Source organism: Pseudomonas sp. MWU12-2319, from assembly GCF_023242525.1.
Taxonomy (GTDB): Bacteria; Pseudomonadota; Gammaproteobacteria; order Pseudomonadales; family Pseudomonadaceae; genus Aquipseudomonas; species Aquipseudomonas gingeri_D.
Genome location: NZ_JALJES010000008.1, coordinates 168926 through 226596 on the forward strand (window position 1 = coordinate 168926; position 57671 = coordinate 226596).

At 61.5% G+C, this 57671-nt stretch carries 42 protein-coding genes and 1 tRNA gene (2 of these 43 running past the window's edge); 23 read left to right on the forward strand and 20 right to left on the reverse strand.

Annotated elements, in window-relative coordinates; translation table 11 throughout:
• Window positions 1-368 carry the 3' portion of a LasR-specific antiactivator QslA gene (locus tag M5C01_RS15490; RefSeq protein WP_152739514.1) on the forward strand. The gene continues 157 nt to the left of window position 1, outside the view, so only the last 368 of its 525 coding nucleotides appear in the window; its start codon lies beyond the left edge, outside the window; the stop codon is at window positions 366-368.
• A 103-nt stretch (window positions 369-471) separates the two neighbouring features.
• On the opposite strand, the gene M5C01_RS15495 is transcribed toward M5C01_RS15490, so the two are convergent.
• The 3 genes from M5C01_RS15495 to M5C01_RS15505 all read right to left on the reverse strand — a co-directional run bounded on the left by M5C01_RS15495 (window position 472) and on the right by M5C01_RS15505 (window position 2900).
• A complete protein-coding gene (locus M5C01_RS15495) occupies window positions 472-1794 on the reverse strand; it encodes an integrase arm-type DNA-binding domain-containing protein (RefSeq protein ID WP_152739515.1) in 1323 nt (440 codons plus the stop codon).
• 175 nt (window positions 1795-1969) lie between these two features.
• Window positions 1970-2056, reverse strand: a tRNA-Leu gene (locus M5C01_RS15500).
• 424 nt (window positions 2057-2480) lie between these two features.
• The gene (locus tag M5C01_RS15505) at window positions 2481-2900 is read right to left on the reverse strand and encodes an ATP-binding cassette domain-containing protein (protein WP_152739516.1); all 420 of its coding nucleotides are present in this window, start codon (window positions 2898-2900) and stop codon (window positions 2481-2483) included.
• Window positions 2901-3215: 315 nt separating this feature from the next.
• On the opposite strand from M5C01_RS15505, the gene idi reads away from it, so the two are divergent.
• Window positions 3216-3815 (forward strand): isopentenyl-diphosphate Delta-isomerase, encoded by a 600-nt coding sequence (idi, locus tag M5C01_RS15515; protein ID WP_152739517.1) that lies wholly within the window; start codon window positions 3216-3218, stop codon window positions 3813-3815.
• On the opposite strand, the gene M5C01_RS15520 is transcribed toward idi, so the two are convergent.
• The 5 genes from M5C01_RS15520 to M5C01_RS15540 form a co-directional block, all read right to left on the reverse strand.
• Window positions 3789-6038 (reverse strand): ATP-dependent DNA helicase, encoded by a 2250-nt coding sequence (locus tag M5C01_RS15520; RefSeq protein WP_152739518.1) that lies wholly within the window; start codon window positions 6036-6038, stop codon window positions 3789-3791. The genes idi and M5C01_RS15520 overlap by 27 nt on opposite strands.
• Entirely contained in the window at window positions 6035-7684 is a 1650-nt protein-coding gene (locus M5C01_RS15525) for a VRR-NUC domain-containing protein (protein WP_178129846.1), read from the reverse strand. Before M5C01_RS15525 ends, M5C01_RS15520 begins: the two co-directional genes overlap by 4 nt.
• A 92-nt stretch (window positions 7685-7776) precedes the next feature.
• A complete protein-coding gene (locus tag M5C01_RS15530) occupies window positions 7777-9195 on the reverse strand; it encodes a PLP-dependent aminotransferase family protein (protein ID WP_152739519.1) in 1419 nt (472 codons plus the stop codon).
• A 66-nt stretch (window positions 9196-9261) separates the two neighbouring features.
• Window positions 9262-10761: a hypothetical protein gene (locus M5C01_RS15535; RefSeq protein ID WP_178129847.1), complete on the reverse strand. Its 1500-nt coding sequence runs from the start codon at window positions 10759-10761 to the stop codon at window positions 9262-9264.
• A 619-nt stretch (window positions 10762-11380) separates the two neighbouring features.
• On the reverse strand, window positions 11381-12403 hold the full coding sequence (locus M5C01_RS15540) for a zinc-dependent alcohol dehydrogenase family protein (protein WP_103494852.1): 1023 nt from the start codon (window positions 12401-12403) through the stop codon (window positions 11381-11383).
• Window positions 12404-12604: 201 nt separating this feature from the next.
• On the opposite strand from M5C01_RS15540, the gene M5C01_RS15545 reads away from it, so the two are divergent.
• A complete protein-coding gene (locus M5C01_RS15545) occupies window positions 12605-13519 on the forward strand; it encodes a LysR family transcriptional regulator (protein WP_103494851.1) in 915 nt (304 codons plus the stop codon).
• A 34-nt stretch (window positions 13520-13553) separates the two neighbouring features.
• Here the strand turns inward: M5C01_RS15545 and M5C01_RS15550 are convergent, their stop codons facing one another.
• The gene (locus M5C01_RS15550) at window positions 13554-13979 is read right to left on the reverse strand and encodes a hypothetical protein (protein WP_177098804.1); all 426 of its coding nucleotides are present in this window, start codon (window positions 13977-13979) and stop codon (window positions 13554-13556) included.
• Window positions 13980-14294: 315 nt separating this feature from the next.
• Between M5C01_RS15550 and mexE the strand changes: the two genes are divergently transcribed.
• The 9 genes from mexE to M5C01_RS15595 all read left to right on the forward strand — a co-directional run bounded on the left by mexE (window position 14295) and on the right by M5C01_RS15595 (window position 28656).
• Window positions 14295-15551, forward strand: a complete 1257-nt coding sequence (gene mexE, locus M5C01_RS15555) for a multidrug efflux RND transporter periplasmic adaptor subunit MexE (protein ID WP_152739522.1) — start codon at window positions 14295-14297, stop codon at window positions 15549-15551.
• Between the two features lie 12 nt (window positions 15552-15563).
• Complete coding sequence (locus M5C01_RS15560) at window positions 15564-18743, forward strand: efflux RND transporter permease subunit (protein ID WP_152739523.1); 3180 nt, start codon at window positions 15564-15566, stop codon at window positions 18741-18743.
• On the forward strand, window positions 18740-20167 hold the full coding sequence (locus tag M5C01_RS15565; protein WP_152739524.1) for an efflux transporter outer membrane subunit: 1428 nt from the start codon (window positions 18740-18742) through the stop codon (window positions 20165-20167). The genes M5C01_RS15560 and M5C01_RS15565 overlap by 4 nt, the downstream gene beginning before the upstream one ends.
• A gap of 237 nt (window positions 20168-20404) precedes the next feature.
• On the forward strand, window positions 20405-20548 hold the full coding sequence (locus tag M5C01_RS15570; RefSeq protein ID WP_177098807.1) for a hypothetical protein: 144 nt from the start codon (window positions 20405-20407) through the stop codon (window positions 20546-20548).
• Between the two features lie 402 nt (window positions 20549-20950).
• Window positions 20951-23050 (forward strand): EAL domain-containing protein, encoded by a 2100-nt coding sequence (locus tag M5C01_RS15575; RefSeq protein WP_152739525.1) that lies wholly within the window; start codon window positions 20951-20953, stop codon window positions 23048-23050.
• Between the two features lie 112 nt (window positions 23051-23162).
• Window positions 23163-24062, forward strand: coding sequence for a bestrophin family protein (locus tag M5C01_RS15580; protein WP_152739526.1), 900 nt, complete (start codon window positions 23163-23165; stop codon window positions 24060-24062).
• Between the two features lie 88 nt (window positions 24063-24150).
• Window positions 24151-25203, forward strand: a complete 1053-nt coding sequence (locus tag M5C01_RS15585; protein WP_103494843.1) for a tetratricopeptide repeat protein — start codon at window positions 24151-24153, stop codon at window positions 25201-25203.
• Between the two features lie 280 nt (window positions 25204-25483).
• A complete protein-coding gene (locus tag M5C01_RS15590) occupies window positions 25484-26986 on the forward strand; it encodes an ATPase domain-containing protein (RefSeq protein WP_152739527.1) in 1503 nt (500 codons plus the stop codon).
• Window positions 26983-28656 carry an ATP-binding protein gene (locus M5C01_RS15595; protein ID WP_178129848.1) on the forward strand — a complete coding sequence of 558 codons (1674 nt, stop codon included), beginning with the start codon at window positions 26983-26985 and terminating at the stop codon, window positions 28654-28656. Before M5C01_RS15590 ends, M5C01_RS15595 begins: the two co-directional genes overlap by 4 nt.
• 6 nt (window positions 28657-28662) lie before the next feature.
• Here the strand turns inward: M5C01_RS15595 and M5C01_RS15600 are convergent, their stop codons facing one another.
• From M5C01_RS15600 to M5C01_RS15620, 5 genes are all read right to left on the reverse strand, one after another.
• Window positions 28663-29040 (reverse strand): response regulator, encoded by a 378-nt coding sequence (locus M5C01_RS15600; protein ID WP_103494840.1) that lies wholly within the window; start codon window positions 29038-29040, stop codon window positions 28663-28665.
• A 77-nt stretch (window positions 29041-29117) separates the two neighbouring features.
• Window positions 29118-30299: a hybrid sensor histidine kinase/response regulator gene (locus tag M5C01_RS15605; RefSeq protein WP_103494839.1), complete on the reverse strand. Its 1182-nt coding sequence runs from the start codon at window positions 30297-30299 to the stop codon at window positions 29118-29120.
• A complete protein-coding gene (locus M5C01_RS15610; protein ID WP_103494838.1) occupies window positions 30293-30898 on the reverse strand; it encodes a chemotaxis protein CheB in 606 nt (201 codons plus the stop codon). Before M5C01_RS15610 ends, M5C01_RS15605 begins: the two co-directional genes overlap by 7 nt.
• Window positions 30895-31710 carry a protein-glutamate O-methyltransferase CheR gene (locus M5C01_RS15615; protein ID WP_177098811.1) on the reverse strand — a complete coding sequence of 272 codons (816 nt, stop codon included), beginning with the start codon at window positions 31708-31710 and terminating at the stop codon, window positions 30895-30897. The genes M5C01_RS15610 and M5C01_RS15615 overlap by 4 nt, the downstream gene beginning before the upstream one ends.
• A complete protein-coding gene (locus M5C01_RS15620) occupies window positions 31710-35207 on the reverse strand; it encodes a response regulator (RefSeq protein ID WP_152739529.1) in 3498 nt (1165 codons plus the stop codon). Before M5C01_RS15620 ends, M5C01_RS15615 begins: the two co-directional genes overlap by 1 nt.
• A gap of 261 nt (window positions 35208-35468) precedes the next feature.
• Between M5C01_RS15620 and M5C01_RS15625 the strand changes: the two genes are divergently transcribed.
• From M5C01_RS15625 to M5C01_RS15640, 4 genes are all read left to right on the forward strand, one after another.
• Window positions 35469-35825: a response regulator gene (locus M5C01_RS15625; RefSeq protein WP_103494835.1), complete on the forward strand. Its 357-nt coding sequence runs from the start codon at window positions 35469-35471 to the stop codon at window positions 35823-35825.
• A 37-nt stretch (window positions 35826-35862) separates the two neighbouring features.
• Entirely contained in the window at window positions 35863-36288 is a 426-nt protein-coding gene (locus M5C01_RS15630; protein WP_152739530.1) for a cobalamin biosynthesis protein, read from the forward strand.
• Between the two features lie 62 nt (window positions 36289-36350).
• Window positions 36351-37097 (forward strand): precorrin-4 C(11)-methyltransferase, encoded by a 747-nt coding sequence (cobM, locus tag M5C01_RS15635; protein WP_152739531.1) that lies wholly within the window; start codon window positions 36351-36353, stop codon window positions 37095-37097.
• Window positions 37098-37116: 19 nt separating this feature from the next.
• Window positions 37117-37548: an NUDIX hydrolase gene (locus M5C01_RS15640; protein ID WP_152739532.1), complete on the forward strand. Its 432-nt coding sequence runs from the start codon at window positions 37117-37119 to the stop codon at window positions 37546-37548.
• Window positions 37549-37765: 217 nt separating this feature from the next.
• Here the strand turns inward: M5C01_RS15640 and nfuA are convergent, their stop codons facing one another.
• Window positions 37766-38350 carry a Fe-S biogenesis protein NfuA gene (gene nfuA, locus M5C01_RS15645; RefSeq protein WP_100943656.1) on the reverse strand — a complete coding sequence of 195 codons (585 nt, stop codon included), beginning with the start codon at window positions 38348-38350 and terminating at the stop codon, window positions 37766-37768.
• Window positions 38351-38407: 57 nt separating this feature from the next.
• Entirely contained in the window at window positions 38408-39286 is an 879-nt protein-coding gene (locus M5C01_RS15650) for an EamA family transporter (protein WP_152739533.1), read from the reverse strand.
• 117 nt (window positions 39287-39403) lie between these two features.
• On the opposite strand from M5C01_RS15650, the gene M5C01_RS15655 reads away from it, so the two are divergent.
• The gene (locus M5C01_RS15655; protein ID WP_152739534.1) at window positions 39404-40168 is read left to right on the forward strand and encodes a helix-turn-helix transcriptional regulator; all 765 of its coding nucleotides are present in this window, start codon (window positions 39404-39406) and stop codon (window positions 40166-40168) included.
• A 9-nt stretch (window positions 40169-40177) separates the two neighbouring features.
• Here the strand turns inward: M5C01_RS15655 and M5C01_RS15660 are convergent, their stop codons facing one another.
• The gene (locus M5C01_RS15660; protein ID WP_152739535.1) at window positions 40178-42469 is read right to left on the reverse strand and encodes a fatty acid cis/trans isomerase; all 2292 of its coding nucleotides are present in this window, start codon (window positions 42467-42469) and stop codon (window positions 40178-40180) included.
• A 154-nt stretch (window positions 42470-42623) separates the two neighbouring features.
• Between M5C01_RS15660 and metH the strand changes: the two genes are divergently transcribed.
• Together metH and M5C01_RS15670 are read left to right on the forward strand one after the other, a co-directional pair.
• Entirely contained in the window at window positions 42624-46334 is a 3711-nt protein-coding gene (metH, locus tag M5C01_RS15665) for a methionine synthase (protein WP_152739536.1), read from the forward strand.
• A 51-nt stretch (window positions 46335-46385) separates the two neighbouring features.
• Window positions 46386-46604, forward strand: coding sequence for a DUF2970 domain-containing protein (locus M5C01_RS15670; protein ID WP_103494827.1), 219 nt, complete (start codon window positions 46386-46388; stop codon window positions 46602-46604).
• Between the two features lie 21 nt (window positions 46605-46625).
• Here the strand turns inward: M5C01_RS15670 and M5C01_RS15675 are convergent, their stop codons facing one another.
• Window positions 46626-47699 carry an ABC transporter substrate-binding protein gene (locus M5C01_RS15675; protein WP_152739537.1) on the reverse strand — a complete coding sequence of 358 codons (1074 nt, stop codon included), beginning with the start codon at window positions 47697-47699 and terminating at the stop codon, window positions 46626-46628.
• A gap of 640 nt (window positions 47700-48339) precedes the next feature.
• Here M5C01_RS15675 and M5C01_RS15680 point away from each other — a divergent pair.
• Both M5C01_RS15680 and M5C01_RS15685 read left to right on the forward strand, forming a co-directional pair.
• Complete coding sequence (locus M5C01_RS15680) at window positions 48340-49998, forward strand: nitrite/sulfite reductase (RefSeq protein WP_103498877.1); 1659 nt, start codon at window positions 48340-48342, stop codon at window positions 49996-49998.
• Entirely contained in the window at window positions 49982-50476 is a 495-nt protein-coding gene (locus M5C01_RS15685; RefSeq protein ID WP_100943648.1) for a DUF934 domain-containing protein, read from the forward strand. Before M5C01_RS15680 ends, M5C01_RS15685 begins: the two co-directional genes overlap by 17 nt.
• A gap of 41 nt (window positions 50477-50517) precedes the next feature.
• Here M5C01_RS15685 and M5C01_RS15690 read toward each other — a convergent pair whose 3' ends face one another.
• Together M5C01_RS15690 and sohB are read right to left on the reverse strand one after the other, a co-directional pair.
• The gene (locus M5C01_RS15690; RefSeq protein WP_248764345.1) at window positions 50518-55371 is read right to left on the reverse strand and encodes an NEL-type E3 ubiquitin ligase domain-containing protein; all 4854 of its coding nucleotides are present in this window, start codon (window positions 55369-55371) and stop codon (window positions 50518-50520) included.
• Window positions 55372-55498: 127 nt separating this feature from the next.
• Entirely contained in the window at window positions 55499-56521 is a 1023-nt protein-coding gene (gene sohB / locus M5C01_RS15695; protein WP_177098820.1) for a protease SohB, read from the reverse strand.
• A gap of 208 nt (window positions 56522-56729) precedes the next feature.
• Between sohB and M5C01_RS15700 the strand changes: the two genes are divergently transcribed.
• Together M5C01_RS15700 and M5C01_RS15705 are read left to right on the forward strand one after the other, a co-directional pair.
• A complete protein-coding gene (locus M5C01_RS15700; protein ID WP_103498880.1) occupies window positions 56730-57440 on the forward strand; it encodes a histidine phosphatase family protein in 711 nt (236 codons plus the stop codon).
• A 60-nt stretch (window positions 57441-57500) separates the two neighbouring features.
• Window positions 57501-57671 carry the 5' portion of an SCP2 sterol-binding domain-containing protein gene (locus M5C01_RS15705; RefSeq protein ID WP_103498881.1) on the forward strand. 144 nt of this gene lie beyond the right edge of the window, so 171 of the gene's 315 nt are visible here — the first part of the coding sequence; its start codon is at window positions 57501-57503; its stop codon lies beyond the right edge, outside the window.

Here is a 57671-nt window from a genome sequence, read left to right on the forward strand (position 1 = left end):
AACTGGCCGATAAACTGATCAAGGACGCCATTGCCCTCTATGACATGGCCCTACTGCGACAACGCCATCTTCCCGCGCCGACGACCAGCGACACCCTCAGCCTCAACGCTTGCGACAACGCTCTATCAGAAAGCCCCACACCTTGGGATGAGCGATTCGCTCAGGAAATCGCCAGCGGCACGCGTTGCGCCGGACTCTGGCTGGACCGGCGAGCCACACAACCCTTGTGGTGGCAGTTGACCCAGGCCCGTCGCGGCTACCCAGAAGGCGAGCGTCGTGACGCCTTCGAAGCCGGCTTTCTACGGCATCTGCAGCAGCGGCTGATCGCCATGCAATACCGAACCTCACGCAGCCCGTCCCCTCGCTGACAACAGCCCCGCACAAGGCGGCAGCGTTCACGCTGTCACTTTGTGCGAACCAAAAAAGGTATTTAACGCCAGACTCAATCCTCTCTCGGCCAGCACCGTACGCCTACTTTATTGCACCACGTTTTACTTTTAACCGAGTGACATTCTCGCCGACCTGATTTGCAAATTCGTGGGGGGTGATATGCTCCTGACGATTGGCCTCAAGGTACCGGCTCCACCAGTTCATGATCAGCCTGCGCTCTTCAATAAACTCTGCCTTATGGATGTAGGCCGCGCGAACACTGTTCCGCTCTCGATGGCTCATCTGCCTTTCAATAGCGGTCTCGGACCATAGCCCTGACTCGACCAATGCGCTGCAGGCCATTGCACGGAACCCATGACCACAGACGTCCCTCTTGGTGTCGAACCCCATTACTCGCAACGCTTTGTTCACGGTATTTTCTGACATCGGCTTCCAAGGATTGGCATCGCCTGCGAATACTAGGTCAAACGTGCCGGTAAGAGCGTGAATCTGTTCGAGCAGCGCCACGGCTTGCGGCGATAAGGGTACAAGATGGATATCCCCGGCCATTTTCGTCCCCCTTGTGGAGTAGCGGACGCCTTTCAGGGCTGGCCGAGTATCGGGAATCGCCCATACACCGCGCTTGAGGTCGAACTCACCCCAACGGGCAAAACGAAGCTCACTGGAACGTACAAATACATGTAACGACAGTAATAACGTGAGCCGAGTCAATGGTCGTCCCGGATAGGTATCGACGAGCGCAAGTAATTCCGGCAGGCGCGATAAAGATAGGGCTGGCCGGTGAAGCACCCGTGGGGTCTGGATAGAGCCCTCAAGATCGTAAGCAGGATTCACAGTGATCAATCGACGACGCTTTGCTTCGCGCATGATGCCTTGTATATAATTTTGTACCCTCAAGGCGAGGTCGATCGTGCCACGAGCCTTGATCGCTTCCAGTGGCTGGAGAAGATCGAAGGTATCCAGCTCTGCAATTTGCCGCGACCCGATCAGCGGAAATACATGGGTCTTGAGGCGATTCATTACAGTCTTGGAGTGGTCGGATGACCACTTGGCTGACATGTTCTTGTGCCAAGCTCGGGCAGCGCTTTCGAAGGTTCGGCCTTTTGTGGCCGCTTCAATCTTGGCCTTCTGTTTGTGCTCGACCGGATCAACTCCTTCAACCAGGAGTCTTCTAGCTTCCAAACGCTTTTGGCGGGCATCGGCCAGACTGACAATCGGATAGCTGCCAAACGAGGTCAGCCCTTCCCGTCCATCAGGTTTTACATACCTGAGGCGCCAGCCTTTGCGGCCATTGGGTTGGACTAGAAGGTAGAGGCCGTCGCCATCGAAAAGTTTGTAGGCACGATCTCTGGACTTGGCTAGGCGGCAAGCCGAGTCGGAGAGCGGAGCAGTGGTGCGCGACATAAGGGTACTCCCCCTTTATCGAACTGACTGTTGTACCCCTAATTTTACCCTTAAAACGACTGGATTCCAGCAGAACTGACCAGAACCAGACGGAACGCCAAAACGAAAAAACCCGCCAAAAGACAGGTTTTTCAGGGGTTCCAGAGAATTCGTAAGCGCTCTATGGAATGCAAGATGGTGCCCGAAGCCGGAATCGAACCGGCACGCCCTTACGAGCGGGGGATTTTAAGTCCCATGCGTCTACCAGTTTCGCCATTCGGGCGGTAGCGCGGTGAAGCGGTCTACGCAGCGGCTCATTACGAGTCAGAGGGCTCCAAAACCTGCAAACCAACCTGGCGCCTGCGCGACAAGGGGACGAATATATACATCCCCACCCGGCGAAGCAAGTTTGCTGACGTCAATTCCCCACGCCACACACATTTCGCAACCATCTGATTTTCAACGAATTGCCCGGCACCTGGCATGCCTCGAACCAGGACGCCCCCTCAAGGCCCCTCCCACCTGGCCAAGTCATTGGATTTCCAAAGGTTATGCATCAAATTGATATCAGGCTGTAATTATTTCATCACAAACGGCCGCCATAATCGGGCACTGCCAAAGGATCTGGCCCCATCCCAAGAAGCCCGCACATGCGGGCTTTTTGCTGTCTGGCCGACAGCGCTGGGCCTCCAAGCCCACAAACAAGGCTAAAGCACCCGCCCATCCCAACCAACCGTCACGTTACCCGGCAATTCTTGACGATGCTGCAGCAACCAGGCATCCAACGTATGCCCGACATGGGTCAACACGCCCTGCCCTGGCTTTAATTCTTCGATGCACTGCAATGCCAGCGTCAAATCATTGTGATTACGCGGTGCCTGGGGCTGCGGCGGCATCGAACAATCAAGCACCAACACGTCGAGGGCTTCGCGTTGCAGCCAGGCCGTCGTCGCCGGCGGCAAGCCGACAGTGTCGGTGAGGTGACGCAACAAGGTCGACTTGCCGGAGCCGGAAGCGCCAATCAGCGCGACCATTTCACCGACCGCGATGGTGAGGTCGAGATCGACCAAGGCGCTCTTTCGCGCAAAGGTCTTGTTCAGATGTTCGACACGGATCGCTGGATGCATGGGCCGCTCTGTCTGGTTGAGCAGCCATCCCTGGCCACGTTTGAGTTCAAACGACTCTAGGCAGGCGGGGTGTCAGGTAGATGACCTGAACAAAACGTGGGAATAAACGTTTGATGAAGGTTTGATGAAAGGTTGAGCGGGGACGCCCGAAGGGCACACGCCAGCTTTAGACGAACGGCCAAGCCGAATGCCCGCAGCTCCTTGCACTTGGGCAAACGCGATCTATTGTCTCCCAATATCACTCAAGAAAACCTGAGCCCCCTATTCTGGTCGGCAGTACCGTCCAGTGACAACGACACCTCGGAGTCCGAGTCGATGGAAGAAACCCTCATTCTGGTGGATGAGGATGATTGCGAAACCGGCAGCGCGCACAAACTGTTCATCCATCAACAGGGCCTGCGCCATCGGGCTTTCTCGATCTTCATTTTCGACGAGCAAGGCCGCTTGCTGCTGCAGCAGCGCGCCCTCGGCAAATACCATTCGCAAGGCCTATGGACGAATAGTTGCTGCGGCCATCCACGCCTGGGTGAACAGACCCTCGCCGCCGCGCAACGGCGTTTACTCGAAGAAATGGGCTTGACCTGCCCCCTGAAGAACGTTGCCTCCCTGCTCTATCGGGAGCAGGTTTCGAACGACCTGATCGAGCATGAATTCGATCACCTGTTCGTCGGTACCAGCGACACCCCACCCGTCGCCAATCCCGATGAAGCCCTGGCCTGGGCCTGGTTGCCGCTGTCCGACATTCCGCGGCGCATTGCCGCCGAGCCGGAAAAGTACACGGTCTGGTTTCAAAAGATCTTCGACACCTACACCCTCGCGGGTCTGCGCACCTGGCAAAAAATCGCTCTCGCGGCATCCTCGACCGGCCACGCCAGGGCCACGCAGTTGTCAGGCCTGCCACCAACGCGGCAATAGCTGCCGGACCTTGGCTTCGGCAAAACGATCGTCGATCAGCATCACCACGCCGCTATCCTGCTCGCTGCGAATCACCCGGCCCGCCGCCTGCACGACTTTCTGCACGCCCGGGTACAGGTAGGTGTAGTCGTACCCCGCGCCGAACAGCACGGCCATACGCTGCTTGATCTGTTCATTGACCGGGTTCAATTGCGGCAACCCAAGGGTCGCGATAAACGCGCCGATCAGTCGCTGGCCTGGCAAGTCGATGCCCTCGCCAAAGGCCCCGCCGAGGACCGCGAAGCCAATGCCCTGGCTGTGCTCGGTGAACTGCCCGAGAAAGGCCTGGCGCTGGCTTTCCTCCATGCGTCGCGATTGCAGCCATAGCGGGATCTGTGGATGAGTCTCGGCCAACAGCCGCGCCACCTGCTGCAGATAGTCGAAGCTGCTGAAGAACGCCAGGTAGTTGCCGGGACGCCCGGTGAACTGTTCGGCCAGCAACTCGACAATAGGCGCCAACGAGGCCTGGCGATGGACGTAGCGGGTGGAAATCTGGCTGATGATCCGCAGGTCCAGCTGCTCGCGCTTGAAGGGCGACTCGACATCGATCCACGCGGTGTCCGCCGGCAGGCCCAGCAGGTCGGTGTAGTAGCGCCGGGGACTCAGGGTCGCGGAAAACAGCACGCTGCTGCGGGACGCCGTCAGTCGTGGACGGAGGAAGCCGGCCGGCACCACATTGCGCAGGCACAATTGCGAACTGCGGCGCTGGCCGTTCTCGCGCAGGCTGATGTCGAACAGGTAATGCTCGTCGAACAGCTCCCCTACCCGTGAGAACTGCAGCAGCTCGAAATAGAAGCCCTGGAGTTCGCCATCGACACCTTGCGGGTGTTCATTGAGGTAGTCGCCGATGGCCGACACGCACAAGCCAATGGCGTTCAGCAACTTGGCGGGCGCCTGCCCATAGGCCTGATAAGGGCCGGCCTGCTCCTTGTGCAGGGCGTTCCACTCACGGTTCAAACGCTGGAACGACTTTTTCAAAGCCTCGGGGATGTTGCGTCGGACGCTGCTCAGCACCTGCTGGTCGAGGCTGGCGCTGTACATCTGCCGTCCGCGCTCCACCAGGTTATGGGCTTCGTCCACCAGCGTCGCCACCCGCCACTGGTTGGCCTGGGCCAGGCCGAACAGCAGCGCGCTGAAGTCGAAGTAGTAGTTGTAGTCGGCGACCACCCAATCGCTCCAGCGGGCCATTTCCTGGCTCAGGTAATAGGGGCAGATATCATGGGCCAGGGCGACGCTTCGCAGCGCCTGCTGGTTGAGCAAGGGCACGCCGACCGCGGCCTGTCTCGCTGCGGGCAGCCGGTCGTAAAAGCCTCGGGCCAAGGGGCAGGACTCGCCGTGACAGGCCTTGTCCAGGTGTTCGCAGGCCTTGTCCCGGGCCACCAGCTCCAGCACCCGCAGCGGCAACTCGGGTGAGCGTCCATAGAGGACCTGCGCCGCATCCAGGGCCAACTGACGACCCGGGGTCTTGGCCGTCAGGAAAAACACCTTGTCCAGTTGCTGCGGCGCCAGGGCCTTGAGCATCGGGAACAGCGTGCCGAGGGTCTTGCCGATCCCGGTCGGCGCCTGGGCCATCAGGCAGCGACCGGTGCTGACGGCCTTGTACACCGTCTCGGCCAGGGTTCGTTGGCCGGGGCGAAAAGCGTCGTGGGGAAAGGCCAGGTCCCGGGCTGCCTGGTCGCGGGCCTGGCGATGGCCGGCCTCCTGCTCGGCCCAATGCAGGAAACGTTCGCACTGCTGCACGAAGAACGCCTCAAGCTGCGCGGCGCTCCAGGTTTCCCGCAGCACGGTTTCCTTTTCGCTGACGATATCGAAGTAGACCAATGCCAGGTTCATTTCCGGCAGTTGCAACTGCCGGCAGAGCAGCCAGGCGTAGATCCGAGCCTGGGCCCAGTGCAGTTGGCGATGATTGGCCGGCTGGGCGGCAAGGTCGCCGCGATAGGTCTTGATTTCCTCCAGCAGGTTTTGCCCTGGGTCATAGCCATCCGCCCGGCCCTGGACCTTGAGGTGACGGTAATGCCCTTCCACCGCCAGTTCCGCCTGGTAACCCTCGGCGCGCCGCGAAGCCACGGTGCGATGGCCGAGCATGCCCTCCTGGGCCGTCGGCGACGGCGTGAAGCGCAGGTCCAGGTCGCCGACCTTGGCGGTGAACTCGCACAAGGCGCGCACGGCAACGCGGTAGGTCAAGGTTCCTCCACTGTCCATTGCACATAGCAGACGGCAATCGGCATCTGGTGCTGGCGGCAGAACTCCAGCCAACGCAGCTGGTTGTCCTGCAAGCGGTCACCCGGGCCTTTGACTTCGATCATCCGGTAGCGCTTATCCGCCGGCCAGAACTGGATCAGGTCGGGCATGCCGGCGCGGTTGGCGCGGATATCCAGCAGCAGGCGCTCGAACCAGTGTTGCAGATGTTCGGCGGGCAGGCAGTCGAGGGCCTGCTCCAACAACTCCGGGGTGAGGATATTCCAGAACACAAAGGGTGATTGCAGGCCCCATTTGGCGTTGAAGGTAGCGCGGATGCTGTCCCGGTAGCGACCGTCCTCCAGTTGTCCCAGGCACTCGGCGAACAGCTCGGCACGACGGGCGTGGAAGTCTTCGTCATGGAGGTCCGCCGGACCGCTCTGGAACGGGTGGAAAAAAGCCCCCGGCAGCGGCGCGAAGATCGCCGGCCAGCACAACAGGCCGAACAGCGAATTGACCAGGGTGTTTTCCACATAGTGCACCGGGGCCTGCGGTTCGTGCAGGTGCCGGGCGACGCCTTCCTCGACGGACAGGGCCGGGTCATTGACCAGTACCAGGTCCAGCCGGGTAATCGCCACCGGCGCTATCGGGGCAATCGCCGGCAGGCCGAGCTTGCGCCGCAGCCGTGGCAGGATACGCAGCAGATGCTGTTGCTCTTCGGCGCTGCGGGGCGCGTCCTGTGCCTGCGACGCCAGGTCCATGGCCGACTGGAACTCGCCCAGGCGTTCGAGCACGCGGATCCGCCGCAAACGTGCCGGCGGGTGGCTGCAGCCGCTATAGATCGCCAGTGCGCCGGGCCAGTCCTGCAAGCGCTCGCTCTGCTGCCCGAGCTGGAACAGCAGTTTGCCCCGACGCCGTTCCAGCCAGGGGTTGTCGGTGTCCAACCGGTTGACGTGCTGGTGTATCAGGCCTGGCTCCTCGCCGGCCTCCAGGGCCTCGCGGGCTGCATGCAGATGCAGGTAGCCATCGAGGTCGGCGCGGCTGCGCAGGCCGCGGGACGACGCTTGGAGTTCGACCTTTTCATAGGTAAAGATGCCCAGGTCCGCCAATACGAATTCGGACCAGTCCTGGTACAGGTTGCCAAAAAACATCAGCCGCAGGCGGTCGCACAGGGGCATCACCTGCAGGCTGTAAAGCGGTTCGGGAATGCTCGGGCACCATCGGGCAAACGACCGGTTCTCGTCGAAGCGCAGGGCCAGTTGCCCATAAAGCTCCGGTTTGTTGGCCCTGGGCTGGGTGATATCGGCCTTGAAACTGCTCAGCACCTCGGCCTTTTGCAGGACCGCGAACAACTGCGCCAGGCTCAGCGGCGCGTCATCACGTACCCAGCCCAGGACCAGCAACGGCCGCGCCGCCTGCTCGGGGTCGCCGATTTCGGCATAGTTCAGCTTGCCGGCGCGAAAGTGCTCGCCCTTGCGCATCACCATTCTTACCAGCAAGGCCCGGGAGGCCTTGGGCAAGCCGGCAAAATCGCGGATAAAGGCCTGCTCCCGAGCATCCAACAGGTCGGCATAACGCGCGGCCAGCCAGTCGAGCACTTGCTGGAAGTTGTTCAGGTAGTAGAACGGATCGTCGAGGGGCTGGGTTGTCACAGGCGGGAAGGACCACGGTTATCGAATGCTGGTTATGCATACAGATAACAGGCCCTCCCGCCCCTGGCAAATACAAACGGACAAAGGGCGCCTCAGTCGAGCTGTTCCAGGCGCAAGGCATCGGCCAGCACGCCCAGGGCCTGGTCCAGATGACGGTGGGCATTGGCGGTGCTGCACAGACGCAGGTGCTGCTGATGCAAGCCATGCAGGCTGAAGAGTTCGCCGGGGGCGATGACGATCTTCTGCTCCAGCAGTCGCTCGAACACCTTGCGCATGTCCACTGGCCGGGTCGCCTGCGCCCATACCGTCGCGCCCCCCTCTGGCGGCACGAACGCCAGGCTGTCGGCCAGACGTTCGCGTAGCAGACCGCCCATATGCGCCATGCGCTCCTGCAACAAACGGCGCAAGGTCGCCAGGTGCTGATCAATCCGACCGCTGCTGTAGAGCCGGGCAATCGCCTTCTGCCGGGTCGGCGACATGCGGAACGAACGCAACAGGAAATGCCGCTGCAACTCCGCCCCCAGGTGCCGGGACAGCAGGTAGCCGAAAGGCGCCTCGGCACCCATGATCCGCTCGAAGCTGGCGAACACCAGCAGGCGATCCGGGTCCACCAGGTCGCGCATCCGCGGTCCGCCAGGCTCGAAGGCGAACTCGCCATGGCTGTCGTTTTCCAGTAACCAGACGCCGAAATGCTCCAGCAACCGTGCCAGGTGCTCGCGCTGTACCAGGGGCATCAGGCTGCCACGGGGCACACTGAGCCCGGAAGACATCAGCAACAGCTTGACCGGCTGGGTCTGCAGCAAATGCTCCAGGGCCATCAGGTCAAAGCCACCGTCGTCCAGTAGCGGCAACTCGACGATATTGACTCCGCCGGCCTGCAACAGCCGTAGAATCACCCAATCGCAGGGCGACTCCACCAGCACCGTGGCCTGTTTCAGGCTCATAGCGGCCATCAGGGTTTCCAGCACGCTGCGCAGGTCCGCGCCGATATAGACATCGTCGGCATGCCAGTAACGCTGGGCCGAGGTGGTGTAGCGCACGGCCAGGGCGGTGCGCAGCTCCAACTCGCCAAACGGCTGGAACTGTGGCGCCTGTTGGCGCGGGTACTGGCGCACCAGCTCGCGTTCGAGCAACAACAACGGATTGTCCAGCGACAACAGCAGCGCCGGCTCATCGCTGCTCAGCACCAGGGTACCGGGCCGCCGCGAATGCACATACAGGCGCTCCAGCACATCGGCGCTGCCACTGACAAACGACGCCCCGGAGACCGGTAGCGCGTAGTAACCCGACTTGGCGAGCGAGTACACCCGCCCCTCCTTTTCCAGCAGGGAATAGGCGTACTGGATGGTCGAAATCGAAACATTCAGGCGCTCGGCCAACTGACGCAGGGACGGCAACTTGACCCGGGCATCGGTCTCGACTTCGCTGATCAGGCTGACCAGATAACGGTAGACCGCCTGGTAGGCGAAGTCCGAGTGTTTACGCCCCTTGTCAGGTAAGGGTTGAGTCATGTCCTGGGGTACGGACGAATCCGCACCCGGCTTGGGAGTGTCTGAAACTATCAATACCAATCCTTTTTAACGTCCCGACAAGACTTCTTTGAATACTTCACCGTTGTCGGGATTGACGATGTCGATGCGGTACTTGTCCGGGTCGCTGGCGCGAACCCGGGCAATCAGCGAACTGACGCCGGAAAAGTCCACCTGGGCCTTGGTGTAGAGATCACCAAGCAAAGTCGGGGTCAGGCCGCTGACTTCGCTCAGCCATTGCCAGATCTGCTCGGGCACCCCCTGCCCCGACAGCGCCTTGTGCAAGTCCGGCAGCGCCACCAGCATGCCGGGGTGGCAACTGCGCAGGAACAGCTCGAGCCCATGGCCACGGTTGACGAAGGGCGCGAACAACAAACAGGTCAGTTGCACTTCGCTCAGGCCAAAGGCCTCTTGCGCGTAGGCACTGGCCAGCGCCCGTCGATCGAGGATCTTCTCGTCGCTGTCATAGGCCCCCATGGCCTGCTCCACCAACCGCGCCGGCATGCGCTTGCGGCGCATCATGGCGGCGGCCAGTTGCAGGTACTCGCCGATGCCACCCTCGTAGCTCAAACCCCGCACGTACTGCGCCTGCAGACCACGCATATGGGCCATCAGCAAGGGATTGGCGCAATCGGATTCGCTGAAGTGGAACGCCAGGTCATCGAACTGGAAACCGAGAAACTCGGTCAGCAACGGCCAGCGCTCCTCAAGGTCGCGACCGACCAGGTCATAGACGCTGACCAGCATCGGCGCCGAGGCCCGACTGGAACGACTGATGGCCGGGCCTTCGGGCTCCACCAGGGCCTCGCCATACAGCTCGCGGTAATAATCCAGGCCGAGGTCGTGACAGGTTTTGACCGCCTCGTCGAACTCCAGCGCCCGCCCTCCGGCCCAGGTTCGCTCCGGCGTCTCGGTCGCCCGCAGCAACCAGGTCATGTACTGCTTCTGCTCCCGGGGCGACTCGCCGCTGACCAGGGCATCGACGCCTTTGTCCCAAGCACTGGAGCGCTCGTAGAAATCGGCCATGGACAGATAACAGCCATTGCAGAAGGTCGCGCGCCCGTCACCCGCGGTCAGGTGGCCGCTCATCAGCAGATTGCGACGGTTGATATCGCGATTGAGTTCCGACATCGGCAGGCGATGATTGAACGGCCGGACATGTTTGTTATCCACCATCAACAACTCGACCCGGGGGTCGTCATAGACAAACAAGGCACTGTAACTGCGGTGGATATTGTGCATGACCGTAGCCGTCACACCGGCATGGCGCAACGTGGCGACCCGCAGGTTGAAGGTGGCCGGCGAACGTCCGGCAATACTCAACTGCGCCGCCCGCAAGAACGCCAGCGTATAACTGCTGTCCTTGCCGCCGCCGTGGGCCACCATGACCTTGAATTCGCCAATACGCTCAATACCGCCCGCCGCTACGATCAGACGTTGAATCAACAACTGCAGTGCAATACGTTCAGCGCGCGTAAAGTAACTCATCAGACGCTGCAACACCTGCTGATAAACATAATTCATTGCCTGCTCATGAATGGAGCTCATAGCCTTTATACACCTGGTTTGAGTTCAGTGTCGGGCAAACAGCGCTCGCATTACCGGCAGCGGCCGGATCAGACGGAAGATTGCCTGCCCCATATAATCCTGAATGCGGACAAGCAACACCCGAAGTATTGCACAGGCCTGAAACACCCACGGCAAGAGCTTTCGAGCATGACCGACGTCACGGATTGCCAGTTAGCGCTGGGAGTCTGCGTGCCAATAAAAATATCTTAGGAATATTCTTACAATGACCTACAACTATTAACTACCCGCAAGAATTTAACGACATAAGGAAACCATCTTCGCCCGAGACCCTGAAGACGAGACATCCCACACGTTGCATTCAAAAGAGTTCGACCTGAAACTTCGAAAAACAACGAGACTCCGATACGGCGGCTGGTAGTGAACCATAACTCATTCCTTGAGCTGTAAGTGACGCTTCAATTATCAGCACTTAACCGGCGATTAACAGATACAGAATCCGGCAAAAAACCGGTTCAGTTGATGGTATTTTTCGGCGCGAGTAAACGCCTGGAAAGTTGTTAGTAAATATTTCAAGGCATTAATAAAAAACCCCGTATCGCAGAACGATACGGGGTTATGTCAAACCGCTTCAGTCAGCTCAACTGGGCTCAACTTGCAGCGCGACCCGACCGCGGCACGGGCAACCATCCATGAAACGGTGCGCCTCGACAAACTCGTCGAACGGGAAAGTCCGGATTTCCAGCGGCGGCAACACCCGGTCGGCCGTCAACTGGTTGATATCGCGCAAGGCCCTTTGCAGCGCCGCCTGATCCTGGACGATGCCCAGTTCCGGCTTGCCGGTGAAGTTGCCGATGCAGTGGACGAAGAACTGGATGTTCTTCTGGAACGCCGCACACGCCGGGAACGGGGTCTGGTTGCCGCCCTGCAGGCCGTAGAGCACCAGGCTGCCACGGGGCGCCAGGACATCGCCGAGCATCGACATCTGTGGGCCACCAAGGCCGTCGAAGACCATGTCGACGCCACGGCCATCGGTGTATTTGTTGACCTGCATCAGCAGGTCCTGCTCTTCGGTGACAATCACCTTGTCGGCCCCCAGGGACAACAGGTACTCGCGCTCTTCCGGGATCTTGGTCGCGGCAATCACCTTGGCGCCCAGGGCCTTGCCCAGTTGCACGAAGGACGGCCCGGCACAGTGGCTGGCATCGGTGACCAGGGCGAACTGCCCCGGCTTGACCCGCGCCAGGTCCACATAAGCGAAATAGGCGATCAATAGCGGCGTGTAATGCACGCTGGCCTGGACCGGGGTCAACACATCCGGGTAACGGGTCAGGGCCGAGCGTGGCAGGACGATCTGCTCGCCATAGACCGGGTAATCGTTGGGGCTCTGGGCCGGGAAGCTGGCGACCTTGTCGCCGACGGCCAGGTCATCGACGCCATCGCCGATGGCGGTGACCACACCGGCCATCTCATGACCGATACCGGCCGGCAGGCGGGCCTGGGACGACGCCAGGTTCTGCCGCCAGAGAACGTCATACCAACTGATGCCAATGGCCTCGACACGCACCTGCACTTCGCCCGGCGCAGGCAGAGTGGCCGTATGCTCTTCGCATTTGAGCACCTCGGCCGGGCCAAACTTGTGAAAACGGATCGTGCGGGACATCGCAAACCTCGTCAAATGAACCTCTAATGCCACGAACTCTATCCGGGCTTTTCGTGCAAGACCATCAGTGGCTATTAATAGTCGACATGCCTGTCATTGATTGGCGACCATTGTACACAGTTCAAATTTCCGTGCGAATCAACCACTTTTGCCCGTAAGATTGACCTTCCCCGCCAGTGAATATCCTGTGAAGCGAGCCCGATGAACCGTAACGACTTGCGTCGCGTCGATCTGAACCTGCTGATCGTATTCGAAACCCTGATGCACGAGCGGAGCGTGACCCGGGCCGCCGAAAAGCTGTTCCTCGGCCAACCGGCCATCAGCGCGGCGTTGTCGCGCCTGCGCAGCCTGTTCGATGACCCGCTGTTCGTGCGCACCGGCCGCAGCATGGAGCCGTCGGCCCGTGCCGTGGAGATCTTCGCCCTGCTCTCCCCGGCCCTGGACTCGATTTCCACCGCGGTCAGCCGCGCCTCGGAGTTCGACCCGGCCACCAGCACCTCGGTGTTTCGCATCGGCCTGTCCGATGACGTCGAGTTCGCCTTGCTGCCGCAGTTGCTCAAGCGCCTGCGCGCCGAGGCGCCCGGCATCGTCCTGGTGATCCGCCGCGTCAACTATCTGCTGATTCCGGCCAAGCTGGGCTCCGGCGAGATTTCCATTGGCGTGTGCTACACCACCGACCTGCCGGCCAACGCCAAGCGCAAGGTGCTACGCCGCAGTTCGCCGAAATTGCTGCGGGCCGACACCATGCCCGGCCCGATGTCGCTGGATGACTTCTGCGCGCGGCCCCATGCCCTGGTGTCGTTCGCCGGCGACTTGAGTGGCTTTATCGATACCGAGCTGGAAAAACTCGGGCGCAAGCGCCACGTGGTGCTCGCGGTGCCGCAGTTCAACGGCCTGAGCACCCTGATCTCCGGCACCGACATCATTGCCACCGTGCCGGACTACACCGCCGATGCGCTGACGGCAGCCGGTGGCGTGCGGGCCGAGAACCCGCCGCTGGACACCCAGACCTTCGAACTGCACATGGCCTGGCGCGGTTCCCAGGACAACGACCCGGGCGAACGCTGGCTGCGCTCGCGGATCCAGATGTTCTGCGGGGACCCTGACAGTCTCTGAAATCGATCCCGATGTTCTCAGCGTCAGGGCATCATCACGCGCTTCGACTCACTGACGAAAAGCCTTTCAGCAAGGCTGTCGCCGCAGTGTTGGCGCCCTCTGCTTTCGTGGAAAACCTGGGCACCTCAAGCAGCCGCACCTTGTTACCGCCGCCCTGGGCAGACCGAAACCGCGCCTTCATCTGCTGCGCGACCCTGAAGATGTCCTGCACGCACTGCCGATCAAAGGGACCGTGAAGCTCAAGGTGTTGGCCGCTCTTATCGTGGTAGATCTGCAACGAGTAATGGCGTGACCCCGACTGCCCGCCAATACCCAGCAATACGCAGGTAAACCCGCGTCCCAGGTAGCCGCGCAACTGATCCTGCAAGGCGTCTTGAATGTCGATGGGTGTTTCTTCGGCCCAACGCTGGGCGCTAAAAAAGGGAAATAGCGAATCCACTTCTCGTATGATGCTTTTCATCAATCACCTCGATGCGCACTCAGCGCTGTCGAGACAAGCTTACCCGGGTGTCGGACGCACGACCGTCAAGGCCCTGTAATCTTACGTAAAGATTGCCTGACACGGCGCTGACACGCGCAACGCTTTTTGCATTCCCAGCAACAGTGATTTGTCATTTCTGGAATAGATAGCCACCTAACGGAAAGCGCATGCTAGAGGGCTCGAATCGGATTGATATCATTCCGAATGATAGTTACCTTCGCTTCATTCGATTCGTGCGCAACCACCCCGCCACAGCATGATCCGCCCATCTCAATAGATTGGCGGACTCCCCCCATGGAACAGTCACTTAAACTTTTGCGCTTCCCTCTGGCTGCCCTGGCGGTCGTGGTGATGAGCGCCTGCGGTAAAGCGCCCGTGGCGGCAGGTGGCGCGATGCCGGCAGCCAAGGTCAGCGTGGCCAAGGTCATCGAGCAGCCCGTCAATGAATGGGACGAGTTCACCGGTCGCCTCGAAGCCCCGGAAACCGTCGAGATCCGTCCGCGCGTCTCTGGGCAGATCGACTCGGTCGCCTTCACCGAAGGCGCCCTGGTGAAGAAAGGCGATCTGCTGTTCCAGATCGACCCACGTCCTTACCAGGCTGAGGTCCATCGCCTCGAAGCCCAATTGCAACAAGCCCGCGCCAGCGCCAGCCGCAGCGCCAACGAGGCCGAGCGCGGCAAGCGCCTGCTGACCAGCAACGCGATTTCCGCCGAACTGGCCGACACCCGCAGCAGCTCCGCCCAGGAATCCAAGGCCGCGGTCGACGCCACCCAGGCGCAGTTGGACCTGGCGAAACTGAACCTGAGTTTCACCCGCGTCACCGCCCCGATCAGCGGCCGTGTCAGCCGTGCCGAAATCACCGCCGGCAACATTGTCACCGCCGATGTCACCCCGCTGACCAGCGTGGTTTCCACCGACAAGGTCTACGCCTACTTCGACGCCGACGAGCGGGTCTACCTCAAGTACACCCAACTCGCGCGCCAGGGCAAACGTGGCCAGACCACCCCGGTCTACCTCGGCCTGTCCAACGAAACCGGCAACCCGCACCAGGGCGTGATGAACTTCGTCGACAACCAGGTCAACCCCAAGACCGGCACCATTCGCGGTCGCGCGGTGTTCGACAACGCCGACGGCGCCTTCACCCCGGGCCTGTATGCACGCCTGAAGCTGGTCGGCAGCGGCACCTACGCCGCCGTGCTGATCAACGACGAAGCCGTGGGTACCGACCTTGGCAAGAAGTTCGTGCTGGTCATGGACGCCGACAAGAAGACCGTTTACCGCTCGGTCGAGCTGGGTCCGAAAATCGAAGGGTTGCGCATCGTGCGCAATGGCCTGAACAAGGACGACACCATCATCGTCAAGGGCCTGCAACGCGTTCGCCCTGGCTCGCCCGTGGATCCGGAAGTGATCCCGATGGCGTCCAAGGAAACCCTCGCGGCCCTGGCCCTACAAAAACAAGCCCTGGAAGCCAGCAACCTGCCCCAGGTCACGCCCGCCAAGAGCGCACCGGCACCGGCTACCAAGCTGGCCGTAGCGACTCCACGCGGTTAAGGGATACACACGATGAATTTTTCCCAGTTCTTCATATCAAGACCGATCTTCGCGGCGGTGCTTTCGCTGCTGATCCTGATCGCGGGCGCCATCTCGCTGTTCCAGTTGCCTATCAGTGAATACCCGGGAGTGGTACCGCCGACTGTGGTCGTGCGTGCCAACTTCCCTGGCGCCAACCCCAAGGTCATCGGTGAAACCGTGGCCGCGCCGCTGGAACAGGCGATCACCGGCGTCGAGAACATGCTCTACATGTCCTCGCAATCCACCGCCGACGGCAAGCTGACCCTGACCATCACCTTCGCCCTGGGTACCGACCTGGACAACGCGCAGGTACAGGTGCAGAACCGTGTGACCCGTACCGAGCCGAAACTTCCGGTGGAAGTGACGCGGATCGGTATCACTGTCGACAAGGCCTCGCCCGACCTGACCATGGTTGTGCACTTGACCTCGCCGGACAAACGCTACGACATGCTCTACCTGTCCAACTACGCCTTGCTCAATATCAAGGACGAGTTGGCGCGCCTCGGCGGCGTGGGTGACGTGCAACTGTTCGGCATGGGCGACTATTCCCTGCGGGTCTGGCTCGACCCGAACAAGACCGCTTCGCGCAACCTGACCGCCACCGATGTGGTCAACGCCATTCGCGAGCAGAACCGCCAGGTCGCGGCCGGCCAATTGGGTGCGCCCCCCGCCCCCAACGCCACCAGCTTCCAGCTGTCGGTCAATGCCCAGGGGCGCCTGGTCTCCGAGGAAGAATTCGAGAACATCGTGATTCGAGCCGGCGACGACGGCGAGATCACCCGCCTGAAAGATATCGCCCGGGTCGAGCTCGGCTCCAGCCAGTACGCGCTGCGCTCGTTGCTGGACAACCAGCCGGCGGTGGCGATCCCGATCTTCCAGCGTCCGGGCTCCAACGCGATCGATATCTCCAACGAAGTCCGCGCCAAGATGACCGAGTTGAAGAAGGACTTCCCCGAAGGCATGGACTTCAGCATCGTCTATGACCCGACGATCTTCGTCCGCGGTTCCATCGAAGCGGTGGTTCACACCCTGTTCGAAGCCCTGATTCTCGTGGTCCTGGTGGTGATCCTGTTCCTGCAGACCTGGCGTGCCTCGATCATCCCGCTGGTCGCCGTACCGGTGTCGCTGATCGGTACCTTCGCGGTCATGCACCTGTTCGGCTTCTCGCTCAACGCCCTCTCGCTGTTCGGCCTGGTACTGGCCATCGGTATCGTGGTGGACGACGCCATCGTGGTGGTGGAGAACGTCGAACGAAATATCGGCCTCGGCCTCAATCCGGTGGAAGCCACCAAGCGCGCCATGCGTGAAGTGACCGGTCCGATCGTGGCCACGGCGCTGGTGCTGTGTGCGGTGTTTATCCCGGCGGCCTTTATTTCCGGGTTGACCGGGCAGTTCTACAAGCAGTTCGCCCTGACCATCGCCATCTCCACCGTGATCTCGGCATTCAACTCGCTGACCCTGTCGCCGGCACTGGCGGCCGTACTGCTTAAAAGTCACGACGCACCGAAGGATGGTTTCTCCAAGGTCCTCGACAAACTGCTGGGCGGCTGGTTGTTCCGTCCGTTCAACCGCTTCTTCGACCACGCCAGCCATGGTTATGTCGGTACCGTGACCCGCGTTATCCGTGCCAGCGGCATCGCCCTGGTGCTGTACGCCGGCCTGATGGTCCTGACCTGGTTCGGTTTCGCCAGCACCCCGACCGGTTTCGTCCCGGCCCAGGACAAGCAATACCTGGTGGCCTTCGCCCAACTGCCGGATGCGGCGAGCCTGGACCGTACCGAAGACGTGATCAAGCGCATGTCCGACCTGGCCCTGAAACAGCCTGGCGTGGAAAGCGCGGTGGCCTTCCCTGGCCTGTCGATCAACGGTTTCACCAACAGCCCGAACGCCGGTATCGTGTTCGTGACCCTGAAGCCTTTCGACCAGCGCAAGGACCCGAGCCAATCAGCCGGTGCCATTGCCGGTGCCCTGAACGGCAAGTTCGCCGGGATCCAGGAAGCCTACATGGCGATCTTCCCGCCTCCGCCGGTACAAGGCCTGGGCACCATCGGCGGCTTCCGCCTGCAGATCGAAGACCGTGGCAACCTGGGTTACGACGAGCTGTACAAGGAAACCATGAACATCATCGGCAAGAGCCGAAGCGTGCCGGAACTGGCCGGATTGTTCACCAGCTATACGGTCAACGTGCCGCAGGTCGATGCCGCTATCGATCGGGAAAAGGCCAAGACCCACGGCGTGGCCGTCAGCGACATCTTCGACACCCTGCAGATCTACCTGGGTTCGCTGTATGCCAACGACTTCAACCGCTTCGGTCGCACCTATCAGGTCAACGTCCAGGCCGAACAGCAGTTCCGCCTCGAGTCCGACCAGATCGGCCAGCTGAAAGTGCGTAACAACAAAGGCGAGATGATCCCCCTGGCGACCTTTATCAAGGTCAGCGACACCTCGGGTCCGGACCGCGTCATGCACTACAACGGCTTTATCACCGCGGAAATCAACGGCGCCGCCGCACCGGGCTACAGCTCCGGCCAGGCCCAGCTGGCGGTCGAGAAACTGCTCAAGGACGAACTGCCCAACGGCATGACCTACGAGTGGACCGACCTGACCTACCAGCAGATCCTCTCGGGCAATACCGCGCTGTTCGTCTTCCCGCTCTGCGTACTGCTGGCGTTCCTGGTACTGGCCGCCCAATACGAAAGCTGGAGCCTGCCGCTGGCGGTGATCCTGATCGTACCGATGACCCTGCTGTCGGCGATTACCGGGGTGATTGCTTCCGGTGGCGACAACAACATCTTCACCCAGATCGGCCTGATCGTACTGGTGGGCCTGGCGTGCAAGAACGCGATTCTGATCGTCGAGTTTGCCAAGGATAAACAGCAGGAAGGCCTCGATCCGCTGAGCGCGGTACTGGAAGCCTGCCGCCTGCGTCTGCGGCCGATCCTGATGACTTCCTTCGCCTTCATCATGGGTGTGGTGCCCCTGGTGTTCTCCAGCGGTGCCGGTGCCGAGATGCGTCATGCCATGGGTGTGGCGGTGTTCTCCGGGATGCTCGGGGTGACCTTCTTCGGTCTGCTGCTGACGCCAGTGTTCTACGTATTGATTCGCCGCTTTGTCGAGCGCAGCGATGCTCGCAAAGCCGCCCGGGCCCTCAAGCTGGAGGCGCAACAATGAGCAATCTGAAAGCCTTTCTGCCGAGCCTGCTGGTGCTGGCGCTGGGCGCCTGTACGGTCGGCCCGGACTATAAGGCCCCGGCCACGGAGAAGGCGAACATCACCGCCGCCACCGATGGCAGCGCCGGCCAGAAGAACTATGACCGCGCACGTTTCCAGGGTATCTGGTGGCAGCAGTTCGACGATCCGACCCTGAACCAGCTGGTGACCCAGTCACTGGCCGGCAACCGTGAATTGCGCGTGGCCTTCGCCCGCCTGAAAGCGTCGCGGGCGATCCGCGACGATGTCAGCACCGAAACCATGCCGACCATCACCAGCCGTGCCAGCGCCGACCTCGCCAAGGGCCAGGTGCCGGGCACCACCGAGCAACGGGTCAATAGCGAACGCTATGACCTGGGCCTGGACATGGCCTGGGAAGTCGACCTGTTCGGCCGTATCCGCCGCAACCTGGAAGCCGCCGATGCCGACCAGCAGGTGGCCGAAGCCGACCTCTACCAACTGCAAGTCACCATGATTGCCGAACTGGTGGATGCCTACGGTCAACTGCGTGGCGCGCAGCTACGGGAAAAGATCGCCCTGGCCAACCTGAAGAACCAACAGGAATCCAAGGGCATCACCGAAAGCCTGCGTGACGCCGGTGTCGGCGATCAGCTCGACGTGGTCCGTGCCGACGCCCGCCTCGCGGCGGTCGAAGCCACGGTGCCGCAATTACAGGCCGAACAGGCTCGTGAGCGCAATCGTATCGCGACCTTGCTCGGCGAGCGTCCGGACACTTTGACAGTGGATCTGGGTCCGAAAGACCTGCCGGCGATTTCCAAGGCCCTGGCCATTGGCAATCCGGGCGACCTGCTGCAACGCCGTCCGGATATCGTCAGCGCCGAACGCAAGCTCGCCGCCGCCACCGCGCGGATCGGCGTGGCCAAGGCCGACCTGTTCCCCCGGGTCAGCCTCAGCGGCTTCCTCGGCTTTACCGCCGGGCGCGGTTCGCAGATCGGCTCGCCGGCCGCCAATGCCTGGGCCCTCGGCCCAAGTATTACCTGGCCGGCGTTCAACCTCGGTAGCGTCAGGGCCCGTTTGCGCGGTGCCAATGCCGAGGCCGAAGGCGCCCTGGCCAGCTACGAGCAGCAAGTGTTGCTGGCCCTGGAAGAAACCCAGAACGCCTTCAGCGATTACGGCAAGCGCCAGCAACGGCTGATCTCGCTGATCCGCCAGAGCGAATCGAGCCGTGCCGCCGCCGATCTGGCTGCGATTCGCTACCGCGAAGGCACCGCCGACTTCCTGGTCCTGCTCGACGCCCAGCGCGAACGCCTGGCCGCCGAAGACAGCCAGGCCCAGGCCGAGACCGATCTGTATCGCGGCATCGTGGCGATCTACAAGTCCCTCGGTGGCGGCTACGAGCCACAGACGGTCGCCAGCAGCAACTGATTCAAGACCTCCCGGGGTTGGATGCCCTCCGACCCTTTTTCAGCCCCGCGCCACCTTGGTCGCGGGGCTTTTTTTCGTCCGTGAATAAGCCCTGGCAATAGCGTTGCTGGATATTTCAGCAGCTTCGAATTGCTCTAACGAACTGTCATTTCTGACAGTTACCGGTGGAGTGGGCCCAGGGGTACGGTAAGTGCGCGCACAGATCGTGCGTTCACACTCATCGCAAGGAGAAGCGTTATGAAACTCCCCTCTCGTCTTGTTACTTCACTTGGATTGGTTATCGCGGGTGTCAACCTGGCCACGACGGCCCAGGCTGTCACCTGGACCGACAACATGTACAACGTCACAGTTATGCCGTTGGTGTCACTAACAATCATCTGACGATTGCCAACTCCATTGGAAAGGACTTCGTCCACTACGCCGTTTCAGATCTCAATTCAGGCGGGGCCACTATCCTGCCGTCGTTGTTCACCTCCAGCGCCGGAGTCGCAGGGGCCTGCGCCGCGGGCGAGGTCACGCCGGTAGTCTGGACCGCCACCGGGACAGCGAACAGCCTGCTCCCGCCACTGCTCGGCTCGGTCACCAACTGCAATCCGGCGGACATCAGTGACGCCGCCATTTTTCGCCCGCACACCCATCGACCGGCCCCGAGTGCCTTTGGCCTCGGGGCTTTTTCAAGCAGCGACTTGGCCTTTTCGGGCCATCTCGGGATATGCTCGTCGCCAGGGGCCGAACTGATAGCTATTTGCCCCGAAAGGACTGAAGGTCTAAAGGGGTTGGGCAATGTCACAGTCAGTCTTCCAGTTGTTCCTGACCCAGCGCCTGGCCGCGCTGGCCGGGGCCGATTCGCTGCGGGCCATCCGCGAAGGCCTGCTGTGGCTGCTGCCCTGCCTGCTGGTGTCGACGGCGTTCCTGATCCTGTCGGCCTGCGCCCGCTTGGCCGGGCTGCCCGACGACTGGGTGAATTTCCTCGCCGGATTGCACGAGAAGATCAGCGGCATCCTGCCCTTGCTGGTGGCCGCCTCCATCGGCTATATGCTTGCCATCCGCTATCGCCTGCCCCAGGTGCCGGTGGCCTTCCTGTGCCTGGCCCATGTGGAAATCGCCATTTACCTGCTCAGCGACTTTCCCCGGGCCGCGGCCACCCTGGTGCTGTTTATCGCCATCGCCTCGCCGCTGATCAACGTACCGATCATGGCCTGGCTGTACCGACAATCCTGGACACGGCTGGTACGGGAAAACGTGGTCGGCTTCAATGTCCGCGACAGCATCAACGTGGTGCTCCCCGGCCTGATCGCCACCGCCCTGCTGGTCACCGTGCTATCACTGCTGCTGGAGATTCCCCTGGTCGCCCAGATGCAGGTGCCCTTCGACCGCGGGGCACTGGAGCATCCCTACCGCTACGGCGCGCTGATCAGCGCCAGCAACTCGGTCCTGTGGTTCTTCGGCATCCACGGCCTGCACGCCATGCAGCCGGTGTTCAGCGTCCTCGACGAGGCGGTGACTATCAATCAGATCAACCTCGCCGCCGGGGAACCGCACCGCTATATCCTCAACAGCGGCCTGCTGGGCTGTTTCGCCTTTATCGGCGGCTCCGGCGCCTCGCTGTCACTGATCGTCGCCGTGCTGCTGTTTACCCGTGACCGCTCCCTGCGCCTGCTGGCCCTGGCCGCGGTGCCGCTGTCGTTGTTCAACGTCAATGAGATCCTGCTGTTCGGCCTGCCGATCATTCTCAACCCGCGCCTGTTCATCCCCTTTCTGATCACCCCGCTGCTCAACGCGCTGATCGCGGTGGCGGTGACCCAGGCCGGCTGGGTGGCACCGATGGTCACCGGCATGCCGCTGAACTCGCCGGTGCTCCTCAACGCCTACCTGAGCACCAACGGCGACTGGGCCGCGGTGGTCCTGCAACTGGTGCTGCTGGGTATCGGCAGCCTGATCTACGCCCCCTATGTGATTGGCCTGCACCGTCACCAGGACGCCGACAACGGCATCTATATCAAGTCCTTCGACACCACCTTCCGCAGCCTCGAGGAAAAGGGCCGGCTGTTCGAACTCGACCCGGTGGCGGCCTCGTACAAGAACGACGCCCGTCGTGCCCGGGAAGTGGACCGTATCCGCCAGATCAGCGAATACGAGTTTTACCTGGAGTTCCAGCCGCAAATCTCCAAGACCACCGGCCTGTGCACCGGTTGCGAGGCCCTGATGCGCGCCCGCGACAAGGATGGTAACGCCCAGCAGCCCTGGGAGTTCCTCAAGTGGCTGGGCCAGGCCAACCTGATGCCGGATGTCGACCTGTGGGTGGCCTCCCAGGGGCTGGAGCAATATCGGCGTTGGCACAAGGCCGGCTTTGAACTGCCGATGACCATCAACGTGACCGGCGCCACCTTGTGCATGCCGGAGTACGGCGAGCGCCTGCTGGAGATCCTCGCCCAGGCCCAGGGCATGATTTCCGTCGAATTGACCGAGGACGCCCTGGTCGGCGATGTCCAGGTGATCAACCGCCTGATCGAGCGCCTGCACGGTTTCGGCGCCAAGCTGTATATCGATGACTTCGGCACCGGTTATTCGGCGTTGAGTTACCTGCACCAGTTCAAGATCGACTGCATCAAGATCGACCGCAGCTTTGTCGTCGCCCACTGCCATCCCGAGGGCGCGCGGGTCTTGAATGGCATGCTGCGGCTGTGTGAAGCCCTGAACCTGGGGATCATTGTCGAAGGCGTGGAAACCCAGGAGCAGTACGATGCCCTGCACTCGTCGACGGAACTGGTGATCCAGGGTTGGTACTTCAGCAAGGCGATCCCCGGCGAGCGCATGGCGGAATTCGTCCACCAGCGCCAGTCATTGACGCGGGAGACCAGCGGCTTGATGCTGCCCGGCTAATGCCGTCATAGAGCCCTTCGATCATCTTGTCGGCCAGGGTGATTGGACAACGGCGGGCAGCGGCGCTTAAGGTGGAGTACCGTCATTTTTCCCAAGCCCCAAGACCCTCGCCATGATCGTCCGCTCCAAGCCGAACCTGATCGCCATCCTGTTTTCCCTCAAGGGCTCGATTGCCAAGCGCATTGCCCTGCGCTGCCTGCTGGTGACCGTGCTGGCCTCGGTCATCGTGCTGGTGGAGACCTGGCATCCGGCCTATTTCTCCAAGGTCAATGCCACGCCCTTCACCTTGCTCGGCTTGTCCTTGTCGATTTTCATGAGCTTTCGCAACAACGCCTGCTATGACCGCTGGTGGGAAGGTCGCAAGCAGCTGGGGCAATTGATCATCGACGTGCGCTCGTTGATTCGCGAAAGCCAGGTGCTCGGCGATGGGCCGCAACGGACCGCGCTGCTGCGCGAGCTCTGCGGTTTTGCCCACGGCCTGATTGCCCGTCTGCGCCTGGAGGACGAACGCCAGGCCATCGAACCCTGGCAACAGGAAACGCCCGCCGCCGGCCATCCGAATGCCACCGACCAGTTGCTGCAACGGATCGGCGCACGTTGCTCCGGGTTCGCGGCACAAGGGCTGATCAGCGAGTACCGCTATACAATCTTCTCGGCACTGCTGCTCAGCCTCAGCCAGGTCCAGGCCAGTTGCGAGCGGATCAAGCACACGCCGCTACCCTTCCCCTACAACCTGCTGCTGCACCGCACCATCTACCTGTTCTGCATTCTCCTGCCCTTCGCCATGGCCGAACCGCTGGGCTGGCTGACGCCGGTGTTCACCGCCATCGTCAGCTACACCTTCCTCGGCCTGGACGAGATCGGCGACGACCTGGAGGACCCGTTCGGCTTCGATGAAAACGATCTGCCGTGCAATGCGATCCTGCGCAGCGTGGAACGCGAAGTCCTCGCCAGCCTCGGGCACAGCGAACTGCCACCGGTGCTGGAACCGGTGGACTATGTGCTGACCTGAGGCGGGCTGATCGGTGGCGCGGGTTTGACTCCTGAGCGCGGCTGACCGAAGCTGGTACATTCAACGCTCGCCAGCTCACGGACCCTGCATGACGAAGCCTCGCCGCTACCTGCTTACCAGCCTGTCGCTCCTGCTTGCCCTCGGCCTTGTCTGGCACTGGCTGCCCGGCAAGCCTGCCGCTCCCCAGGCCCCGCATATCAATTACGGCCAGGCGCTGAAGCAAGCGCATAACGGCCTGCCCGGCGCGGCGCGGGTGCTCTACCAGCAGCTGGCGCGCAAAGACCTGACGGATGCCCGCCGCGCCGCCCTGCATGCCGAACTGCCCAACTACCCCAGCCCCCAGGCCCTGAAACTGGCCGATGCGGACCTGCAGAACTCCTCGCCGGTGGTTCGCGAAGCGGCGATCCAGAGCATTGTCGGCCTGGTACCCGGGGCCCAGCGCAGCCTGTTGCTCGGTCCGGTGCTGGAAGACCACGAGCAAGCCGTGCGCTTCGCCGCCGCCAACGCCATGCTCGGTTTGTCACCGGACGACCAGGGCTTGTATTACGGCCCGCTGCAACAGGTGGTGGACGAGTACGAACGGACCCTGGCGGCCCAGCCGGAAAGCGCCGAGGCGCAGTTCCAGCTGGCGCGCTTGTATTTGCATGAGGGACAGCTGGACAAGGCCCAAGCGGCGCTGGAGCATGTCTCGCGGCTGGAGCCGGACAACCTCAAGGCGCTGGTGGCCCAGGTCGAATTGCTGGACAAGCGCAACCAGCCGGACCAGGCCCGGCAACTGCTGGCCAAGCAGCTGCAGGTGCAGCCGCAATCGGCCTATCTGCAACATGCCCTGGGGGTCTGGCTATTGCGTCACGGCCAGACCGAACTCGCGGTGCTGGGGTTGGCCAAGGCGGTGGAACTGCAACCGGAGAACGCCGAGTACCGCTACAAGCTGGCCACCACCCTGCATGACTTGCAGCAGGTCGAGGCGGCCCAGCGGCAGTTGGAGGAAATCGTCCAGCGCCAGCCGTCGAACCGCAAGGCGCGGGTGCTGCTGATCAGTTACTGGAAGGAAACCGGGCAATTGCAGAACGTGCAAATCCTGCTGGCCCAGTTGGAGCAGCAGAACCCGGATGATCCGGCGTTGCAGCAGGGGTTGTAAGTGCTCGTCCGCAAGACTTTTGGCGGGTTCGAGGGCCTCTTCGCGGGCAAGCCCTGCTCCTACAGTATGGCGTCGTTCACCGATTGTGTGTACGGCACAACATTGTAGGAGCAGGGCTTGCCCGCGAAGCTTCTGGCTATCTTGCAGCCCCCATCGCCGGCAAGCCGACACCCACAGGGAGAGATCGCGCTCATCCGGCTGAGTCGCGCAATAATTTTGAACCCCGATAAATGCCCAAGGTCCAGTACAAGACCCCTCCTAGGTAACAAGAGGTCTGGACTTGACTACATCACTTGCCCCCATCACTCCCAAGGCAGCGACCGGCATTGAAGGGCTGGACGATATTCTCTGCGGCGGCTTGTCCCGCGGCCATGTCTTTCTCCTCGAAGGAGAACCCGGTACCGGCAAGACCACCGTGGCCCTGCACTTCCTGCTCGCCGGTGCCCAGGCCGGCGAACGCTCGCTGTATATCACGCTCTCGGAAACCGAACGCGAACTGCGCCAGGGCGCCGCGTCCCACGGCTGGGAACTGGACGAGAACATCAGCCTGTTCGAGCTGACCCCGCCGGAAAGCCTGCTCAACGCCGACCATCAGCAAAGCCTGCTGTACTCCTCGGACCTGGAACTGGGCGAAGCCACCAAGCAGATTTTCGAAGTGGTGGAACGGGTCCAGCCGACCCGCGTGGTCCTCGACAGCCTGTCGGAGATTCGCCTGCTGGCCCAGAGCTCGCTGCGTTATCGCCGGCAGATCCTGGCGATCAAGCACTACTTCGTGCGTTATGACGCCACCGTCCTGCTGCTCGACGACCTGACCACCGAATCCCTCGACAAGACCGTGCACAGTGTCGCCCATGGCGTGATCCGCCTGGAGGAACTGACCCCCAACTACGGCGCCGAACGACGCCGCGTGCGGGTGGTGAAGTACCGTGGGCAGAAATACCGTGGCGGTTTCCATGACTTCACCATCATGGGCGACGGCCTGCATGTCTTCCCCCGCCTGGTGGCGGCCGAACACCGTGGCCGTTATGTACGCCAGCAACTCACCAGCGGCATCGCCGAGATGGACGCACTGCTCGGCGGCGGCATCGAAACCGGCTCCAGCACCCTGATCCTCGGCCCGGCCGGCACCGGCAAATCGCTGATCGCGATGGTCTTCGCCGCCGCGGCGGTGGCCCGCGGCGAGAAAGCCGCGTTGTTTATTTTCGATGAAGAACTCGGCTTGCTGTTCGAACGCATGCGCAATATCGGCATTGATCTCCAGGCCCTGCAAGACACTGGCAACCTGTTGATCGAGCAGGTCGACGCCGCCGAACTGTCACCCGGTGAGTTCTCCCATCGGGTGCGCCGCTGCGTGGATCAGGGCGGGATCAAGACCGTGGTGATCGACAGCATCAACGGTTACCAGGCCGCCATGCCGGAAGAAAATGCGCTGATCCTGCATATGCACGAGTTGCTGCTCTACCTCAATCGCCAGGGCGCGGCGACCTTCATGACCGTCGCCCAGCACGGGCTGGTGGGCGACATGCAGGCCCCGGTGGACATCACCTACCTGGCGGACACCGTGATCCTGCTGCGTTACTTCGAAGCACTGGGCAAGGTCCGCCGGGCCATCTCCATCATCAAGAAACGCACCGGCGCCCACGAGTCGACGATCCGCGAATACCGCATCAATGCGCGGGGCATCACCATCGGTGCGCCGCTGGAGGCGTTCCAGGGAGTCTTGCGTGGCGTACCGACCTACCTCGGTGAAGGCCCGCCCCTGCTCAAGGAAGAAGGTTTGTGACTACCCCCGACGTGGTCTCCGAACGGGCCATCATCCTCGCTCCGCTGGGGCGCGACAGCCAGATTGCCTTGAGGATTCTCGCCGAGGCCGGTTTTCCCGCAGTAATCGCCCGGGACCTGGCGGCACTCGGCGCCGAGTTGGAACAAGGCGTGGGTTTGATCATCATCGCCGCCGAGGCCCTGCGCGAAGCGGACCTGGGCGCCCTGCAGGCGTACCTGCAACAGCAGCCGGCCTGGTCCGACCTGCCGATCGTGCTGCTGACCCATCACGGCGGCCCGGACCAACCGCCCTCTTCCCGGCTCGGCGCGCTGCTGGGCAATGTGACCTTTCTCGAGCGCCCGTTCCACCCGGTAACCCTGATCAGCCTGGTGACCGCCGCCATTCGCGGACGCCGCCGCCAGTATGAAGCCCGCGACCGGCTGTTCGACCTCAGCCAAAGCGAACTGCGCCTCAAGGACACCCTCGAAACCCTCGAACAACAGGTTGAAGAGCGCACCGCGCAACTGCGTCACAACGAGGAAGCCTTGCGCCAGTCGCAGAAAATGGAAGCCGTCGGCCAACTCACCGGCGGCATCGCCCATGACTTCAACAATATGCTCACCGGCATTATCGGCAGCCTCGAGTTGCTCAAGCGGCGGCTGGCCCGTGGTCGCCTCGAGGACCTCGACAGCCTGATCGACCTCGGCGTGACCTCGGCCAATCGCGCCGCCGGCCTGACCCACCGCCTGCTGGCCTTTTCCCGGCGCCAGTCGCTGGACTCCAAGCCCGTCAATATGAACGAGCTGGTGACCTCCATGGGCGAGCTGCTGAACCGCAGCCTCAATGAAAGCATTCGCCTGGAAATGGCCCTCGGTGAAAACCTGTGGACCGCCGAAGCCGACCCCAACCAGTTGGAAAGCGCCCTGCTCAACCTGGTGCTGAATGCCCGCGACGCCATGCCGGACGGCGGCAACCTGCTGGTCAGGACCTTCAACCAGGCGTTGGACCTGGCGTTTACCGAAGCCCAGGCCAACCTCGAGCCCGGCGACTATGTGGTACTGCAGGTGCGCGACAGCGGCAGCGGCGTACCGCAAAGCATCATCAACCGGGTCTTCGATCCGTTTTTCACCACCAAACCCATCGGCCAGGGCACGGGCCTGGGCCTGTCGATGATCTATGGTTTCAGCAAACAGTCCCGTGGCCATGTGGCCATCGACAGCACCGTCGGCCAGGGCACCACGGTCAGTCTGTACCTGCCGCGCTACCAGGGTGCCCCGGTGGTCCAGGACGAAGCGCTGCACTCCGGCCATGCGCCCCATGCCGAAGACGGTGAAACCGTACTGATCGTCGAGGATGATCCGGCGGTGCGGGTGCTGGTCAGCGAAGTGCTCGGTGAGCTGGGTTACCGTTTTGTCGAGGCCTGCGATGCCAATGGCGCGATACCGATTCTTGACTCCGGCCAGCGCATCGACCTGTTGATCAGTGACGTCGGGCTGCCAGGGATGAACGGCCGGCAACTGGCGGAAATCGGCCGGCAACTGCGGCCCGGACTGAGGATCCTGTTTATCACCGGTTACGCCGAACACGCGGCGGTGCGCGGCGGCTTCCTCGACCCGGGCATGCAAATGATCACCAAGCCCTTCACCTTCGAGCTGCTGACGGCCAAGGTTCGCGAGATGATCAGTGTGTGACGGGGGTCAGGCCAACAGCTTGCGGATCTGCTCCTGGAGGACATCCAGGTCGAACGGCTTGGCCAGGATCGGTGCGCTATGGGCAATGGGACTGTGGGACTCGCGGATTTCCGCCGGGTAACCACTGATGAAGATCACCTTGAGGTCCGGGCGCAGCTTGACCGCGGGCTCGGCGATCTCTACCCCGGAAACACCACCAGGCAAACGAAAATCGGTGATCATCAGGTCCAGGTTGGGTTTGCTCGCCAGGATCGCGAACGCCTGCTCGCCGTTTTCCGCTTGCAGTACCCGATAGCCCTCGCTGGAAAGGTAGGCCGAAAGGACCATCAGGATCGAGGCATCGTCCTCGACGATCAATACGACGTCTTGTGCATCTTCACTCATGGGAAGCCTTTATTCCTGAAATTGCTGCCAATACGACCATCGGCTCAGCCAGAGGTTGCGTCTGATGTCGGCTTTTCCTACAAGGGCAGGCAAACGCAGAACAAGGCCCCCTCGCCAAGGGTACTCTCGACGGTGATGCGACCACCATGGGCCGCGACAATCTGCTCGGAAATAAACAGGCCCAGACCCAAGCCGGCGGCGACATGACTGCCGGACACCCGCTCGAACTGCTGAAAGATCCGCGCCTGGTCATCTTCGCCGATGCCGATGCCGCGGTCACGCACTTCAACCCGGGCCTCGTTCGCCTGGCGGTACACACGCACCTCGATCGGGCTTTTGGCGCCATAGCGCAAGGCGTTGGTCAGCAGGTTGGAGATCACCTGTTCGATGCGGAACTCATCCCACTCGCCCACCAGTGACGCCTCGCCCGAATAGCTGATCGTCGACCCGGCCGCGTCCACCTGCGCAGCGAAGCTCTCCAGCAATTTGCTCACCAGTTGCACCAGGTCCAGGCGTACGGGGCGGATCGACAGCTTGCCGGTGCGAATGCGCGAGACATCGAGCATGTCTTCGATCAGGCGAATCAGGCTCTGGATCTGCCGCTCGTCCCGCGCGACCATGCTGCGCATCTTGTCCAGGCTGAAGGCGTCGGCATTGTCCCGGGCCAGGTGCATCTTGCGCAGTTGGGTCTCCAGGATCAGCCCGTTGAGCGGCGTGCGCACCTCATGGGAGACGATCGACATGAAGTCATCGCGCATGCGCACGGCGTGCTGCAACTCTTCCTGGGTTAGCTGCAGTTGCTGCAACAACAGCCCCTGCTCGCGGCGACTTTGCTCCAGGGCCTCGACTTGCAGCTTCATCGCCTTGCTCTGTCGATAGAGCTCGACAAAGATGCTGACCTTGCTCTTCACCGCATGGGTGTCGAGGGGTTTGTGCAGAAAGTCCACCGCGCCGCTCTCGTAGCCCTTGAAGGCGTAGTTGCGCTCGCGGCCGGCGGCGCTGACAAAGACGATGGGAATATTCTTGGTCTTCTCGGTGCCGCGCATCAACTCGGCCAGTTCGAAACCATTCATGCCCGGCATCTGCACATCGAGAATGGCCATGGCGAATTCGTGCTGAAGCAGCAGCGACAGCGCCTCATCCGCCGAGAGTGCCTTGTAGACAATGCGGTCCTCGCGCCTGATCAGCGCTTCCAGCGCCAGCAGATTCTCCGGCAGATCGTCGACGATCAGCAGTTTGGCCTGGATAGTACTCAGCATGTGATTCGTTCCAGCTCGACAAGCAGGCGGCCGATGCCCTGCAAAGAAAGAAGGTAGTCCGGCTGGTGCAACGCCAACGCGGCTTCGGGCATGGTCGCGACCCGAGCGTCATTCGGGTCTTGCACCACGGTCAAGCCACCCTGGCGTTGGATCTGTACCAGACCCGCGGCGCCATCCTGATTGGCGCCAGTCAAGAGTATGCCCATCAGCCGCGAACCATAAGCGTCCGCCGCCGAAGCAAAGAGATAATCGATCGAGGGCCGGGAGTAATGCACCCGCTCTTCGCGACTGAACGAAAAGCTGCGGTCCTGCTCGATGGACAGGTGGTACCCGGGAGCGGCGAAATACAAAGTACCCGGCACAATGCTTTCCTTGTCGTCCGCCTCTTTCACCGGCAGCGCCAGGCGCCGCCCGAACACTTCGGCCAACTGGCTACGGTGCCCGTCCGGCATGTGCAGGACGGTCACGATCGGCAGGCTGAAACGCGTGGTCAGCGAGCCGAGCACGGTCATCAGGGCCTCGACGCCACCCGCCGAGGCCCCCACCACGACCGCTTCGACCCGCTGGCGGTCGATGCTTTGCAGTAACGGGTCGTTCATGATTTACGGTAGATCCGTTCTTGTTTGACCAACGCCTCGAACCGCTTGCCATAGGCTGAAAAGTCCAGCGTCTCCTTGCTGCCCAGCACCAGGAAGCCCCGATGACACAACGACTCATGGAACAGCCCAAAGGCTCGATCCTGGAGTTTTTTATTGAAATAAATCAATACGTTACGACACGAAATCAGCTGTGTTTCAGAGAATACACTATCCGTCGCCAGGCTGTGGTCGGCAAAGGTCACGTTTTCCCGTAGGGTCTTGTCGAATATCGCGTAGCCGTAGGCCGAGTTGTAGTACTCGGCAAAGTCGCGCTCGCCGCCGGACGCCCGGTAGTTATCGGCGTAGGTGCGCACGTTGTCCAGGGTAAAGATGCCCTGCTTGGCCTTTTCCAGCGAATGGGGGTTGATGTCGGTGGCGTAGATGATCGTGCGTTCGAGCAAACCTTCTTCACGCAGCAGGATCGCCATGGAGTACACCTCCTCACCGGTGCTGCACCCGGCGATCCAGATCTTGATCGACGGATAGGTCTTGAGCAGCGGCACCACCTCCTGGCGAATCGCCAGGAAATGCCCGGGATCGCGAAACATCTCGCTGACCGGAATGGTCAGGTACTGCAGCAACTGCATGAACGCCGCCGGATCGTGCAGCACCCGCTCCTGCAGCGCCGAGATGGTTGCGCAATCGAGCTGGAGCAAGGCATGGTGAACCCGGCGCTTGATCGACGCGCCGGAGTAATCGCGAAAATCGTAGCTGTACTTGAGGTAGATCGCCTCGATCAACAACCGCAATTCGATGTCGGTACTTCGATCCACTAGATCCGTTCCATCTTCGGTAGCCAGACACGGATCAACGAGAACAGTCGATCCAGGTCTATCGGTTTAGCCAGGTAGTCATTGGAGCCGGCCTGCAGGCAGCGCTCCTGGTCATCCTTCATCGCCTTGGCCGTGACCGCAATGATCGGCAGCTTGCGCCAGCGCGGATCCTTGCGGATCTCCAGCGTGGCCTCGTAACCATCCATCTCCGGCATCATCACGTCCATCAACACCAGGTCGATGTCCTCCACTTCGTTGAGTCGCTGAATCGCTTCGCGGCCATTACGGCCGATTTCGACAATCGCGCCCTTGTGTTCCAGCGCGCTGGTCAAGGCGAAGATATTGCGCACATCGTCGTCCACCAGCAGGATCTTGCGCCCTTCGAAGACCTTGTCGCGGCTGCGGGCGGTCTTGAGCATGCGCTGTCTTTCATGGGACAGCTGGGATTCGACTTTGTGCAGAAAGAGTGTCACTTCATCGAGCAGGCGCTCCGGCGAGCGCGCGCCCTTGATGATGATCGAGCGCGAGTACTTGTGCAGCTCGGCCTCTTCGTCGCGGGTCAGGTTGCGCCCGGTATAGACGATCACCGGCGGAAAAGCGCGGATGTCTTCGCTGGCCATGCGCTTGAGCAACTCGTTGCCGAGCATGTCCGGCAGCTTGAGGTCGATAATCATGCAGTCGAAGACCGTATCGCGCAGCAGATCGAGGGCCTCCTGGGCAAACCCCACGGCGGTGATCTCGATATCGTCGTCGCCGATCAGGCGGGCGATGCTGTCGCGTTGCAGGTCATCGTCTTCCACCAGCAGTACGCGCTTGAGCTTCTGGGTCAGCTTGGCCTCCAGGCGCGTGAAGATCTCCTTGAGTTCGTCGCGGGTGGTCGGCTTGAGCGCGTAGCCCATGGCGCCCATGTGCATGGCGGCCTCGACGCGGTCCTCCACGGAAATCACATGCACCGGGATATGCCGGGTCGGTGCCTGTTCCTTGAGGCGCTGCAGCACCGTCAGGCCGGAATGATCCGGCAGGCGCATGTCCAGCAGGATCGCGTCGGGGATGAACTGCGCGGCGAGCTCGAAGCCCTCGTCCGCGCCATGGGCCACCAGGCACTGGTAACCCAGCTCATGGGCCAGGTCGTAGAGAATCTGGGCAAACTTCTGTTCATCTTCGATCACCAGGATACAGCGGCTGCTGAACGGGCCTTTTTCACGGTCATCGGCAAAACGCTGGATCGGCGTTTCCATCACCACCACCGGCGCCAGCTTGCGCGGCGGATCCAGGGACTCCAGCGGTGCCGGCGGCGCTACCACCGGCGCGGGCCCCACGCCATCGTGGCGCTCCACATACCGCTCCGGCATCACCAGGGTAAACACACTGCCCTGGCCGGGCTGGCTGGCCACATTGATGGAGCCGCCGAGCAGCGCCGCCAGGTCGCGGGAAATCGACAGGCCGAGGCCGGTGCCGCCATAACGGCGGTTGGTGGTGCCGTCCGCCTGGCGGAACGCCTCGAAAATGCTCTCATGCTGTTCGGCGGCGATTCCGATGCCGGAGTCGCGGACGGTAAAGGCAATCCCGACACCCGGCTGGCGCGACACGCTCAGGCTGACCCGACCGGTCTCGGTGAACTTGATGGCGTTGGACAGCAGGTTCTTCAACACCTGTTCCAAACGTTGGCGGTCGGTGAACAGCGTCGTCGGCAGATCGCCGCGCAACTCGACCTCGAACCCCAGCTGCTTGTCGCTGGCCAGTGGCTGGAACATGTTGCGCAACCCCTCCACCAGACGTTCGATACTGGTATTTTCCGGGCGCACCTCCAACTTGCCGGCCTCGACCTTGGAGATATCGAGGATGTCGTTGATCAGATTGAGCAGATCGTTACCGGCGCTGTAGATCGATTCGGCGAACTTGACCTGTTCCGCCGTAAGGTTGTCCTCGGGGTTCTCCGCCAGCAGCTTGGACAGGATCAGCGAACTGTTGAGCGGCGTGCGCAGCTCGTGGGACATGTTGGCCAGGAATTCGGACTTGTACTTGCTCGAGCGTTGCAGCTCCTCGGCGCGTTCCTCGAGTTGGACCTGGGCCAGGTTCAACTGATTGTTCTTGAGGTCCATCGCATCACGCTGCTCGGCCAGGGCCAGGGCCTGCTCGGCCAACTGCTCGTTGGTCTGTTCGAGTTCGCTCTGCTGGCTTTCCAGATGAACCTGGGACTCCTTGAGCACCTGGGACTGTTCTTCCAACTCTTCGTTGGCGGTCTTGAGCTCTTCCTGCTGGACTTGCAACTCTTCGTTGAGTTGTTGGGTCTCGGCCAGCACCTCCTGCAAGCGCTGGCGGTAACGCGCGGCTTCGATGGAGGTGCCGATATTGTCGGCAATCAGTTCCAGCAGCTCGATATCACGGTCGTTCAAGGGCCGCAGGAAACCCAGCTCGATCACCCCGTTGATCCGCTCATCGTTGGTGGTCGGCACCACCAGCACACTGCGCGGCGAGCCGTTGCCCAGGCCCGAACTGACCCTGAAGTAATCCACCGGCACTTCGTCCAGGCGGATCAGGCGGCCCTGGCCCGCGGCCTGGCCAACCAGGCCTTCATCGCTGAAGATCGCCTGCTCCTGCTGCTCCTGCTCACGGGAAAAGCCATAGCTGGCGACACGGGTCAGGCCACCATGCTCTTCGCGCACATATAACGCCGCCACCGCACTGCCCATGTACTGGGCGCAGAATTGCAGGATATTGCGCCCCAGCAATTGGAGAGTCAGTTGGCCGAGCACCTGCTCGGCCAGTTCGGTCTGGCCGCTGCGCAGCCAGGCTTGCTGCTCCAGGCGCTCCGCACTCTTGAGTTGTGACGCGAGGTTTTTTGCATAATTAGCTGAAAGTGCTAATAAATCTCGTCGACCAATAAAGGCCAACAAGGCGCTCAGACCCAGCACAAAAATGAGATAGAGGACGATGCTCCAGATCGTGGTGCGGCTTACGGCATCATTGCGCGCGAGCCGCAGTTGCTGCTCCATGTCGATGGCGTTTTCAAACTCGCTACGGATCTCGTCAACCAGGCGCTTGCCACGCCCCGACAGGATCGCCCCCTGATAGTCGCCGCCGGAACGCCGCAGTCCGATCATCGCCTGAGCGTATTCGCTCCAGGAGCTCTGCAAGGCTTCGATACGCTTGAAGCGGTCGACCTGCTGCGGATTGTCCGCGACCAGTTCCTGCAAGCCACGCAGGTCGGCAATGATTTTCGGCTTGGCGACTTCATAGGGGTCGAGGAAATGCTCGTCACCGGTAATCAGGAAACCGCGCATGCCGGTTTCCAGATCCACCGAGAGCTTCATCGCCTCGTTGCTGTTATTGATCACCCGGTCGGTATGCTCGACCCACTGGATCACCGACAGCAGGTAGGTGATCAGCGAAACGAAAAAGATCGCGCTGAGAACCCCGACAGCCAAGGGCAGGCTGATGTTGCGGCTCAATAACTTGCGAAAGCTTTGTTCATCCACCGAAGACAACGAATTCATTTCAGGGCCCGGATTAAAGTTATTGATTATCAAGGAGTCTGCCGTATATACGAATAAAAGACCGACTTTTTTCTCACAGCTTAGAATGCAATTTCCCAGGCCGCACTGCCGTGACGTGATGACTCACCTTAGCCTATCATCTTGTACACTTTGTTTTTTTTGTACAAGTGTGGGAACTTGTCCGACCTGGTGGCTTACTGATGCAGAAGGCAGAGCATTTCAGCGGCCTTGATCCACCCTTCACTTTTGGGATACCCCCTTATGCCAGCAGCCACCTCCACCATCCTTGTTGTCGAAGACGATGCCATTGTGCGCATGCTGATCGTCGACGTCCTGGAGGAACTGGAGTTCCATGTCCTGGAGGCCGACGGCAGCGACAAGGCCCTGGATATTCTCAGACAGGCCGATACCCGTATCGACCTGCTGATGACCGATGTCGGACTGCCCGAAATGGATGGCCGCGAGTTGGCCAAGGCCGCCTGCCAGATGCGCCCCGGGCTGCCGGTGCTGTTTGCCAGCGGCTACGCCGAAAGCATCGAGCTGGCGCCCGGCGTGCAGGTGATCGGCAAGCCCTTCTCCATCGATCAGCTGAGACTCAAGATCAAAAGCATTCTATAACTCACTCCAGCCCCGCCATCCCCCCCGAGCCTCACCCATGACACAAACCCAGACAACGCCGATCCTTGCGATTGGCCTCGGCTGCCGCCAGGGCTGCAGCGCTTCGACCCTGCAGGCGTTGCTGGAGCAGTCGTTACAGGCCCATGGAATCGACCTCAAGGCGATCAAGGGGCTGGCGAGCATTGACGGAAAAAAGGCTGAGCCGGGCCTGCTCGAACTCGCGCAGCGCCTGAACCTGCCGCTGGTGTTCTTCAGCGCGACCGAGCTGGCGCCTTACGAACCACGCCTCAGCCATCGTTCCCGCCTGGCCTTCGAGCAGACCGGCTGCCATGGCGTGGCCGAAAGTGCCGCGCTGGCCCTGGCCGAACAGTTGGGGCAAACACGGGCGAACCTGCTGGTTTCACGGCAGAAGAACCCCATGGCGACCTTTGCGCTGGCCTGGACCGGGCAAAACCCTAGATAATCCCCTCCTCCTGCATGAACATCGTTCATGTGAGGCCCTGTGCAGTCCGTCCAGAGAGTGTCATGACCGTCTATTTCATTGGCGCCGGCCCCGGCGACCCGGAACTCATTACCGTCAAGGGCCAACGCCTGATCCGCAGTTGCCCGGTGATCATCTACGCCGGCTCCCTGGTGCCCGAAGCCGTCCTGCAAGGCCACTGCGCCAGCCAGGTGGTCAACAGCGCCGAACTGCACCTGGAACAGATCATCGACCTGATCAAGGCGGCCGATGCCCTGGGCCAGGACGTGGCGCGGGTGCATTCCGGGGATCCGTCGCTCTACGGCGCCATCGGCGAGCAGATCCGCCCCCTGCGCGAACTGGGCATCGCCTATGAAATCGTCCCCGGCGTGACCGCGACCGCCGCCTGCGCGGCCCTGCTCGGCGCCGAGCTGACGCTGCCGGATATTTCCCAAAGCGTGATCCTGACCCGTTATGCCGACAAGACCGCGATGCCGGCCGGAGAAGAGTTGGCCAGCCTGGCCCAGCACCGGGCGACCATGGCGATTCACCTGGGGGTCAAGCATCTGGCTAAAATCATCGAGGAGTTGCTGCCGCATTACGGCGCGGACTGTCCGATCGCGGTGATCCATCGCGCCACCTGGCCCGATCAGGACTGGGTTGTGGGGACGCTCGCGGATATTCAGGCCCAGGTCGAGGCCAAGGGCTTTCGTCGCACGGCCCTGATCCTGGTGGGGCGCGTGCTGGGCAGCGACCACTTCAGCGAGTCTTCGCTGTATCGGGCCGGCCATGCCCACCTTTATCGACCGTGATCATTTGGGGGATAACACCATGTCCGATCCGCTGTTCTCCGGCGCCAAGCTGGCCCTGCTCTGCGGCGACGAGCTGCTGACCTATCTGCGTGACATGAAGGACAGCATCCCCTATCCCGGGCATTGGGACTTTGCCGGCGGTGGTCGTGAAGGTGAGGAAACACCGAGCGAATGCGCGCTGCGGGAGCTGGACGAGGAGTTTTCCCTGCGTATCGGGGCTGAGCGCATCGAATGGGCACGGCGTTATCCCAGTGTCACCCAGCCCAATACCCATTCGTGGTTTCTGGTGGGGCAACTGAGCCGCGAGGAAATCGAGGCGATCCGGTTTGGCGACGAAGGCCAGTATTGGCGAATGATGTCGATTGTCGAGTACCTGGAGCACCCGTTGGGTGTGCCCTATCTGCAGGAGCGGTTGCGTGATTACCTGGAGAACCGGGTTTCTGGGTCATAATCATGTGCCGCTCTTGAGGGCCTCTTCGCGGGCAAGCTCCGCTCCCACAGTATCGGTGTTGAGCGTGAATTATATGAACAACACAAAACTCCATGTGGGAGCGGAGCTTGCCCGCGAAGAGTCCGGAACAGCCACCACCAATCCCCCATAAAAAAACGGTGCTCACGGGCACCGTTTTTTTATCCAACCGAACGCAGCGAACGCCCTGCTACCGAACTCAGTAGTAGGCGTTTTCTTTCTGCGTATGGTCAGTCACATCACGTACGCCCTTGAGCTCGGGAATCCGCTCGAGCAAGGTGCGCTCGATGCCTTCGCGCAAGGTCACGTCGGCCTGGCCGCAGCCCTGGCAACCACCACCGAACTGCAGCACGGCGATGCCGTCTTCAACCACCTCGATCAGGCTGACCTGACCGCCGTGGCTGGCCAGCCCCGGGTTGATTTCGGTTTGCAGGTAGTAGTTGATACGCTCGTTGACCGGGCTGTCGGCATTGACCATCGGCACCTTGGCGTTTGGCGCCTTGATGGTCAACTGGCCGCCCATACGGTCGGTGGCGTAATCGACCACGGCATCATCGAGGAAGGCTTCGCTGAAGGAATCGATCCACGCGGTGAAGCTTTTCAGCCCCAGCGCGGTGTCTTCAGGTTTTTCTTCACCCGGCTTGCAGTAGGCAATACAGGTTTCGGCGTACTGGGTACCCGGCTGGGTAATGAAAACGCGGATGCCGATCCCCGGGGTGTTCTGCTTCGACAGCAGATCAGCCAGATAATCGTGGGCGGCATCGGTAATGGTTATGGCGCTCATGGAATCTCCTCACAGACTTGCCGCCAGTTTACGCCAATCGAGCCGCCGGACAAAGTCCTAGTATTTTTGTCGGGAAAGCAGGGGTCGCCAACGGATCGCCCCCACCAGCAGCGCCGAGAAAATCAGCGCGCTGGCGATCCAGCCCGCCGGGCTTGGCCAGGTGCCGAGCAACAGCATCGAACCGACAATGGCAAATACCGGAATCAGCAGAGACAGCGGTGCTACCCGCGACAGCGGGTATTCGCGCAACAACAGGTTCCAGCCCCAGTAACACAGGTGCGTGGCGCCATAGACCTGGAACGCCAGGGAGAACAGCAGGCCCGGCCCGACCTGATCCGGCAGCGCGACGAAGGGCGCCGCGCCGTGCTTGAGCCAGGTGAGCAGGAACAGCGGCAGCGGCGCGAACAGACTGGCCCAGACCACGAAGGCGAACACCTCCTTGACCCGGGACAGCTTGATCAGCACATTGCCCAGGCTCCAGGCGACGGCGCTGAGCACGATCAACAGCAACCCGGAGCGGCTCTCGCCCGCCGGGCTGTCGCACAGCACGCAGGCCAGGCCCAGGGCCGCCAGCAGTGCGCCGAGCAGCTGGGACCCGCTCAACGACTCGCGAAACAGCAACACGCCCCAGCCCAGGGTGAAGAAGGCGCTGGTCTGGATCAGCAGCGCCGCCGTTCCGGGGGGAACCCCCAGGCTGATGCCGAAGTTGATCAGGCCCCACATGGCGACCCCGAAAATCAGACCGTAGGCGACGATCCAGGACATGGCCACTTGCGGCCGGCGAATGAAAAACACCCACGGCAGAGCGGCCAGGGTAAAGCGCAGCGCCGTCAGCAGCAGCGGATCGATGTGGGTCAGGCCCAGCTTGGTGATGGGAAAGTTCAAACCCCAGACAGCCGTGACCAGCACGGCGAGCAACAGGTGTTTTTTCTGCATGGCAAACCATCCGGATAGTCAGGAACGGCGATATGACTCGCCGGTACCCGACTACTTTGCCGATGCCCGTACCTGGCCCGCTTGCAATGCAAGGTCAACTTCAATTAAAAATGGGCCATGCCTATTCTCACCACCGACTTTTATCCCAGCACCTCACGCGAGGTGGTCGTCACCCGCCACGACTATGCCGACAACCAGGGATTCGACCACCATAACCACGAACGCGGCCAGTTCGCCTATGCCGCCTGTGGGGTGATCACGGTATTTACCGACCAGGGCGACTGGGTCGTGCCGCCGGGGCGCGCCATCTGGGTTCCGGCCGGACTCCCTCACGCCATGTGCATGCGCGGCCCGGTGACCATGCTCAACGCTTATATTCTGCCGGCCGCCCAGCAACGTCTGGCGCTGGCCGAAGACTGCCAGGTACTGGGGGTTTCCGAGCTGCTGCGGCAGTTGCTCGAGCAGGCGGCGCAGGTCCCGGCCCCGCTCAGCGAGCGCGACGAGTACCTGCTGGGCCTGTTGCTCCACGAAATCGCCAGGATGCCGAAGCTGGCACTGAACGCCCCGCTCCCCAGGGAACCGCGCCTGGCCAGGATCTGCCGCCGCTTGCTCGACCAGCCATCCCTGGAAATCGCTATCGACGAGATGGCTCAAGGCGCTGGCATGAGCCGGCGTACCTTCACCCGGCTGTTCCGCCAGCACACCGGCGTCAGCTTCGTCGAATGGCGCCAACAGGCATGCCTGCTGGCGGCGATCGTCCGCCTGGGCAATGGCGAAGCGGTGACGCGAGTAGCCATGGAACTGGGCTACAGCAGCCCGAGCGCCTTTGCCACGGTATTCCGCCGGGCGCTGGGCGAATCGCCCAGTCGCTATTTCCAGTGACCCCTGCCCTCAAAGGTTCTCGTAGCGGTTCATATCCAGCACCCCGGCATTGACCGGGTCGGTTTCCTGCAGGTAAGTCGTCAAATCATGGAAATACTGCCAGAACTGCGGATGACTGCGACGAATCCCCCAGCGCTGGACGATCTTTTCGAAGCTCGCGGCGTCCTTGGACTGCTCCATGGCATCGACAAACTCAGGCACCTGATCGGCGGGAATATTGAACATGAAATTCGGATAGCTGCTGAGGATCCCGGGATAAATGGTCACGGTGTCCAACCCCGGCTGATAGCGAGAAGCCTCGCCAAGCATAAAGGCCACGTTGCTGTGGGCACGGTTGCGCAACAGGCTGTAGATCTCACGCTTGCCGCTACGGCTTTCAATGCGCAGCATCGTGGCCTCCGGCAACTGTTCGACAACCTTGAGCCCGGCCGCCGGCCGCGAGGTCAGGCGACTCAGTGACTGCTCGGCCTCCTGCAGCGCCGGGTCGATGTTCGGGCGCGAACAGTACGCGCCGTCACATCGGTTGATCGGGTCCGGATGCGCATTCAGATCGCCGTAACGCACCAGCAGTTGCCTGACGAAGTCGCCCTTCGGATCCTTTTCATCCAGCTTCAGGGCACTCGGCTTGCTGTCGTCGATACGCTCGTAGTCCAGCCACATCTTCAGCTTGCCGCCGTTCTGGTACCAGTCGTCGAGGTACCCATCGCGGGAATTAGCCGGCATCAGGCGCAGGAAATTCTGTTCGGCACCGTTGCGGATCAGATCGAAGTACAGCCGGGTCTGCGCCTGATGGGACACATTGCCAAACACGTCGAAGTTCACCACCAACTGGTAATAGGTCCGCTCCAGCAGCGGGTAGTCGAACAGCCACAGGGTTTGCGGTACCTCGCCGATCAGGCCCTTGCTCACCGTGGCGCTGTCAAAATGGCGGAAAATGCTCAGCAAGGCATTGTCGTTGCCGGCCCACAAGCTCGACCAACTCGGGGCCCGGACAGTGGCGTAGACATCCCTGCGCAAGGCCTCATACTCGTTGCGCTTGTCGCGATAGGCCAGCCACAGGCTCAACACACTGCCGACATCGTCATTCTGCCCCGGCGTCGCCAGCAGCGGCGTCGCGGCCCCGCGATAAACCGCATCGGTGATGTACAGATCATGTTCCGGGGCCTGGAAAAATACCCAGAAGTTGTCACGAATCACGTCGGTAGCAATCTGCCCGCGACAGACCGGCCCACGGATAAAGGTGTCGACGAAGTATTCGGCGTTATCGAGCATGAACTGATAACGCGCCGCCACCGGGATCGCCTCGAAGGTTTCGAAGGGGTTGGCCCGTCGCTGCGGGCCGTAGCCCGGCGAGGCCGTGACCTGCCAGTTGCCGCTGTAGAACAGGGTCTTGATCCGCGCCATCTTCGCCGCGCTCAGGGCATAGGTGATATGGGTCTTGTACACGATCACGCCCTGCACCGGCCATAACCGGTAATACACCTGGATGCCCGGGTCATCGTTCGGCTGGCGGGTGTTGATCAGTTCGATCGGCTGGCCGCTCGGCGTGCGCGAACGCACCCACTGGAAAAAGTGTCCCGGCTCGCCCCCCTCGAAATAGATGTGCGCCAGGAACCAGTGTTCATAGAGCCAGCGCCCCACCAGGCTTTCCCGGGCTCCCGGAGCGTTGAGCAGGTTTTCCCATTGGGTAATCTGCAACGACTCCCTGGCACTCGGTGCCAGGGCCTGTTCATCCATCGGCGCGCCGGAGGCCAGCCAACGTTGCAAGGTCTGGTACTGCTGATCGGTCAGCCCGGTCACGGCCAGCGGCATGCCCTCTTTCGGGTGGGCATCGGCATAGACCTCGAACTCGCCGGGCATCGGACACATATTCTCGCGGTTCAGGCCCAGTACGATGTCTTCCGGCAGCTTGGCATTGGGCTGCAAGGGCGTACGATGACCCAATTCCAACATGCGCGACATCAGGGCGGCCTGGCTGCCCTGGGCATCCAGCACGGAGTAAAACTGCTTCTGTTGCCATTGGCGCGGGGTATGGGCGTCGATATACAGGCGCGTGGGCTGGGAGGCCTCGCTGCGGTTGCCGTTATACACCGGAATCTTCGACGCACCGCGCGCCGCGCCCTCGGCGCTGCCCAGATTGAGCTGGCACGCCGCGTCGTAGCACGCATGGCAAGCCACGCACTTCTCGGCGAAGATCGGTTGAATGTCGCGGGTATAGGAAATCGCCGGAGCCGAATCTTGCGCCTGGGTGATACTGCTAAGCACCAGCAGTAGGAAAGCGCTGAAAAAACGGTACGGCATGGCTCTGATCCTTGAAGTAAAAACACGACGATTCTACAGCCTCATTGCGCCTTAAACATGAGCGATATTCATGAAAAACCTTGGAATGCTCTAAAAGCGCACAGGTTTGCTATCATCGCGGCTCTTCTGTATCCGTCCTTTCCAGGTAGTTTCCATGTCCGATCGCAGCGCTCGCCTTCAAGCTCTCCAGAAAGCTCTCAAAGAGCGCATCCTGATTCTCGACGGCGGCATGGGCACCATGATCCAGAGCTACAAGCTCGAGGAGCAGGACTATCGCGGCAAACGTTTCGCCGACTGGCCCAGCGATGTAAAGGGCAACAACGACCTGCTGGTCATCACCCGCCCGGATGTGATCGGCTCGATCGAGAAGGCCTACCTGGATGCCGGCGCGGATATCCTGGAAACCAACACCTTCAACGCCACTCAGGTGTCCCAGGCCGACTATGGCATGGAAGCGCTGGTCTACGAACTGAACGTGGAAGGCGCGCGCCTGGCCCGCAAGGTGGCCGACGCGAAAACCCTGGAGACCCCGGACAAGCCACGTTTCGTCGCCGGCGTGCTCGGCCCGACCAGCCGTACCTGCTCGCTGTCGCCGGACGTGAACAACCCCGGCTACCGCAACGTGACCTTCGATGAACTGGTGGAGAACTACACCGAGGCCACCAAGGGCCTGATCGAAGGCGGCGCCGACCTGATCCTGATCGAGACCATCTTCGACACCCTCAACGCCAAGGCCGCGATCTTCGCCGTGCAAGGCGTGTATGAAGAGCTGGGCTTCGAACTGCCGATCATGATCTCCGGGACCATCACCGATGCCTCCGGCCGCACCCTGTCCGGCCAGACCACCGAAGCCTTCTGGAACTCCGTGGCCCACGCCAAGCCGATCTCGGTGGGCCTGAACTGCGCCCTCGGCGCCAGCGAGTTGCGCCCTTACCTGGAAGAGCTGTCGAACAAGGCCAGCACCCACGTGTCCGCGCACCCCAACGCCGGCCTGCCAAACGAATTCGGCGAGTACGACGAACTGCCGGAAGAAACCGCCAAGGTCATCGAGGAATTCGCCCAGAGCGGTTTCCTGAACATCGTCGGCGGTTGCTGCGGGACCACCCCCGGCCATATCGGCGCCATCGCCAAGGCGGTGGCCGGTTACGCGCCACGCCCCATTCCGGATATCCCAAAGGCGTGCCGCCTGTCCGGCCTGGAGCCGTTCACCATCGATCGCCAGTCGTTGTTCGTCAACGTCGGCGAGCGGACCAATATCACCGGCTCCGCCAAGTTCGCCCGGCTGATCCGCGAGGACAATTACACCGAAGCCCTTGAAGTCGCCCTGCAGCAGGTGGAAGCCGGTGCCCAGGTGATCGACATCAACATGGACGAGGGCATGCTCGACTCGAAGAAGGCCATGGTCACCTTCCTCAACCTGATCGCCGGTGAGCCGGATATCTCCCGCGTACCGATCATGATCGACTCCTCGAAGTGGGAAGTGATCGAAGCCGGCCTCAAGTGCATCCAGGGCAAGGGCATCGTCAACTCCATCAGCATGAAGGAAGGGGTCGAGCAGTTCATTCATCACGCCAAACTGTGCAAGCGCTACGGCGCCGCCGTGGTGGTGATGGCCTTCGACGAAGCCGGCCAGGCCGACACCGAAGCGCGCAAGAAGGAAATCTGCAAACGCTCCTACGACATCCTGGTGAATGAAGTCGGCTTCCCGCCGGAAGACATCATCTTCGACCCGAACATCTTTGCCGTCGCCACCGGCATCGAGGAACACAACAACTACGCCGTCGATTTCATCAATGCCTGCGCCTATATCCGCGACGAGCTGCCCCATGCGCTGACCAGCGGCGGCGTGTCCAACGTATCGTTCTCGTTCCGCGGCAACAACCCGGTGCGCGAGGCGATCCACTCGGTGTTCCTGCTGTACGCGATCCGCAACGGCCTGACCATGGGTATCGTCAACGCCGGCCAGTTGGAGATCTACGACCAGATCCCGGCGGAACTGCGTGACGCCGTCGAGGATGTGATCCTCAACCGCACCCCGGAAGGCACCGACGCCCTCCTCGCCATCGCCGACAAGTACAAGGGCGACGGCAGCGTCAAGGAAGCCGAGACCGAAGAGTGGCGTGGCTGGCCCGTCAACAAGCGCCTGGAACACGCGCTGGTCAAGGGCATCACCACCCACATCGTTGAAGACACCGAAGAGTCGCGCCAGTCCTTCAAGCGCCCGATCGAAGTGATCGAAGGCCCGCTGATGTCCGGCATGAACATCGTCGGCGACCTGTTCGGCGCCGGGAAGATGTTCCTGCCCCAGGTGGTGAAGTCCGCCCGGGTGATGAAGCAGGCGGTGGCCCACCTGATCCCGTTCATCGAGCTGGAAAAAGGCGACAAGCCGGAAGCCAAGGGCAAGATCCTCATGGCCACGGTCAAGGGCGACGTCCACGACATCGGCAAGAATATCGTCGGCGTGGTCCTCGGTTGCAACGGCTACGACATCGTCGACCTCGGCGTAATGGTCCCGGCGGAGAAAATCCTCCAAGTGGCCAAGGAGCAGAAGTGCGACATCATCGGCCTGTCCGGGCTGATCACCCCGTCGCTGGATGAAATGGTCCATGTCGCCCGGGAAATGCAGCGCCAGGACTTCCACCTGCCGCTGATGATCGGCGGCGCGACCACCTCCAAGGCCCACACCGCGGTGAAGATCGAACCGCGCTACAGCAACGATGCGGTGGTCTATGTCACCGACGCCTCCCGCGCCGTCGGCGTGGCGACCCAGTTGCTGTCCAAGGAACTCAAGCCCGGCTTCGTCCAGAGGACCCGCGAGGAGTACGTCGAGGTCCGCGAGCGCACCGCCAACCGCAGCGCCCGTACCGAACGCCTGAGCTACCCGGCGGCCATCGCCAAGAAGCCGCAGTTCGACTGGAGCACCTACCAGCCGGTCAAACCGACCTTCACCGGCACCAAGGTGCTGGACAATATCGATCTCAGGGTCCTCGCCGAATACATCGACTGGACGCCGTTCTTTATCTCCTGGGACCTGGCCGGAAAATTCCCGCGCATTCTCGAGGATGAAGTGGTCGGCGAAGCCGCGACCGCCCTCTATGCCGATGCCCGGGAAATGCTCGACAAGCTGATCAACGAGAAACTGATCAGCGCCCGCGCGGTGTTCGGCTTCTGGCCGGCCAACCAGGTGCAGGACGATGACCTGGAAGTCTACGGCGCCGATGGCCAGCCACTGGCCAAGCTGCATCACCTGCGCCAGCAGATCATCAAGACCGACGGCAAGCCGAACTTCTCCCTGGCCGACTTCGTCGCGCCGAAAGACAGCGGCCTGACCGACTACGTGGGCGGCTTTATCACCACCGCAGGGATCGGCGCCGAAGAAGTCGCCAAGGCCTATCAGGACAAGGGCGACGACTACAACTCGATCATGGTCAAGGCCCTCGCCGACCGCTTGGCCGAGGCCTGTGCCGAGTGGCTGCACCAACAGGTGCGGAAAAACTACTGGGGTTATGCCAAGGACGAGCAACTGGACAACGACGCGCTGATCAAGGAGCAGTACAGCGGTATTCGTCCGGCGCCCGGCTACCCGGCCTGCCCCGACCACACCGAGAAAGGCACCCTGTTCGCCCTGCTCGACCCGGCGGCCAGCGAAGGCAAGGCCGGCGACAGCGGCGTGTTCCTCACCGAGCACTACGCGATGTTCCCGGCGGCGGCGGTCAGCGGCTGGTATTTCGCCCATCCGCAGGCGCAGTACTTCGCCGTCGGCAAGGTCGACAAGGACCAGGTCGAAAGCTACACCGCGCGCAAGGGCCAGGAGCTGAGTGTCAGTGAGCGCTGGCTGGCACCGAACCTGGGCTACGACAACTAACGGGAGAATTGTCTATGCTCTCCACACACAACCTTGTGTGTGGAGGACTCCATGGACGATCCGCTCGACAACAAGCCGCCGACCTTCTGGCAAATGCTCCATAGCGTCATGGCGGCGGCCTTTGGCGTACAAAGCGGGAAAAACCGTGCCCGTGACTTTACCCATGGCAAACCGAGCCACTTCGTGATGATTGGCATCCTGTTCACCGCGATCTTCGGTCTGACGCTCTACGGGGTGGTCAAGCTGGTGCTGCACTTCGCCGGCGTATGACACCGGCAGGCGCGGCCGAACTCAGGGCAGTACGGTTTTCAGGGTGAACGGATAACGGTAGCTGCCCGACTTGCCGCGGGCACTCAGAGCCCTGAAATCCACGCGGTAATCCTCGTTGGTGCTGAAGCGCAACAGTTTCTCGGCCTGGGCCTTGTCGATCAGTTCAAGTGCCTGGACCTGCCGATCACGGCCACCATAGCGGGTAAAGTCGACTCCGTCGGCATGATCACGCAGCAGCACCATCGCCCAGCCACCCAGGGTGAAGTGCCCGGCCACCAGCACGCTCAGGCGCCCGTCGATACGCGCCCGGAGAATATCCGCAGAACTGTTGACGGCACTGAACAGGACATCCCGTCCAGGCCGGCGACCCGCCTTTTCGAAGGCAGCCATGGCCCCCAGGGCCATTTCATCGTTGGCCGCCCAGACCAGTGACGTCTGCGGATAGCGCCGAATCATCTGCTCGGCTTGATCAAAGGCGCGGGCGCGACTCCACTCGCCGTAGACCAACTGCCGCAGATGCACCTGCGGGAACTCCGCCAGCGCCCGACGCAGGCCTTGCTCGCGCAGTTGCGAGGCCGGAGTGAGCTTCATCCCGGCAAAGGCCAGCAGGTCAATGGGCTGGCCGGGCGCCTGCAACGAGCGTTGCCGGACCAGCTCCTTGAGCATCAGGTAGCCGCCCTGTTCGTCGTTCTGCACCAGGCTGCCCAGCAGCTCCGGTACGTCACCGAGCCGCTCGCTCTGCTCCGCGGTCAAGCGGTTGTTGACAATGAACAGCTTGACCCCGCGGCCCTGGGCCATCCGCAGGATTTGCGGGGCCACGGACTGCTCATTGACGAATATCAGGTAATCGGGAGGGTGCGCGGCCTGCAGGGTTTCGTAAGCCTGGGCGAGACTGGTTTGCGGGTCGCGCTCGCCATAACGCACCGTCAGGTCCATGCCGAGATTGCTCGCGGCCGCCTGCATGAAATGGGCATAACTGACCCAGAACGGCTCCGTGGAATAACCAGGATTGAGAAACACCACCGTGGTGGCCTGGGCCACCATCCAGAACGGCAGGCTCAGGATCAGCAAGCCTTTGCAGAGAGTCTTCAGCATGTCACCGCGCCCCGGAAAATAGCGGCGTATCATACAGGCAAATTGCCTGTACCTTGCGGCAGACCATCGGAATTGTCCGACAACTCTCACCATAAAAACGCTACGAAATGTAGGAGCGAGCTTGCTCGCGATGGACGTCAACGATAACGCGGGGCCTCGGATAAGCGCAGTGCCCTTGCGTTCATCGCGAGCAAGCTCGCTCCTACAGTTACGGCAGATTGTGCATCCGCGTGACGGCAGGTGCCGCCTTATTTGTGACTGACCCAGAATACAGCGGTGGCCACCACCAGGATGATCAGGAACAGGATCGCCCAGGCATCAACCGTGCTGTCGCTTTTCCTTGCTTTGACTGGATTGCTCATCGCATCGCCTCTTGTCGGTTTTATCGGTGATTGCTGCAAACTCGCTGATAGTTAAGTAGAGAATTGCCCATACCACAAACAGGGTTATGGTTCGTCGACGAACGTTAGTCGTTTTGGTTCTGTGCATATACTCAAACATCACTTTTACGCATAACTGCAAACTGCTATCGTGCGCCGGCTCCGTCAATGGAGTGCGCGGCCGTGCGCGCAGAATTGTTGAGATACCCCGGGGGCCTGGAGCGCCGGGGGTATTTATGAAGCCTGAGAACAGGATCTATATGTACGTATACGACGAGTACGATCAGCGGATCATCGAGGACCGCGTCAAGCAGTTCCGTGATCAGACCCGACGCTATCTGGCAGGTGAGCTGAGCGAAGAAGAGTTCCGCCCGCTGCGTCTGCAAAATGGCCTGTATGTCCAGCGTTTCGCCCCGATGCTGCGGGTTGCCGTGCCTTATGGCCAGCTGACGTCGCGCCAGGCGCGAATGATGGCGCGGATCGCCCGCGACTACGACAAGGGCTACGCCCACGTCAGTACCCGGCAGAACGTGCAGTTCAACTGGCCGGCGCTGGAAGACGTGCCGGAAATTCTCGCCGAGCTGGCCACCGTGCAGATGCACGCGATCCAGACCAGCGGCAACTGCCTGCGCAACGTCACCACCGATCAGTTTGCCGGTGTCGCCGCCGACGAATTGATCGACCCGCGCCCATGGTGCGAGATCGTCCGCCAGTGGACCACCTTCCACCCGGAATTCGCCTACCTGCCGCGCAAGTTCAAGATCGCCATCAATGGCTCGACCTCGGACCGCGCCGCCATCGAAGTCCATGACATCGGCCTGGAGCCGGTGCACAACGCCGCCGGCGAGCTGGGCTTCCGGGTCCTGGTCGGTGGTGGCCTGGGCCGTACCCCGGTGGTCGGTGCCTTTATCAACGAGTTCCTGCCGTGGCAGGACCTGTTGAGCTATCTCGACGCCATCCTGCGGGTCTACAACCGCTACGGCCGTCGCGACAACAAGTACAAGGCGCGGATCAAGATCCTGGTCAAGGCCTTGACCCCGGAAGTCTTCGCCGAGAAAGTCGACGCCGAGATGGTCCACCTGCGCGGCGGCCAGACCACCCTCACCGAGGCCGAAGTCCATCGCGTCGCCAAGCACTTCGTCGACCCGGACTACAAGGTCCTGGACAACCAGGTCGCTGAACTGGCCGAACTGGACCAGCAGCACCCGGGTTTCGCCCGCTGGCGTACCCGTAATACCCTGGCCCACAAAAAGCCCGGCTATGTGGCCGTGACCTTGTCCCTCAAACCCACCGGCGTAGCGCCGGGCGACGTGACCGACAAGCAATTCGATGCCATCGCCGACCTGGCCGACCGCTACAGCTTCGGCCAACTGCGCACCTCCCACGAGCAGAACATCATTCTCGCCGACGTGGAACAGAGCCAGTTGTTCACCCTCTGGGGCGAACTGCGCGAAAACGGTTTCGCCACGCCGAACATCGGCCTGCTGACCGATATCATCTGCTGCCCGGGCGGCGACTTCTGCTCCTTGGCCAACGCCAAGTCGATCCCGATCGCCGAGTCGATCCAGCGCCGCTTCGACGATCTGGACTACCTGTTCGATATCGGCGAACTGGACCTGAACATTTCCGGTTGCATGAACGCCTGCGGCCACCACCACGTCGGCCATATCGGCATTCTCGGGGTGGACAAGAAAGGCGAAGAGTTCTACCAGGTGTCCCTCGGCGGCAGCGCCAGTCGTGACGCCAGCCTGGGCAAGATCCTCGGCCCGTCCTTCGCCCAGGAGGCCATGCCCGACGTGATCGAGAAACTGATCGACGTCTACGTGGAAAAACGTACCGAAGACGAACGCTTCATCGACACTTACCAGCGAATCGGTATCGACCCCTTCAAGGAGCGCGTCTATGCAGCGAATCATTAAGAACAACGCCGTTATCGACGAGACCTGGCACCTGCTGCCCAAGGACGCGTCCTTCGACGGCATCTCCAACTGCGACGACCTGATCGTGCCGCTGGCCCTGTGGCGCGAGCACGCCCACGCCCTCAAGGCCCGCGACGGCGGCCTGGGCGTGTGGCTGGACGCCGATGAAGAAGCCGAGGAAATCGGCGATGACGTGCAACACTTCCAGGTCATCGCCCTGAACTTCCCGGCCTTCACCGACGGCCGCAACTACTCCAATGCCCGCCTGCTGCGTGACCGTTACGGTTACAAGGGCGAGCTGCGGGCGATTGGCGATGTGCTGCGCGACCAGTTGTTCTACCTGCACCGTTGCGGTTTCGACGCCTACGCCCTGCGTGCGGACAAGGACCCCTACGAAGCCCTGGAAAGCCTCAAGGACTTCTCGGTGACCTACCAGGCCGCCACCGACGAACCGCTGCCGCTGTTCCGTCGTCGCTGAAGCTTGTCCGGCCGGGTGCCTCCAGGCACCCGCGCCGGGCTTCAGGCGTCCAGCTCCTGCGCTGGGATTCTCTCCAGTATCTCTTTGGTCAACGCCAGGGTTTCCCTGGCGCTGGCTTCCCGCCAAGCCCTGAGTTGATCCCCCATCTGGGCCTCCAGTTCGATATCGATGAACTCATGCCAATGGGGATCACTTCTGCTCGTACGTCGGGCATCCAGCGCGGACACAGCGGCCTGGTGCTGCGCATCAATCCCCTTGAATCGCGAAGGGTTATGCTCCTTCAGATAGCTGGCCCAGAACTCGCGATCGGCCAAGGCCCGCGCATACGCCGGAGTCCGCTCCCGGGCCAGGACCTTGGCATAAGCCGCGTCCAGATGCTGCTCCGTCACCCGGGCCAACTCAGTAAACGTCATGTGTTTGGGCTGTCCCGGCAAGCGAAGTCGCTCCGTCAGACCGATGCGGTAGGCCAGCCTCACCTCCACCGGGTCGACCCCTGACGCATCGGGCAACTTCAACCGCGCCTCGATATCCGTCTGAGCCAGGCTCTCGACTTCATCCAGGCGCCACAATCCTCGGGACAGCTTCAACAGATTCAGTTCGGTAGTCGCCGGGGTGCCCACGACCATGGCCCTCGCCTGATTCACCAGGACCCGGATCTCCATGTCGCTGAAGATCAGTTCCGCACCATCGGAGCAGGTCTGCGGATGGGACGCCGAGACAAACAGCTCCTCGCGCAGTTCACTGTATTGACTGACCGCCTCCACGACCTGCCAGACCCGCAGGCTCAAATCCTCGCGCGCCTCGCGATATTCGGCGGTGACACTCAGGTCCGCCAGCAGCTTGAAAAAGTCCGCGGAACCTTGCTGCCGATGCAGCAACTGCCATTGCTGTTCTTTCAGAACCTTCTGCTCGGTGGATATGGCCCCCAGCCAGTTGTCGCACTCGCGAAGCGACGTGGTCCGACGCAGGGCATGGGGGTGCCGCCGGCCCGGCATATCGATGCCGAAATTGATGCCGGTTTCGCGTTCGTAACGCTGCAACCGCAGCATGCCCTCGACCGAAAGCGCCGGGTTGTCATGAAGGTGGGTAATCCGGTTGATGGAGACCGGCCCGGAGTAAACTGCCTCGGGGATGGTCGAAATCCGATTGCCCCGCAGATCCACACGCTGCAGGTTGCTCAACCCCGGCAGCCCGACAGGCCAGCGATCCAGCTCGGTATGACGCAACAACAGGGTCTCCAGCTGGCTCATCTGGCTGATATCGGGGGGCTGGACCAGAGGGTTATCCGAAAGATTCAGGAATTTCAGCCTGGTCAGCCGGGTCAACACCTCCGCGCTCTGGCGGTTCAGCACAATCTGGTTGCCTGGCAGGTGCAGATGGATCAGTTCGGACATCTGCCCCAACTCCACCGGCAGGCTACCCAGATGGTTGAAGCCCATGGACAACCAGCGCAACTGCCTGAAGCAGGATAAAAATGAGACTTCGGTGCTGGCGACGGCCATATCATTCATGAACAGAAAGCCCACATGACTGAAGTCGGCGCTGATCGCCGGCAAGTCTCCGACCCGCATGCCCAACAGGTCCAGCTCGTAGAAGTACTGTCCACCCAACCGATTGCGGTTGGACTGTTTTCTCCAGCAGGCCAGGATCGCATCGGCCACCCGCTGCTTGTTGTCGAGGGCCACGGGAGCGACTTGCAAGGTGCCCCGCACACGCCTCCAGGTCTGGCGCTGCACCCATTTATCCAGTGTGGTGAACAACACCTCATACTCCCCCCGCAGGCGCTCGAGCTCCACCAGGCAGGCAGACTCGGGCAGGTGGAGTGAAGTGAGAAAACGACCCACCTCTTCCGAGGAGAACCCCGGATACAAGTCACGCACACGCCCGATCAATCGCTCGGAATAACCCAGGACCCTGCCGACATCGCTCATCGGGTAACCGATGCGCCCGGAGGCCAGGCGCATCGGTGGCCTGAACCTGCGACTGAAAGGCGACAGGCCCAGCGTATCCTGGGCCGCATAAGGATCTCGGGCAACCTGGGCGACAATCTGTTCTTTCAGCCAGGCGCCTCGCTCCGCACCGCGGAATCCGAGGGCAACGCGATCAGGCTCCGGCAAGGCACGCACCATCGCGTCGAATATGTTATCGGCCCTGCCCAGGAGCGTCCCCGAGTGATCGAAGGCGTTGTACTGTCGAGCGACCTTGAGAATCACCCGGGGCGTGGTGATATCCGGATCCCCCGCCGTTTCCAGCGCCTCACTGGTAAAGCGCTGTTCTCGCAACTCAATCCGCAACCCCTTGGCCGGCCAGCCGGGTAATCGCCCAAGCGTATGCAGTGCAAGACGGTCTGCCAGGGCGTATTGCGGGGCCAGCAAATACCAGCTCTCGCACACCCGGTTAAGCCGCAACTGCTTGAGGTACCAGCTAATTTCCTCCGAGAACCGTAGCGGCACCCGCTCGCTCAAGAGATCGAGTTCGGCGCTGTTGGCATGGGCGATCAACTCCCGGGCGACACTTCCCGGTAAGCCGGGGAACACCCCGAGAATACGATTGACCCTGTCGTCGTCGGTTTTCTCGCTCGCCGCGTACAACTCGTCGAACAACCATTGCCTTCGCTGCCCGGCCCATTGCCTGAGGCGTTGGCTCAGTACCCGGACACGCCGCCCGTTGTCCGTCAGCTCCGCACCGAACAGCGTTTGACGCTCAGGCTCGCTCAACATGTTCAGCGTCGACTGGAGCAGGTTGCCATTCTTGAGCTGCGACTCGATGATCTGCAACGAGGAGAACTGCTCGCCCGTGCGCCGACCGTACTCCTGCATGACTTCACCCGCCCCATTGAACACCTGGACGACCCGGTTTTCCGGCCAGTCGGGCAACGATGTCAGCAGCCGCAAGCGCAAATCGCCCTGCTCCAGCGTTCGCGAGATAGCGTCGGGTACCTCGCCGATAAAATCGCTGATGGCCTGGTCGATCCTGAAGCGCTTGATTGTATCGAGCAGCAGCGCGGGCACCGGCTGATTGTCCGCCAGGGCTTTGCGCAAGACATTCTCCTGAGCGGAACAGAACTGGCGGATCTTCAAACGCAGCTGGTTGCCGAGTCCGACCATGGGCTCGCCGAGGCGGCGGAACAATTGCTCCACGGGCCAGTCAGCGACGCGCTCGTAAATCGTTTGCCAGACACCCGTACGGTTGAACCTGAGCGGCACGGCGTGAAACGCTTCGCCTTCCGGGTGCTCAATCTGCCATTGCAGGCGAGCCCGGTCATACCTCACGGCATATACTTTCCCTTCCAGCGGCAGATAGAGGTTGTCCTGGAACGGATATAGCCCCATTGCATCGGCCTCGAGATACTCAGGCAAACGGATATCACGCTCATAGGGGGCAAGATCGGCTCTCCACAAGCGGCGCCGACCTCCCGGCGCTTCAACGGGAATCAAGGCATCGACTGAAGACGGGGACAGCGTCTTGAACAGGGCCTTGCCGCCCTTCACCACCACCGCCCCGGCCGCCAACAGGGCGAGGTCTTCGACCACCCCCAGCAGATAGCCGAGGGCCTCGCGTTTTTCCCCGAGTTGCCAAGCCGCGAATCCGTCATAGACCTCCACGACCATCTTCACCGCCGCCGCCGCCAGGATGATCTGACCGATTACCGGCACGAACGATAAAGCCAGCGCCAACAGGCTCAGACCGGCTTCGCGGTAGGCGTCCAGACGCGCCTGGCGCACCCGGGCGTCGACGTCGGCCGTGGGCACCGCCAGCAGCCGCGCGTGCGCCTTGATCTGACGGTAGCGTTGCTGCTGGAAACTTTCGAACAGATCGCCTTCGATGGGTACTTCAGTCAGCGGGATATATTGGAAAATCGCCGGCACGGGCGGCCAGGTTCGATCCTGGGAAAGCAATCTGGCATTGAGGGTTCGCAGGAACCGCAGCCGGTGCTCCTCGGGGACGAAACGGGCGAAAAACTGCCGATAAGACGGGTCCCGAAGTTTCAGCGTCAAATCATGTTCAAAGAGGAGAAAATGCCGGTAGTACTTCAGTGGACCACGCGGGTCATCCGGAATATAGGCAATACAGGGTAAGGTCGAGTCCTCCGCCAGTTTCGCGCCGATGACCACCCATCCGCTCAACTCGATATCGAACATTTTCATCCGACTGTGATGCAGGAGTTCGCCACCCAACCTCAAACCTGCCTGCCCCTTGACCAACTCCAGCAGTAAAGCGTAGGTCGTCGCGGTGATCTCCCCCTTCATGTAGGCGATATCGGCGGTCACCGCCAAGGTCTGCTTGTCATACTCGGCAAAGTGCTGTTTTACCGACAAAGCTCCGTTGGCCGACGGCTGACCGGGAGGATTGAAAACACTGTCGATATGCGCCTGGTACAAGGCCCCCAGGTTCAGCGTTCGACAAGCCCAGGCAAAGTCTTCCGGTGCAAGCGCAGTGTTGATGCCCGCAGCGCCAGCGGGAAACTGGATAACCGCCTTGCCTGACAACGCTCCCGACAAGGTCTCGCCAGCCTCGAAGTTCTGCAAGGCAGCCTCCAGCAGCGTCTGACTGTGGGAGAAGGTATAGAACTTATCCTCGAAGATACTGGACAGGTAAGTAGCATCGACCCTGACAAAGCGGGCACTTTGCAAGTCCTGGCCGCTGTTGATCTGTCTTTCCAGCGCCTGGACCAGAAGTGGCGTACAGAACACATCAATCTTCTGCAACTGCGCCATGATCCGCCGGACTTCATGTCTCGACGTTTCCAGGGCCAGCAGATGTTCGCGAAATAACAGGCGTATTTCCGGAGCGGCTCGGTAGAGCCAACTGGGAATCTTCTCTTTGATCGTATCGAAATGAATACCTGCCTCGGCAGGTATCCGGCTGTACTCAACGACGTTTGTTTCTTCCATGGCAATCAACCTGGATATCCATTAGAGATTCCAGCTTATTGAGTGTTTGCCATGGAGGGGGGGTACTTATTTGAGGGTCGGATGGTTTCTGTCCGAGACGATTGACAGAAACCATCGAGGTAGCGGTTTACCAGAAACGTTGCTGGGTCAAACGACTCCACCCATTGACCAGCACACGCTCCAGCGAGCTGCTGGCCGCCAGCCCGACGCGCTCTTGCAGGCTCTTGCGTTCGGCATAGTGCAGATGGAACAACTCGGCATGTTTTGCGCGGTCGGACAGGTATTCATCGCTGGTCTTCAGTTCGTCCACCAACTGCTTGTCCAGGGCAGCGACACCCAGCCAGATTTCGCCGGTGGCCACTTCATCGATGGCCAGTTGCGGGCGGTACTGCGAGACAAAGTTCTTGAACAGGCGATGGGTGATATCCAGGTCCTGCTGAAACTTCTCACGGCCTTTTTCAGTGTTTTCGCCAAACACGGTCAAGGTGCGCTTGTACTCGCCGGCGGTCAGCACTTCAAAATCGATATCGTGCTTCTTCAGCAGCTTGTTGACGTTGGGCAACTGCGCCACCACGCCGATAGAACCGAGAATGGCAAAGGGCGCGCTGATGATCTTGTCGCCGATGCAGGCCATCATGTAGCCGCCGCTGGCCGCGACCTTGTCGATGCAGATGGTCAGCGGTACGCCGGCCTCGCGGATACGCGCCAGTTGCGAGGAGGCCAGGCCATAACTGTGGACCATGCCGCCGCCGCTCTCCAGGCGCAACACCACTTCATCCCTGGGCGTGGCCAGGCTGAGCAGTGCGGTGATCTCATGACGCAGGCTTTCAGTGGCCGAAGCTTTGATATCGCCGTCGAAATCCAGCACGAATACCCGTGGCTTGGACTCCGGCTGCTTCTTGTGTTTTTTCTCGCTCTTGGCCTGCTGCTTGCGCAGGACCTTGAGCTGGTCCTTGTCGAGCAGGCTCTGCTCCAGGCGCTCGCGCAGACCCTTGTAGAAATCGTTGAGCTTGCTGACCTGCAACTGCCCCGCCGACCGGCGCCGACCTTTGCTGCGTAGCGTGGCCGCGGTCACCAGGACCACGACGATCGCGATAACCAGGGTAACGGTTTTAGCCAGAAAACTTGCGTACTCGGCAAGAAACTCCACGGTGACTCCTTACAAAATCAGGCGGCCCCCGTCTGTGGGGGCTCACGACCGGTCCAGCATACCGTCGAGGCGGCCTTGCGGCCAGTTGTGGCACCGCCTGAATTGTGTCTCTAACAAACATTTCAAACGAGCGTATGTTTTTTCATTGACAGGCTTCCGCCATCCTCATAACCTCGCCAGACCTTCAACGTACCGGGACGACGCGGACGTGGGCAGCATTTATCTGATTCGACATGGCCAGGCCTCCTTCGGTGCGGACGACTACGACGTGCTCTCGCCGATCGGTATTCGCCAGGCCGAGGTCCTCGGTAAGCACCTGGCCGACCTGGGCCTGAGCTTCGACCGTTGCCTGGCCGGCGACCTGCGCCGCCAGCAGGATACCGCGCTCACCGCCCTGGCGCAGTGCGACGGCGCCGGCCTGTTGGTCCCGCCCCTGGAAACCGATACAGCCTTCAACGAGTTCGACGCCGACGCGGTGATCCGCGCGCTGTTGCCCGGCTTGCTGCCGGATGAACCCGAAGCCCTGCACATCCTGCGCAACGCCGCGCAAAACCGTGGCGAGTTCCAGCGCCTGTTCGCCCTGATCATCGAGCGCTGGCTCAGTGGCCAGCATGACACCCCGGAGCTGGAAAGCTGGCTGGGGTTTGTCGCCCGGGTCGAGGGCGGGCTGCGGCGGATTCTCGAACAGGCCGACAACAGCCAGAAAATCGCCGTGTTCACCTCCGGCGGAACCATCACCGCCCTGCTTCACCTGATCACCCGAATTCCAGCCAGGGAAGCCTTCGAGCTGAACTGGCAGATCGTCAACACCTCGCTCAACCAGCTCAAGTTTCGCGGTCGCGAGGTGGCCCTGGCGTCCTTCAACAGTCAAGCGCACCTGCAACTGCTGAAGGCCCCGGAGCTGATCACCTTCCGATAAGCTCCGGCCCACCGTGACCCTTGGGGTCGTTGCCGTATTTACCCATAAAAGGATCGAACCATGACCTCTGTAGCCCACGCCGTAGAAGCAATGCAACACAAGTTCAACCCAGCCGCCGCCGCCGGCCTGGACGTTGTCTTCGGCTTCCGTATCGACAATGACCAGCACTTCTCGCTGATCGTCAAGGACGGCACCTGCAAACTGCTGGAAGGCGAAAACCCGGATGCCAAC

Coding starts and splice junctions, on each gene's coding strand:
- M5C01_RS15495 (WP_152739515.1), bottom strand. CDS start 1,794: ATGTCGCGCACCACTGCTCCGCTCTCCGACTCGGCTTGCCGCCTAGCC.
- M5C01_RS15505 (WP_152739516.1), bottom strand. CDS start 2,900: ATGCATCCAGCGATCCGTGTCGAACATCTGAACAAGACCTTTGCGCGA.
- idi (WP_152739517.1), top strand. CDS start 3,216: ATGGAAGAAACCCTCATTCTGGTGGATGAGGATGATTGCGAAACCGGC.
- M5C01_RS15530 (WP_152739519.1), bottom strand. CDS start 9,195: ATGACTCAACCCTTACCTGACAAGGGGCGTAAACACTCGGACTTCGCC.
- M5C01_RS15535 (WP_178129847.1), bottom strand. CDS start 10,761: ATGAGCTCCATTCATGAGCAGGCAATGAATTATGTTTATCAGCAGGTG.
- M5C01_RS15540 (WP_103494852.1), bottom strand. CDS start 12,403: ATGTCCCGCACGATCCGTTTTCACAAGTTTGGCCCGGCCGAGGTGCTC.
- M5C01_RS15545 (WP_103494851.1), top strand. CDS start 12,605: ATGAACCGTAACGACTTGCGTCGCGTCGATCTGAACCTGCTGATCGTA.
- M5C01_RS15550 (WP_177098804.1), bottom strand. CDS start 13,979: ATGAAAAGCATCATACGAGAAGTGGATTCGCTATTTCCCTTTTTTAGC.
- mexE (WP_152739522.1), top strand. CDS start 14,295: ATGGAACAGTCACTTAAACTTTTGCGCTTCCCTCTGGCTGCCCTGGCG.
- M5C01_RS15560 (WP_152739523.1), top strand. CDS start 15,564: ATGAATTTTTCCCAGTTCTTCATATCAAGACCGATCTTCGCGGCGGTG.
- M5C01_RS15565 (WP_152739524.1), top strand. CDS start 18,740: ATGAGCAATCTGAAAGCCTTTCTGCCGAGCCTGCTGGTGCTGGCGCTG.
- M5C01_RS15570 (WP_177098807.1), top strand. CDS start 20,405: ATGAAACTCCCCTCTCGTCTTGTTACTTCACTTGGATTGGTTATCGCG.
- M5C01_RS15575 (WP_152739525.1), top strand. CDS start 20,951: ATGTCACAGTCAGTCTTCCAGTTGTTCCTGACCCAGCGCCTGGCCGCG.
- M5C01_RS15580 (WP_152739526.1), top strand. CDS start 23,163: ATGATCGTCCGCTCCAAGCCGAACCTGATCGCCATCCTGTTTTCCCTC.
- M5C01_RS15585 (WP_103494843.1), top strand. CDS start 24,151: ATGACGAAGCCTCGCCGCTACCTGCTTACCAGCCTGTCGCTCCTGCTT.
- M5C01_RS15600 (WP_103494840.1), bottom strand. CDS start 29,040: ATGAGTGAAGATGCACAAGACGTCGTATTGATCGTCGAGGACGATGCC.
- M5C01_RS15605 (WP_103494839.1), bottom strand. CDS start 30,299: ATGCTGAGTACTATCCAGGCCAAACTGCTGATCGTCGACGATCTGCCG.
- M5C01_RS15610 (WP_103494838.1), bottom strand. CDS start 30,898: ATGAACGACCCGTTACTGCAAAGCATCGACCGCCAGCGGGTCGAAGCG.
- M5C01_RS15620 (WP_152739529.1), bottom strand. CDS start 35,207: ATGAATTCGTTGTCTTCGGTGGATGAACAAAGCTTTCGCAAGTTATTG.
- M5C01_RS15625 (WP_103494835.1), top strand. CDS start 35,469: ATGCCAGCAGCCACCTCCACCATCCTTGTTGTCGAAGACGATGCCATT.
- M5C01_RS15630 (WP_152739530.1), top strand. CDS start 35,863: ATGACACAAACCCAGACAACGCCGATCCTTGCGATTGGCCTCGGCTGC.
- cobM (WP_152739531.1), top strand. CDS start 36,351: ATGACCGTCTATTTCATTGGCGCCGGCCCCGGCGACCCGGAACTCATT.
- M5C01_RS15640 (WP_152739532.1), top strand. CDS start 37,117: ATGTCCGATCCGCTGTTCTCCGGCGCCAAGCTGGCCCTGCTCTGCGGC.
- nfuA (WP_100943656.1), bottom strand. CDS start 38,350: ATGAGCGCCATAACCATTACCGATGCCGCCCACGATTATCTGGCTGAT.
- M5C01_RS15650 (WP_152739533.1), bottom strand. CDS start 39,286: ATGCAGAAAAAACACCTGTTGCTCGCCGTGCTGGTCACGGCTGTCTGG.
- M5C01_RS15655 (WP_152739534.1), top strand. CDS start 39,404: ATGCCTATTCTCACCACCGACTTTTATCCCAGCACCTCACGCGAGGTG.
- M5C01_RS15660 (WP_152739535.1), bottom strand. CDS start 42,469: ATGCCGTACCGTTTTTTCAGCGCTTTCCTACTGCTGGTGCTTAGCAGT.
- metH (WP_152739536.1), top strand. CDS start 42,624: ATGTCCGATCGCAGCGCTCGCCTTCAAGCTCTCCAGAAAGCTCTCAAA.
- M5C01_RS15670 (WP_103494827.1), top strand. CDS start 46,386: ATGGACGATCCGCTCGACAACAAGCCGCCGACCTTCTGGCAAATGCTC.
- M5C01_RS15675 (WP_152739537.1), bottom strand. CDS start 47,699: ATGCTGAAGACTCTCTGCAAAGGCTTGCTGATCCTGAGCCTGCCGTTC.
- M5C01_RS15680 (WP_103498877.1), top strand. CDS start 48,340: ATGTACGTATACGACGAGTACGATCAGCGGATCATCGAGGACCGCGTC.
- M5C01_RS15685 (WP_100943648.1), top strand. CDS start 49,982: ATGCAGCGAATCATTAAGAACAACGCCGTTATCGACGAGACCTGGCAC.
- M5C01_RS15690 (WP_248764345.1), bottom strand. CDS start 55,371: ATGGAAGAAACAAACGTCGTTGAGTACAGCCGGATACCTGCCGAGGCA.